This is a genomic window from Uliginosibacterium sp. 31-16, assembly GCF_030730865.1.
Lineage (GTDB): Bacteria > Pseudomonadota > Gammaproteobacteria > Burkholderiales > Rhodocyclaceae > Uliginosibacterium.
Genome location: NZ_JAVALZ010000002.1, coordinates 852,391 through 905,732, shown reverse-complemented (window position 1 = coordinate 905,732; position 53,342 = coordinate 852,391). Strand labels below are relative to the sequence as shown.

At 61.4% G+C, this 53,342-nt stretch carries 45 protein-coding genes and 1 tRNA gene; 19 read left to right on the top strand and 27 right to left on the bottom strand.

Going from position 1 to position 53,342, the window contains the following annotated elements:
* On the top strand, positions 1 to 1,464 hold a 1,464-nt coding region (locus Q9Q94_RS11870), incomplete at its 5' end, for a S1 RNA-binding domain-containing protein (protein ID WP_305980270.1).
* A 389-nt stretch (positions 1,465 to 1,853) separates the two neighbouring features.
* On the opposite strand, the gene Q9Q94_RS11865 is transcribed toward Q9Q94_RS11870, so the two are convergent.
* The 6 genes from Q9Q94_RS11865 to Q9Q94_RS11840 all read right to left on the bottom strand — a co-directional run bounded on the left by Q9Q94_RS11865 (position 1,854) and on the right by Q9Q94_RS11840 (position 10,484).
* Positions 1,854 to 4,097 (bottom strand): arginine/lysine/ornithine decarboxylase, encoded by a 2,244-nt coding sequence (locus tag Q9Q94_RS11865; RefSeq protein ID WP_305980269.1) that lies wholly within the window; start codon positions 4,095 to 4,097, stop codon positions 1,854 to 1,856.
* Between the two features lie 157 nt (positions 4,098 to 4,254).
* Positions 4,255 to 4,824 carry a dCTP deaminase gene (gene dcd / locus Q9Q94_RS11860; protein WP_305980268.1) on the bottom strand — a complete coding sequence of 190 codons (570 nt, stop codon included), beginning with the start codon at positions 4,822 to 4,824 and terminating at the stop codon, positions 4,255 to 4,257.
* A 204-nt stretch (positions 4,825 to 5,028) separates the two neighbouring features.
* The gene (locus Q9Q94_RS11855) at positions 5,029 to 6,993 is read right to left on the bottom strand and encodes a C13 family peptidase (RefSeq protein WP_305980267.1); all 1,965 of its coding nucleotides are present in this window, start codon (positions 6,991 to 6,993) and stop codon (positions 5,029 to 5,031) included.
* A gap of 100 nt (positions 6,994 to 7,093) precedes the next feature.
* Complete coding sequence (locus Q9Q94_RS11850; RefSeq protein ID WP_305980266.1) at positions 7,094 to 8,263, bottom strand: ABC transporter permease; 1,170 nt, start codon at positions 8,261 to 8,263, stop codon at positions 7,094 to 7,096.
* The gene (locus Q9Q94_RS11845; RefSeq protein WP_305980265.1) at positions 8,263 to 9,426 is read right to left on the bottom strand and encodes an ABC transporter permease; all 1,164 of its coding nucleotides are present in this window, start codon (positions 9,424 to 9,426) and stop codon (positions 8,263 to 8,265) included. The genes Q9Q94_RS11850 and Q9Q94_RS11845 overlap by 1 nt, the downstream gene beginning before the upstream one ends.
* Before the next feature lie 14 nt (positions 9,427 to 9,440).
* Positions 9,441 to 10,484: a DUF1176 domain-containing protein gene (locus tag Q9Q94_RS11840; protein ID WP_305980264.1), complete on the bottom strand. Its 1,044-nt coding sequence runs from the start codon at positions 10,482 to 10,484 to the stop codon at positions 9,441 to 9,443.
* 316 nt (positions 10,485 to 10,800) lie between these two features.
* Between Q9Q94_RS11840 and Q9Q94_RS11835 the strand changes: the two genes are divergently transcribed.
* Positions 10,801 to 12,372, top strand: a complete 1,572-nt coding sequence (locus Q9Q94_RS11835) for a hypothetical protein (RefSeq protein ID WP_305980263.1) — start codon at positions 10,801 to 10,803, stop codon at positions 12,370 to 12,372.
* A 205-nt stretch (positions 12,373 to 12,577) separates the two neighbouring features.
* Here the strand turns inward: Q9Q94_RS11835 and aspA are convergent, their stop codons facing one another.
* On the bottom strand, positions 12,578 to 13,993 hold the full coding sequence (gene aspA / locus Q9Q94_RS11830; RefSeq protein WP_305980262.1) for an aspartate ammonia-lyase: 1,416 nt from the start codon (positions 13,991 to 13,993) through the stop codon (positions 12,578 to 12,580).
* 397 nt (positions 13,994 to 14,390) lie between these two features.
* Between aspA and Q9Q94_RS11825 the strand changes: the two genes are divergently transcribed.
* Positions 14,391 to 15,920 carry a hypothetical protein gene (locus tag Q9Q94_RS11825; protein ID WP_305980261.1) on the top strand — a complete coding sequence of 510 codons (1,530 nt, stop codon included), beginning with the start codon at positions 14,391 to 14,393 and terminating at the stop codon, positions 15,918 to 15,920.
* Between the two features lie 122 nt (positions 15,921 to 16,042).
* Here Q9Q94_RS11825 and Q9Q94_RS11820 read toward each other — a convergent pair whose 3' ends face one another.
* Positions 16,043 to 16,768, bottom strand: coding sequence for an ABC transporter ATP-binding protein (locus Q9Q94_RS11820; RefSeq protein WP_305980260.1), 726 nt, complete (start codon positions 16,766 to 16,768; stop codon positions 16,043 to 16,045).
* Positions 16,765 to 17,961, bottom strand: coding sequence for an efflux RND transporter periplasmic adaptor subunit (locus Q9Q94_RS11815; RefSeq protein WP_305980259.1), 1,197 nt, complete (start codon positions 17,959 to 17,961; stop codon positions 16,765 to 16,767). The genes Q9Q94_RS11820 and Q9Q94_RS11815 overlap by 4 nt, the downstream gene beginning before the upstream one ends.
* Positions 17,962 to 18,100: 139 nt before the next feature.
* On the opposite strand from Q9Q94_RS11815, the gene Q9Q94_RS11810 reads away from it, so the two are divergent.
* Both Q9Q94_RS11810 and queF read left to right on the top strand, forming a co-directional pair.
* Positions 18,101 to 19,099, top strand: coding sequence for an alpha/beta hydrolase (locus Q9Q94_RS11810; protein ID WP_305980258.1), 999 nt, complete (start codon positions 18,101 to 18,103; stop codon positions 19,097 to 19,099).
* Positions 19,096 to 19,935 carry an NADPH-dependent 7-cyano-7-deazaguanine reductase QueF gene (gene queF / locus Q9Q94_RS11805; RefSeq protein ID WP_305980257.1) on the top strand — a complete coding sequence of 280 codons (840 nt, stop codon included), beginning with the start codon at positions 19,096 to 19,098 and terminating at the stop codon, positions 19,933 to 19,935. Before Q9Q94_RS11810 ends, queF begins: the two co-directional genes overlap by 4 nt.
* A gap of 160 nt (positions 19,936 to 20,095) precedes the next feature.
* Here the strand turns inward: queF and Q9Q94_RS11800 are convergent, their stop codons facing one another.
* The 7 genes from Q9Q94_RS11800 to tsaE form a co-directional block, all read right to left on the bottom strand.
* Positions 20,096 to 21,001 carry a hypothetical protein gene (locus Q9Q94_RS11800; RefSeq protein ID WP_305980256.1) on the bottom strand — a complete coding sequence of 302 codons (906 nt, stop codon included), beginning with the start codon at positions 20,999 to 21,001 and terminating at the stop codon, positions 20,096 to 20,098.
* Between the two features lie 3 nt (positions 21,002 to 21,004).
* Positions 21,005 to 21,574: a LemA family protein gene (locus Q9Q94_RS11795; RefSeq protein WP_305980255.1), complete on the bottom strand. Its 570-nt coding sequence runs from the start codon at positions 21,572 to 21,574 to the stop codon at positions 21,005 to 21,007.
* A 22-nt stretch (positions 21,575 to 21,596) separates the two neighbouring features.
* Positions 21,597 to 22,304, bottom strand: coding sequence for a fumarylacetoacetate hydrolase family protein (locus Q9Q94_RS11790; RefSeq protein WP_305980254.1), 708 nt, complete (start codon positions 22,302 to 22,304; stop codon positions 21,597 to 21,599).
* Between the two features lie 18 nt (positions 22,305 to 22,322).
* Complete coding sequence (locus tag Q9Q94_RS11785; RefSeq protein ID WP_305980253.1) at positions 22,323 to 23,474, bottom strand: dienelactone hydrolase family protein; 1,152 nt, start codon at positions 23,472 to 23,474, stop codon at positions 22,323 to 22,325.
* Between the two features lie 214 nt (positions 23,475 to 23,688).
* Positions 23,689 to 25,188, bottom strand: coding sequence for a M48 family metallopeptidase (locus Q9Q94_RS11780; RefSeq protein WP_305980252.1), 1,500 nt, complete (start codon positions 25,186 to 25,188; stop codon positions 23,689 to 23,691).
* Between the two features lie 238 nt (positions 25,189 to 25,426).
* Entirely contained in the window at positions 25,427 to 26,797 is a 1,371-nt protein-coding gene (locus Q9Q94_RS11775; protein WP_371929842.1) for an N-acetylmuramoyl-L-alanine amidase, read from the bottom strand.
* A complete protein-coding gene (gene tsaE, locus Q9Q94_RS11770) occupies positions 26,767 to 27,225 on the bottom strand; it encodes a tRNA (adenosine(37)-N6)-threonylcarbamoyltransferase complex ATPase subunit type 1 TsaE (protein WP_305980293.1) in 459 nt (152 codons plus the stop codon). Before tsaE ends, Q9Q94_RS11775 begins: the two co-directional genes overlap by 31 nt.
* Before the next feature lie 147 nt (positions 27,226 to 27,372).
* Between tsaE and queG the strand changes: the two genes are divergently transcribed.
* Positions 27,373 to 28,473 carry a tRNA epoxyqueuosine(34) reductase QueG gene (gene queG, locus Q9Q94_RS11765; RefSeq protein ID WP_305980251.1) on the top strand — a complete coding sequence of 367 codons (1,101 nt, stop codon included), beginning with the start codon at positions 27,373 to 27,375 and terminating at the stop codon, positions 28,471 to 28,473.
* Positions 28,474 to 28,490: 17 nt separating this feature from the next.
* Here the strand turns inward: queG and Q9Q94_RS11760 are convergent, their stop codons facing one another.
* Both Q9Q94_RS11760 and Q9Q94_RS11755 read right to left on the bottom strand, forming a co-directional pair.
* Positions 28,491 to 29,795, bottom strand: coding sequence for an NAD(P)/FAD-dependent oxidoreductase (locus tag Q9Q94_RS11760; protein ID WP_305980250.1), 1,305 nt, complete (start codon positions 29,793 to 29,795; stop codon positions 28,491 to 28,493).
* 153 nt (positions 29,796 to 29,948) lie between these two features.
* Positions 29,949 to 30,542: a DUF2239 family protein gene (locus tag Q9Q94_RS11755; protein ID WP_305980249.1), complete on the bottom strand. Its 594-nt coding sequence runs from the start codon at positions 30,540 to 30,542 to the stop codon at positions 29,949 to 29,951.
* 243 nt (positions 30,543 to 30,785) lie between these two features.
* On the opposite strand from Q9Q94_RS11755, the gene Q9Q94_RS11750 reads away from it, so the two are divergent.
* Positions 30,786 to 31,112, top strand: coding sequence for a DUF2322 family protein (locus Q9Q94_RS11750; RefSeq protein ID WP_305980292.1), 327 nt, complete (start codon positions 30,786 to 30,788; stop codon positions 31,110 to 31,112).
* Between the two features lie 73 nt (positions 31,113 to 31,185).
* Positions 31,186 to 31,635, top strand: a complete 450-nt coding sequence (locus Q9Q94_RS11745) for a cytochrome c (protein WP_305980248.1) — start codon at positions 31,186 to 31,188, stop codon at positions 31,633 to 31,635.
* 72 nt (positions 31,636 to 31,707) lie between these two features.
* On the opposite strand, the gene Q9Q94_RS11740 is transcribed toward Q9Q94_RS11745, so the two are convergent.
* The 6 genes from Q9Q94_RS11740 to queA all read right to left on the bottom strand — a co-directional run bounded on the left by Q9Q94_RS11740 (position 31,708) and on the right by queA (position 38,014).
* The gene (locus tag Q9Q94_RS11740) at positions 31,708 to 32,397 is read right to left on the bottom strand and encodes a cytochrome b/b6 domain-containing protein (protein WP_305980247.1); all 690 of its coding nucleotides are present in this window, start codon (positions 32,395 to 32,397) and stop codon (positions 31,708 to 31,710) included.
* Positions 32,398 to 32,502: 105 nt separating this feature from the next.
* The gene (gene secF / locus Q9Q94_RS11735; protein ID WP_305980246.1) at positions 32,503 to 33,519 is read right to left on the bottom strand and encodes a protein translocase subunit SecF; all 1,017 of its coding nucleotides are present in this window, start codon (positions 33,517 to 33,519) and stop codon (positions 32,503 to 32,505) included.
* Between the two features lie 18 nt (positions 33,520 to 33,537).
* A complete protein-coding gene (gene secD, locus Q9Q94_RS11730) occupies positions 33,538 to 35,382 on the bottom strand; it encodes a protein translocase subunit SecD (RefSeq protein WP_305980245.1) in 1,845 nt (614 codons plus the stop codon).
* A 65-nt stretch (positions 35,383 to 35,447) separates the two neighbouring features.
* Complete coding sequence (gene yajC / locus Q9Q94_RS11725) at positions 35,448 to 35,774, bottom strand: preprotein translocase subunit YajC (protein ID WP_305980244.1); 327 nt, start codon at positions 35,772 to 35,774, stop codon at positions 35,448 to 35,450.
* Positions 35,775 to 35,846: 72 nt separating this feature from the next.
* Entirely contained in the window at positions 35,847 to 36,956 is a 1,110-nt protein-coding gene (gene tgt, locus Q9Q94_RS11720; RefSeq protein WP_305980243.1) for a tRNA guanosine(34) transglycosylase Tgt, read from the bottom strand.
* 2 nt (positions 36,957 to 36,958) lie between these two features.
* The gene (gene queA, locus Q9Q94_RS11715) at positions 36,959 to 38,014 is read right to left on the bottom strand and encodes a tRNA preQ1(34) S-adenosylmethionine ribosyltransferase-isomerase QueA (protein ID WP_305980242.1); all 1,056 of its coding nucleotides are present in this window, start codon (positions 38,012 to 38,014) and stop codon (positions 36,959 to 36,961) included.
* Between the two features lie 65 nt (positions 38,015 to 38,079).
* Between queA and Q9Q94_RS11710 the strand changes: the two genes are divergently transcribed.
* A tRNA-Leu gene (locus Q9Q94_RS11710) sits at positions 38,080 to 38,164 on the top strand.
* A 181-nt stretch (positions 38,165 to 38,345) separates the two neighbouring features.
* Here Q9Q94_RS11710 and Q9Q94_RS11705 read toward each other — a convergent pair.
* Both Q9Q94_RS11705 and Q9Q94_RS11700 read right to left on the bottom strand, forming a co-directional pair.
* Positions 38,346 to 39,518 (bottom strand): ATP-binding protein, encoded by a 1,173-nt coding sequence (locus Q9Q94_RS11705; RefSeq protein WP_305980241.1) that lies wholly within the window; start codon positions 39,516 to 39,518, stop codon positions 38,346 to 38,348.
* Between the two features lie 8 nt (positions 39,519 to 39,526).
* Positions 39,527 to 40,213 carry a response regulator transcription factor gene (locus Q9Q94_RS11700; protein ID WP_305980240.1) on the bottom strand — a complete coding sequence of 229 codons (687 nt, stop codon included), beginning with the start codon at positions 40,211 to 40,213 and terminating at the stop codon, positions 39,527 to 39,529.
* A gap of 201 nt (positions 40,214 to 40,414) precedes the next feature.
* On the opposite strand from Q9Q94_RS11700, the gene Q9Q94_RS11695 reads away from it, so the two are divergent.
* The 9 genes from Q9Q94_RS11695 to Q9Q94_RS11655 all read left to right on the top strand — a co-directional run bounded on the left by Q9Q94_RS11695 (position 40,415) and on the right by Q9Q94_RS11655 (position 49,248).
* Positions 40,415 to 40,960 carry a Spy/CpxP family protein refolding chaperone gene (locus Q9Q94_RS11695; protein WP_305980239.1) on the top strand — a complete coding sequence of 182 codons (546 nt, stop codon included), beginning with the start codon at positions 40,415 to 40,417 and terminating at the stop codon, positions 40,958 to 40,960.
* Between the two features lie 26 nt (positions 40,961 to 40,986).
* The gene (locus Q9Q94_RS11690) at positions 40,987 to 41,202 is read left to right on the top strand and encodes a hypothetical protein (protein WP_305980238.1); all 216 of its coding nucleotides are present in this window, start codon (positions 40,987 to 40,989) and stop codon (positions 41,200 to 41,202) included.
* A 175-nt stretch (positions 41,203 to 41,377) separates the two neighbouring features.
* Positions 41,378 to 42,034 carry an EF-hand domain-containing protein gene (locus Q9Q94_RS11685; RefSeq protein WP_305980237.1) on the top strand — a complete coding sequence of 219 codons (657 nt, stop codon included), beginning with the start codon at positions 41,378 to 41,380 and terminating at the stop codon, positions 42,032 to 42,034.
* Between the two features lie 489 nt (positions 42,035 to 42,523).
* Positions 42,524 to 42,772 (top strand): PP0621 family protein, encoded by a 249-nt coding sequence (locus Q9Q94_RS11680; protein ID WP_305980236.1) that lies wholly within the window; start codon positions 42,524 to 42,526, stop codon positions 42,770 to 42,772.
* Positions 42,769 to 44,331, top strand: a complete 1,563-nt coding sequence (locus Q9Q94_RS11675; RefSeq protein WP_305980235.1) for a sensor histidine kinase KdpD — start codon at positions 42,769 to 42,771, stop codon at positions 44,329 to 44,331. Before Q9Q94_RS11680 ends, Q9Q94_RS11675 begins: the two co-directional genes overlap by 4 nt.
* On the top strand, positions 44,328 to 45,734 hold the full coding sequence (locus Q9Q94_RS11670) for a sigma-54 dependent transcriptional regulator (RefSeq protein ID WP_305980234.1): 1,407 nt from the start codon (positions 44,328 to 44,330) through the stop codon (positions 45,732 to 45,734). Before Q9Q94_RS11675 ends, Q9Q94_RS11670 begins: the two co-directional genes overlap by 4 nt.
* Positions 45,734 to 46,288 carry a 1,6-anhydro-N-acetylmuramyl-L-alanine amidase AmpD gene (gene ampD, locus Q9Q94_RS11665; protein WP_305980233.1) on the top strand — a complete coding sequence of 185 codons (555 nt, stop codon included), beginning with the start codon at positions 45,734 to 45,736 and terminating at the stop codon, positions 46,286 to 46,288. Before Q9Q94_RS11670 ends, ampD begins: the two co-directional genes overlap by 1 nt.
* Positions 46,289 to 46,994: 706 nt before the next feature.
* Positions 46,995 to 48,014 carry a hypothetical protein gene (locus Q9Q94_RS11660; RefSeq protein ID WP_305980232.1) on the top strand — a complete coding sequence of 340 codons (1,020 nt, stop codon included), beginning with the start codon at positions 46,995 to 46,997 and terminating at the stop codon, positions 48,012 to 48,014.
* A 484-nt stretch (positions 48,015 to 48,498) separates the two neighbouring features.
* The gene (locus tag Q9Q94_RS11655) at positions 48,499 to 49,248 is read left to right on the top strand and encodes a transglycosylase SLT domain-containing protein (RefSeq protein WP_305980231.1); all 750 of its coding nucleotides are present in this window, start codon (positions 48,499 to 48,501) and stop codon (positions 49,246 to 49,248) included.
* Positions 49,249 to 49,326: 78 nt separating this feature from the next.
* Here Q9Q94_RS11655 and Q9Q94_RS11650 read toward each other — a convergent pair whose 3' ends face one another.
* Positions 49,327 to 50,499, bottom strand: coding sequence for a pyridoxal phosphate-dependent aminotransferase (locus tag Q9Q94_RS11650; protein WP_305980230.1), 1,173 nt, complete (start codon positions 50,497 to 50,499; stop codon positions 49,327 to 49,329).
* A gap of 178 nt (positions 50,500 to 50,677) precedes the next feature.
* On the opposite strand from Q9Q94_RS11650, the gene Q9Q94_RS11645 reads away from it, so the two are divergent.
* Positions 50,678 to 52,954: an NADP-dependent malic enzyme gene (locus Q9Q94_RS11645; protein ID WP_305980229.1), complete on the top strand. Its 2,277-nt coding sequence runs from the start codon at positions 50,678 to 50,680 to the stop codon at positions 52,952 to 52,954.
* Positions 52,955 to 53,342: the final 388 nt, after the last annotated feature.

The window sequence follows — 53,342 nt, the reverse complement described above, 5'->3', positions numbered from 1 at the left end:
TGGCAAGCCTTGCTGGCGCAGCGCGAGGCCCTGCCGGAGGGGCTGACCTTAGGCGAACTTTTGCGCCACGGCGCGCAGTGGCTGGCCGGGCGCGAAGACCGGGCCGAGTGGAGCTACGTCTGGCAAGCCTTGCTGGCGCAGCGCGAGGCCCTGCCGGAGGGGCTAACCTTGGGCGAACTTTTGCGCCACGGCGCGCAATGGCTGGCCGGGCGCGAAGACCGGGCCGAGTGGAGCCACGTCTGGCAAGCCTTGCTGGCGCAGCGCGAGGCCCTGCCGGAGGAGCTGACCTTAGGCGAACTTTTGCGCCACGGCGCGCAATGGCTGGCCGGGCGCGAAGACCGGGCCGAGTGGAGCTACGTCTGGAAAGCCTTGCTGGCCCAGCGCGAGGCCCTGCTAGAAGGCTTAACGCTCGACTCACTTTTGCAGCTTGGAGCAGGGTGGCTGGTCGGGCGCGAAGATACAGAGGAGTGGGGCTTCGTCTGTGAGGAATTGCTGGATCAGCAATTTCAGGCGGTTACTTTCATCGAACAGGCCGCCGCATGGTTGAAGCACTCCGGCGCTAAGCCCGAGTGGCCGCTACTGGCCGCCAAATTCATTATTGCTGCGCCTCTGCATGCTGCTTCGGTTGAGTTTGCACTGGACTTGGTGGCGCGTATCAAGACCTGCGCAAACAGCGTGCATTGGTTCAAGACAACAAATCTGGTACGCAAGCTGCCAGCCGAAATCATTCTTCCACCGGAGGTGCAGGACTGGTTGCAAACTTTGTACGCGCGCGAGGAGCTACCAGCATGGATGACCGTGCGTCGTCATCAAGATGAAGGGCTACCGGTCAAGGGCCGGGTAATGGCGATCCGCGAACAGGAATGTACCGTTGAATTGGACATCGGCCTGCTCGCCTTCTGGCGTAACGATCACGATGGCACCCCGCGAACGAAGGGACTTGAACGTTTCTTCTTTGTACAGACACTGATACCAGAAAAGGGGCGCATCATCGTCTGTACCGAAAAGCCGGTCACACTTGAAGAAAACGGGATTTACCAAGGGCGCGTCGTTAAGCTGTTCGAGTTTGGCCTGCAGGTGAATATCGCGGGGAAAATCGGATTGCTCCACAAGAGCAAATGCCCTGATTGGAGCAGCCTTGCAATGAAATTCCCAGTGGGGAGTCAAATTCGAGTCGCTGTTCTTGCTTTGACAACAAAAGGGCCTGAACTGCTGTACGCGGACACGGAAATTGAGACTGCCGACCAGATGGAGCTAGCCGTTGGTAGAGTGTACAAAGGTGTCGTGTTGGGTATAAAGGAGTACGGTGTTTTCGTTCGGATCAACGAAACAGTTGGCTTGTTGCATCGAAGCACTCTTCCACCAAACACCGATCTGAGCACCCACTTTACAATTGGCCAAGCTGTTTCTGTTCTGATCAAGGAGATCAAGTACGACGGAAAGTTGGTTTTGGTGCCAGCCTAGCGCTTGAATCGGCCCTTATTACATAGATGCAGTAAAGTCACCATTGACGGCCATTGACGAGTGATCGCTTCGCACCAGTTTCCTGCCGCAGACCCGCTGGCAAGGTTGAAGGTCTGGTTTGGGTCGAGAACCGTCGCCTGATCTCCAGGGGGTAGTTCCGATTGGCTGCAATGAGGCCCGATATCGAAGCATGAGGTTCTTGCGGAGAGTACTGCCTGATGACCCGCATCTGACAAAGGTTTTCAGCGTGTATTGCTCAAGATCGTTATTCAGCAAGCCTCTTCAGCTAGCAGTGCCGAAGAAGCCCGCCAGTAGCGGCTCTTGAAATGCCCATAAAAACGGGGCGCCGCAGCGCCCCGTTTGCTTTTCCTCAGCACTCCGTACCGAATTTACTTCTGTTTCACACAATCCACGCAGTAGTGCACCACGCCATCGCGCTGTTCCTTGACCAGCCCGTGGCAGTCGCTCTCGAAGCCGGGGAAGCGCTCGTTGAATTCGCGCACGAACTTCAGGTAATCGACGATGGTCTTGTTGAAGACTTCGCCCGGGATCAGCAGCGGGATGCCCGGCGGGTAGGGGGTGACCAGCATCGCCGTGACGCGGCCTTCCAGTTCGTCGATGGACACGCGTTCGATTTCGCGGTGCGCCATCATCGACCAGGCGTCGGTCGGGCGCATCGCCGGGACCATTTCCGAGAGGTACATCTCGGTGGTCAGGCGGGCCACGTCGCGGGCCTTGTAAACGTCGTGGATTTGCTGGCACAGGTCGCGCAGGCCGAGCTTCTCGTAGCGCGGATTCTTGGTGATGAATTCCGGCATCACGCGCCACAGCGGGAGATTCCCGTCGTAGGCGTCCTTGAACTGCTGCAGTTCCGTCACCAGCGTGTTCCAGCGGCCCTTGGTGATGCCGATCGTGAACATGATGAAGAAGGAGTACAGACCGCACTTCTCGACGATGATGCCGTGCTCGGCCAGATACTTGGTCAGCACGCCGGCCGGGATGCCGGCATCCGAAAAGTCACCATCCACATCGAGGCCCGGGGTGATGATGGTGGCCTTGATCGGGTCCAGCATGTTGAAGCCTTCGGCCAGATTGCCGAAGCCGTGCCAGCGGTCATTGGCCTTGAGCATCCAGTCTTCGCGCTCGCCCATGCCTTCTTCGGCGAGGTAATCCGGGCCCCACACCTTGAACCACCAGTCCGCGCCCCATTCCTCATCCACCTTGCGCATGGCGCGGCGGAATTCCATCGCCTCGGCGATCGATTCCTCGACCAGAGCCGGGCCGCCGGGCGCATCCATCATCTCGGCCGCCACATCGCAGCTGGCGATGATCGAGTACTGCGGACTGGTCGAGGTGTGCATCAGGTAGGCCTCGTTGAAGAGGTCCTTGTCCAGCTTGCGGGCTTCGGAATCCTGCACCAGGATCTGCGAGGCCTGGCTCAGGCCGGCGAGCAGCTTGTGCGTGGATTGGGTGGAGAACACCATCGATTCCTTGCAGCGCGGGCGATCTTCACCGATGGCGTGGTAGTCGCCATAGAAGTCGTGGAAGGCGGCGTGCGGCAGCCAGGCTTCGTCAAAGTGCAGGGTGTCGATCTTGCCGTCGAGCTCTTCCTTGATTTCTTCGACGTTGTAGAGCACTCCGTCGTAGGTGCTCTGGGTGATGGTGAGCACGCGCGGTTTGGCGTTCTTGTCCAGCGCGAAGGGGTTCCGGGCGATCTTCTTCTGGATGTTCTCCCACTTGAATTCGCTCTTCGGGATCGGCCCGATGATGCCGTAGTGGTTGCGCGTGGGCATCAGGAACACCGGAATCGCGCCGGTCATGATGATGCTGTGCAGGATGGACTTGTGGCAGTTGCGATCCACCACCACCACGTCGCCCGGCGCGACGGTCGAGTTCCAGACGATCTTGTTGGAGGTCGAGGTGCCGTTGGTGACGAAGAACAGGTGGTCGGCGTGGAAGATGCGCGCAGCGTTGCGCTCTGATGCCGCCACCGGGCCGGTGTGGTCGAGCAGCTGACCGAGTTCCTCGACCGCGTTGCACACGTCAGCGCGCAGCATGTTTTCGCCGAAGAACTGGTGGAACATCTGGCCGACCGGGCTCTTCAGGAAGGCCACGCCGCCGGAGTGCCCCGGGCAGTGCCATGAATACGAGCCGTCGGAGGCGTAATGCGTCAGCGCGCGGAAGAAGGGTGGGGCCAGCGAATCGAGATAGGCCTTGGCTTCGCGCTGCACATAGCGGGCGATGAATTCCGGGGTGTCCTCGAACATGTGGATGAAGCCGTGCAGCTCACGCAGCACATCGTTCGGGATGTGGCGGCTGGTGCGCGTCTCTCCGTGCAGGAAGATCGGGATGTCGGCATTGCGGCAGCGGATTTCCTCGACGAAGGCACGCAGCTCGGCGATGGTTTCGTCGGCTTCCTCCGAGGTGAATTCCTCGTCATCGATCGACAGGATGAAGCCCGAGGCGCGACTCTGCTGCTGCGCGAAGGAACTCAGGTCGCCATAGCTGGTGACGCCGACCACTTCCATGCCCTCGGCTTCCAGCGCCTTGGCCAGCGCGCGGATGCCGAAACCGGAGGTGTTCTCTGAACGGAAATCCTCATCAATGATGATGATCGGGAAGTGGAAGCGCATGGCATTTCCTGTCTGTCAAAAAGATCGCCGGAGCGGCGATGTGCTGCCTGATCGTAGTGCAGCGGGGTTACGAAAAAGTATTACCAAGTACAAGGGGCCGCCAAGCATCAGCTTGTTGCGGCCCCGGAGCAGGATTGTGCAGATCGGTCGATAGGCGTCAGATCTTCGGCAAGGTCACACCGACCTGGCCCTGATACTTGCCGCCGCGATCCTTGTAGGAGGTCTCGCAGATCTCGTCGCTCTCGAAGAACAGCACCTGGGCGCAGCCTTCTCCAGCATAGATCTTGGCGGGCAGCGGCGTGGTGTTGGAAAACTCCAGCGTCACGTAGCCTTCCCATTCCGGTTCGAAGGGGGTGACGTTCACGATGATGCCGCAGCGCGCGTAGGTGCTCTTGCCCAGGCATACGGTCAGCACCGAGCGCGGGATGCGGAAATACTCGACGGTGCGGGCCAGCGCGAAGGAGTTCGGCGGAATCACGCAGTAACCCTTGCCGGAGACTTCCACGAAGGAGTTCGGATCGAAGTTCTTCGGATCAACGATGGTCGAGTTGATGTTGGTGAAGACGCGGAATTCGTCGGCACAGCGGATGTCGTAGCCGTAGCTCGACGCGCCGAAGGAGACGATCTTCTCGCCATTCAGTTCGCGCACCAGACCGGGCTCGTAGGGCTCGATCATGCCGTGCTGTTCGGACATCCGGCGGATCCACTTGTCTGACTTGATGCTCACGATGACTCGCCACGCTGAATATGAGGAGCGCGAATTCTACGGTTAGTGGCGGCTCTTGTGGGGTTTTTACACGGCGCTCCCGCTGCGGCGCCGGTTTTTACCGACAGATGCCTGCGAAGCCTCTTCTGGTGGTCTTCTTCGGGCAGGTTGCCTGAAGAGTATTGTCAGTAGTGGCTCTGCAGGCAGGCTGTCTGCAGATCCCCGTCAAGAGCGGCTCTCCGGGGCGGTATTGGTGGCAGACGTGGGCGGCGGCAGGGCGCGATCCAGCGCCTCCAGCACCGGGCGGATGCCGGCGCCTTCAGCGATCTGGGGCTCCGAGGCCATCAGCCCTTCCTCCTTTTCGCGCGCCGCCACGCTGGCGCGGGCCGTTTCAAATGCGCGGGTGAAGGAACGGGTCTCGCGCAGCGCCTCGTCGAAATAGGCTTTGCCGAAGAAGGTCCAGTCCGCTTCATGGCTGCAGCCGTGCGAGTTGCGATCGGCGCGCGAGGCGCTCATTACCAGCGTGTGTTCGTCCGCCAGCGGTTGGACAAAGCCGCCCGAATAGCAGGCCGAGACCACGATCACCCGGTTGCGGATGCCTGCCGTGTCGAGTGCCGTGCGCAGGCTTTGCGGCGTCAGTTCGCCGAACTTGTACGGCCACAGTTCCAGCGAGAACCTGTGATCCGCCGCGCCATGCGAGGTCATGAAGAGGAACAGCACGTCTTCCTCGCGGTTCATCTTGCGGCCGATTTCCGTCAGCGCGCGCTGCAGGGCGATGGTCGTGGCCATCGCTTGCGTCTCCACGGTGGCTGGATTGTTCACCAGCACCACGCTGTGGCCCTGCGTGCCGAAGCGCTCGGTAAACAGCTTGTCCACGCTTTCCACTTCGCGCTTGAACACGTCCTGCGAGCCATAGCCGCCCAGCGCCAGCAGATACAGCTCCGGCACGCCCGGCTTGCCCTTGCTGATGGCGTTCAGGCTCTTGTCGAGCAGGGCCGGCTGGGCGTACAGCACGGCCTCGGTGGCAGCCTTGTTCCAGTCGCTGCGCTCGCCGGCACTGGCCTCGTCCGAATAGTCCGGATTCCACAAACGTGCCCGTCCGATATCCAGCTGCACCGGAGCCACCATCAGGAAAACCACGCCGAGCACTGCGCCCATGCGCTGGTCGGCAGGCAGGTCAAGGCTGCGCACCAGTGCCACGATGGTCGCCAGTGCGCCCCAGAACAGCACGAACAGCCCCGCAATGGCGGCGAAACTGTCCGCATCCATCCAGTCGGCCAGCAGGGTCATGCCGAGAAACAGCGCACGCAGTACCAGCATCGGCGTCAGGATCGCCAACGCTGCGGTCGATATGCGTGCCGGTTGCGGCGCGCAATTGCTCACAGCCCACGCGCAGGTCAGCGCACACAGCACGGTGAACAGCTGGTAGGGCAGGGCGTAGCCGTAAAACTGTCCATCCAGCCCCACGTTTGCAAAGTCGAAGGCCAGCTCCAGGCACAGCCCGGTGACGACCACCAGCACGATCTGCAGACCCGAGACGCGCAGGTGTTGCGCAGCGCTGACGCGGAACAGGGCAAACCGCAGGCCCACCTGCAGATTGCTGAGCAGGTCGCGCAGCGCCAGCAGGCCCCGTCGTTCCGGCAGGACTTCAGGCGTGGCGGGCGCCACACTGGCCTGCTTGCCGCTGAGCTGTTCGATCTGCGCGAGCCAGGCGGCAAAGGCCGTCGCATCGGCAAAGCAGCGTTCCGGCACCCACAGCGTGCGGAATCCCTTGTAGTGCAGCAGCGCCGCATCGTGCCGCCGCTCGATGGCTTCCAGCGCACTCCAGGCCAGCAGGCCGGTGCCGAGTTCCGATTCGCTGGCCAGTCCGTCCGGGCGCATCGCGATGCGGTAGTGTTTCGGAATTCCGGCGGCAATCCGCTGCAGCTGCTTGCGGAACGCGAACATCTGGATGGCGCCGATACTCAGGGCCAGCACCCCCAGCGCGGCACTGTTCACTCCCGCAAACGGCCCCCCATCACCAAAGGCCCAGCCGAGCAGCCCGCCCAGCAGTACCCAGAGCGCGATCAGCTTCCACTGCCGGGTGCGTGTCGTCTGCTGCAGGCGGGCCGTACTGCTGGCACAGGCCGAAACCATCTCGTTGTCGGTCGTGTCGATATCCAGCCAGTCGGTGCTGCTGATTTCATCCATTTCGATATTTTCCGTAAAGATTCAGGAGTGTGCCGCAGGAGCGCTTGAAGCCTCCGTACGCATGACATCAAGTTATCACGAACAGCAGCCCGGGCCTGACTCAACTTGCCCGCACGGCCGCCACGATGTTCAGCCGTGCTGCCCGCCAGGCCGGCAGCACGCCGCCCAGAAAGCCCATTGTCAGCGAGAAGATCAGGCTTGCCAGGGCGATGTCCGGCGTCAGCTTGAAGGCGAAAGCCAGTTCCGCGAAGGTCTGCCAGTTCATCGTCGAGATCGACACCGCCTGCATGCCCGAGGCCGCCGCCAGCCCGACCACACCACCCAGCAGTGAGAGCAGCAGCGATTCGGCCAGAAAGGCGATCAGGATGTTCGTGCGGCGAAAGCCGATGGCGCGCAGGGTGCCGATTTCCGCCGTGCGGCTGGCCACTGCCGCATACATGGTGATCATGGCGCCGATGATCGCACCGATGGAAAAGATGATCGACAGCGTCAGGCCCAGAATACTGATGAAACCAGCGAGAAATTTCGACTGGTCGGCGTAGTACTGTGTTTCCGGCCTCATCTCCACGGTCAGGCGCCGATCATCCACGACGAGCTTTTTCACCGCCCCGAAATTGCCGACGGCATCCAGCTGAAACACCAGCGAGGAATACACCGGGCGGCGGAAGGCTTGCCTGAGCTGCTCCGCGTCGCCCCACACTTCGCTGTTGAACGCCGTCTTGCCCGCATCGAAAATGCCCACCACCAGCCAGTCGCGGCGGGCGAAGCTCAGCGTCTGGCCGATTTCCACGCCGGCGAAGCCCTTGGCCAGACTTGCGCCGACGATGATCTCGCTGCTGCCCGGCCGGAATGCCCGACCGACCTTCAACCGCACCTGCGGGCGCAAGGCCAGGCCCATCTCGCCGGTGCCGCGGATCGTTACATTGGTCGGCACGCCGGTGTCCTTCTTGACCAGCGAATACAGCACCAGACTCTCGCGTACCAGCAGTGGCCGGCCCGCACCATCCAGCGCGATATGCGGCAGGGATTCCAGGGCCCCCATCTGCGGGTTGTCGATGCTGCTCTGCACCTCGGTTTCCGAGCCGGAGCGGATCACCACCACATTGTCCGGCCGGCCGCTTGCCACCATCGTCGCCTTCAGGCCCGCGTCCAGCATCAGCACGGCGGTGAACACGAACACCACCAGCGCCATGCCACCCGCCGTCAGCGCGGTGGTCAGCTTGCGCGTCAGCAGATTGCGCCAGATGTAGTTGAAGGGAATGCGGTTCATCAGCCAGCTTGCCTCAGCCCTTCAATGATCTTCACGCGCATCGCCTGGCGGGCCGGGATCAGCGCCGCGACCAGACCGATCACCAGTGCCGCCGCCCATTGCAGCCGGATCGTTTCCGGCGCTACGCCGAAGACCGGGAATATGTTGTCCAGCTTGCTGCCCACCGCGCGCGCCGCCGGGCCGGTCAGCGCGATGCCCAGGCCGCCGGCGATCAGCGCCAGCGCCAGCGATTCGGCATACACCAGCGCACCCACTACCCAGGGACGGAAGCCCAGCGCCTTCAGCGTGGCGTATTCGCTGCTGCGCTCGCGTGCGGCCATCGCCATGGTGTTGGCCATCACCGCCATGATGATGCAAATGATCACGTAGGACACGATCTGGATCGCCTTGACGATGGTGCCGGTCATCGCCACGAAGCTGAGCTGGAAGGCTTTCTCCGTCTCCGTCAGGGTTTCGGCCAGCGAATTGCGGAAGTGCGCATCCACGCGCTGCGACACCGCCGCTGCGTCGCGCCCGTCCGCAATGCCGATCAGGAAGATGCCGACCTGATTCTCGCTGCCCGGGAAGAGCTGTTTGATCCGCTCGTTCAGGTAATCCCAGCGCAAAAAGAACTGACCTTCGTCGGTGCTGGCGCGGGCTCCGTCGTAGATGCCGCGCAGTACGAATTCGTAATCGCCTGCGAAGATCGTGCCCTTGATCGGAATCACATCGCCAAGCTTCCAGCCAAAGCGATTCGCCAGTTTGCGCCCGGCAATCACGCCACGCCGGTCGCGCAGGAAAGCCTGCATCTCATCCGGTTTCACGCGGAATTCCGGCACCATGCGGAAGAAACTCTCTGGCTCGATGGCGAACTGCGGGAAGAAATTGCTCGGCTCCTTGTATACCCCGCCGAACCAGTTCTCCCAGGACAGATCCGTTACACCCTCAATGGCGCGAATCCGGTCCGCGTAGGCCAGAGGCATGCTGAAGGTCAGCGAAATCGAATTGCGGGTCACCAGCCGCTTGTCCGACGCCGCATTCGCCCCCGCATACCAGGCCGACACGATGGTGCCGAGCAGGCCGAACGCCAGAATCGCCACCACGATGCCGGTCAGCGTCAGCACGCTGCGCAGCTTGTGGCGCAGCGGGTTGCGCAGGGCGAAGCGGAGGATGAGTTCGAGCATGGCTGGTTGTGAGTTCAGCGCTTGGCTTTGTCGGCTGGCACGACTTTGCTGACGTAGGCCGGGAGCTGCCAGGCGCCGCCGGGGAAGCCGCGGCACATGCCGTCGCCGCTTTGTTCGGTGACGACGAAGGCTTTTCCGTCGAATTGCCAACTGGTCATGGACCAGCAATCACCGATGCCGCGGCCTTTCATGGCGGAGCTGATGCTGCCGGTGCCGGCGTCAAAGTCGCCTTCGGCCTCCAGCCCTTCCGGCTTGCCGGGCGCGCGATCATTGATGATCCAGTTCAACGCGGTGCTGTTGTAGGCGCCGACGCCGCAAGGCACGGAAAGAAGCAGGCGGTGCTCGTCGATACGTGTGGTGCTGGCATTGGCGAGCGCTTCCTTGCCTTCGTTGCACTGCTCGGCGATGTCCTGGCTAAGGGCTTTGAGCGCGCGTTTGCCGATGCCGTCGTCGGCCTTGCGGGCGGGGAGCGGCGTGACGGCGATGATGACGGGCAAGGGCAGGGCGGGCAGCACGCTGCTTTCCGGTTTCGTGCCCTTGCGCACCAGCGCGCCGGGCGTGCCGATGCGGCCCTGTTCTTCATCCATCTTGAGCAGGACGGCCTTGATGCCGGCCAGCGACAGCGTCCATTCGCTCTTGCCGGCGCGCAGCGTGGCGGTGTCGATGTTCAGGAGCTGCTGCACCAGTGGCAGGCTGTCCTTGGACGCAATGCTGGCGGTGTCGCCTTTGAGATCCTTGATCAGCAACTTGCCGGCGCGCAGCTGCAGTGGCCCCGTGACGCCCTGTTCGCTGTACACCTGAACACTGATTTCTATCGGAGTGCTCGGCCCCGCAGCGCGGGTAATGAGGATTGAAACGGGGTCCGAGTCGCCGTCTTCCGCCTGATAGCCGGCAGCGCGGCAGGTGCGCGTGTTGTCGCACTGCAGCTCCCAGTCCTTGTGCTGGAAGCCCGCGCTGGCCGGGGAGGCCGCGAGTGCTGCGACCAGTGCGAGCAGCGGGGCTCGTGCGGCCAGGAAGTGGCGTGTGTCATTTTGATGTACTGACGCGCAAGTTTTCATGAAGAGGCGCTTTCGGGACGGTCTGTTGAAATAATTGAGCCTTGTAGGACAAATGCCTACCTTTTGTCTTTATTGTATTGAGACATTTGGTTCGTTTGTGTATTAATCGTGCTGTAACGCCAAGCATCGTGCGGGGCCGCCCGGACTTCTGTTTTCGGCCCCCGCTGATCCGGTCAGATTCTGTTTGAAGTCCGTTCGGTCCGGCACTTGACCCGAACGCTGGGGCGTCAACCCGATTCAAACTTCATCGGACCGCATCCCTAACGGGTTCGACGGGCCGGACTCAACGGTCTCAATCACATTCAGGAGCCAAGACATGAGTTTCAAACTGAAAACAACCGCTGCGCTGGTGGCGCTGGCTGCCAGCAGCATGGCCTTTGCGGCCAATACCGGCGGCTTCTCCACCGCTACCGGCGGCAATCAGGCGGGCGCCAAGTCAGTGACGGTCAGCACGATGCAGGGGATTATCGACGCAATCGCCGCCGCGCGCATCGATTCGGCAGGCAAGAAAGTTTCCACGGGGGCCTATCCGGTCATCATTACCTATACCGGCAATGAAGATGCACTGATCGCCAACGTCATCAAGGGCTCCACCAAGGACGCCTCGGGTAACTGTCCGTCGCCGCACTGGAGCGATCCTTATCGTGAAGTGGAGATCAAGAACTTCACGGCCGGTATCACCATCCAGGGGGCGAATGGCTCTTCTGCCAACTTCGGCATCACGATCAAGAGCGGCTCGAATAACGTCGTTGTCCAGAACATGAAGATCGGCGCCCTGGGCGGCGCCAGCAATGATGCAGACATGCTCCGCATCGATGGTTCGTCCAATGTGCTGATCGACCACAATGAACTCTTCGCGGTGAACAACGAGTGCAATGGCTCGCCCGACGGCGATCTGACCTTTGAGTCCGCCATCGACATCAAGAAGGATTCGCACAACATCACCGTTTCGTACAACTACATCCACGACAGCAAGAAGGTTGGCCTGGATGGCTCTTCGGCCAGCGATATCGCCGGTGGCCGCGAGATTACCTATCACCACAATTATTACTACAACGTGAGTGCCCGCCTGCCGCTGCAGCGTGGTGGCTGGACGCACATGTACAACAACCTGTACGAGAAGGTGACGGACTCGGGCATCAACGTGCGCACCGGTGGCTATGCGTTGATCGAGAAGAACTATTTCGTTAACGCCTATAACCCGGTGACCTGTCGTTACGACACCGCCAATTGCGGCAAATGGGATCTGCGCAACAACAACACCACCAGCGCGGCGGACAATGCCACTTACGGCATCGTCTGGACCGATCCGGGTTCTGGCGGCATCAACGCCAACACCTGGACTACGACCGCCGTGTTCCCGAAGACCCTGACCTACACGTATGAGCCGGTTTCTGCTCAGTGCGTGAAGGACAAGCTGTCTCAATACGCCGGCGTGGGCAAGAACGGTGCGACGCTGACGGCAGCGGCCTGCAGCGGCTCGGGCTCGTCGTCGAGCAGCTCCAGCAGTTCTTCATCCAGCAGCTCCAGTTCCTCGTCCAGCAGCAGTTCCAGCTCTTCTTCGAGCAGCTCTTCGTCCAGCTCCGGCGGTTCGTCATCGAGCAGCAGCTCTTCCTCAAGCAGCTCCTCCTCCTCGAGCAGCTCCAGCTCGTCGGGCGGCGCGGTTCCGGTCCTGAAGGGGACGGGCTCTTACCCGGCGGGCTGGTCCAAGTGTGCTGATCTGGGCGGCGTCTGCTTGGTCGGGTCCGGCCAGGGCTGGGTTGCATTTGGCGCCAAAGGCAAGTGGTTGCTCAAGAATGTCGGCGTGGGCAAGAGCATCGCTTGTACCGTTGCCGCCTTTGGTGGCGATCCGGCGGGTAGCTCGAACAAGTGTTCTTACTATCGCTAAGCGCACTCGATCAGTCCTGCAACGCAAGGCGCAGGCGTAATCAGACAAAGCCCCCGGATTCGGGGGCTTTGTCTTTTATGAGGGACCGCCCGGAGAGGGGCGTGTGGCCTGGCGATCCGGCCTGCCCGTCCGAATCCCCTTGCGGGGATTGCCTGCCAGCCACGCCTGCCTGCAGAGGCCCGCTGGGAGCGGCTCTTCAGGCAGGTTATTTTTGCGGCCTTACGATCTGCTGCGGGCTGGTGAGGGCTTCAGGCTTGAGGATGGCATCGAGCTGTTCGCGGCTGAGCAAGCCCCGGGCGAGAATGATGTCGTAGACGCTGGCGCCTGTGAGATGTGCTTCGGTGGCAACTTCAGTGGCATTGGCGTAGCCGATGTAGGGGTTCAGTGCGGTGACGATGCCGATCGAATTTCGAACGGATTCGCGCATGCGATCCGGGTTGGCGGTGATGCCTTTGACGCAGCGCTCGGCCAGGGTCAGACAGCCCTGACGCAGGTGGGCGACGCTCTTGAACAGGCTGTGGGCGATGATCGGCTCGAAGGCGTTGAGCTGGAGCTGGCCGGCCTCGGCGGCGAAGCTGACGGTGACGTCGTTGCCGATGACTTCAAAGGCAATCTGGTTAACGACCTCCGGGATCACCGGATTGACCTTGCCGGGCATGATCGAGGAGCCCGCCTGCATGGGCGGCAGGTTGATTTCGCCCAGGCCGGCGCGCGGGCCGCTGGAGAGCAGGCGCAGATCGTTGCAGGTCTTGGAGAGTTTGACCGCGACGCGTTTGAGCACGCCGGAAATCTGCACGAAGGCGCCGCAGTCCTGGGTGGCTTCGATCAGATTCGGCGAAGTGACCAGGGCGATGCCGGTGAGATCCGCCAGATGCTGGCGTACGCGGGCGGCGTAGTCGGGCGGGGCGGTAATGCCGGTACCGATGGCGGTGGCGCCGAGGTTGATTTCGCGGATCAGGCTGGCGGCCTCGCGCACGCGCTCCTCGTCCTCTCCGAGCATTACTGCGTACGTGCTGAATTCCTGGCCTAGCGTCATCGGCACGGCATCCTGCAACTGGGTGCGGCCCATCTTGATGACGTCCTTGAAGGCCTCGGCGCGTTCCTCGAACGCTTTGCGCAGCACCGCCATGGCGTCCACCAACCCGTGCAGGCCGGTGTAGGTGGCGATCTTCAATGCGGTGGGATACACGTCGTTCGTGCTCTGGCTCATGTTGACGTGTTCATTCGGATGCAGGTGCTGGTATTCGCCTCTGGCGTGGCCGAGCAGTTCGAGTGCACGGTTGGCGATGACTTCGTTGGCGTTCATGTTGCTGGAAGTGCCGGCGCCGCCCTGGATGACGTCGACGACGAAGTGTTCGTGCCAGCGCCCGGCGCGGATTTCCTCACAGGCGGTGACGATGGCCTCCAGATGTTCCCGGTCGAGCAGGCCCAGTTCGTGGTTGGTGATCGCCGCCGCCTGCTTGATGACGGCCAGCGCGGCGAGCAGATCCGGGTAGACCGAAATCGGGATGCCGGTAATCGGGAAATTCTCCAGCGCGCGCAGGGTGTGCACGCCGTAATAAGCATCGGCGGGCACTTCGCGGTTGCCGAGCAGGTCGTGTTCGAGGCGGGTAGTGGTCATGGCGTTCTCGGCTGAAAGCAGACGTGGCTGCGGCGGGGCTTTGTTGATTTCTACGGCGTGCCAGGAGCCGGCTTGATGGTGGCGGTGTTCGGGCTGCCGGAAAGAGGTCCTGGGGCAGGGCGTGATAGTCCCGGATTTTGATTCAGATCATCGTTCGGCTTTTCCGTAACAAGCTCCACAGGAGGGCATGTTCCGCGTCACACGCCAGCCTGCCTGGCTTTACGTCTTTGGTCGTAAGAGAAATCCCTACTTTTTTCAGTCTCTTTCTTGAACTCACGGCCCTTTTGTGCATTAATAAGCTCACCGCGCAAAACAATATAGGTGCGGGGTTGTCCGGGCTTTCTTCGAGCCCCGTTGGCTCGATTGACCGGACAAAATCAAACTCAGGAGACAATCAATGAGCTTCAAACTGAAGGCGACGGCCGCGCTGGTCGCGCTGGCTACCAGCAGCATGGCTTTTGCCGTGAATACCGGCGGTTTCGCAACCACCGCAGGCGGTGAAGTCACTGGCGCCAAAAAAGTTACCGTGAGTTCAATGCAAGGGATGATCGATGCGATCGCTGCGGCACGCATTGACTCGGCCGGCAAGAAAGTCACGGCTGGTGCCTATCCGCTGCACATCGTTTATACCGGCAACGAAGACGCGCTGATCGCCCAGATCGTCAAGGATCACACCAAGGATGCGTCCGGCAACTGTCCGAACCCGCACTGGAATGACGCCTATCGTGAAGTCTCACTGAAGGAATTCACCGCTGGCCTGACCATTGAAGGGGCGAACGGCTCCTCCGCCAACTTCGGCATCACCATCGTGAATGGTGGCAATGTCGTCATCAAGAACATGAAGATCGGTGCTCTGGCTGGTGCCAACAACGATGCTGACATGATCCGTATCGACAACTCGCCGAACGTGTGGATCGACCACAACGAACTCTTCGCGGTGAACAACGAATGTAACGGCTCGCCCGACGGCGACCTGACCTTCGAGTCGGCCGTCGACATCAAGAAGAATTCGACCAACGTCACGGTTTCGTACAACTACATCCACGACAGCAAGAAGGTCGGTCTGGATGGCCACACCCAGAGCGGTGGCACGACCGATTACCAGCGCAACATCACCTATCACCACAACGTTTACTACAACGTGAATGCCCGTCTGCCGCTGCAGCGTGGTGGTGTGGTGCATGCGTACAACAACCTGTACAACAAGATCACCAGCTCCGGCATCAACGTGCGTGCCAGCGGCAAGGCCATCATCGAGCGCAACTACTTCGAGAACTCGCTGAACCCGGTGACCTGCCGTTACGACACGAATGGTTGCGGCACCTGGTATCTGGACAGCAACAACACCACCAGCGCTGCCAGCAATGCCACCTACGGCATCACCTGGGATGACGCAGGTTCGGGCGGTGTCAATGCCACCAACTGGACTTCTACGCTGAGCTCCAAGCCTTCACTGACCTACACCTACGAGCCGGTCTCGGCTGCGTGCGTGAAGGCCAAGCTGGCTTCCTACGCAGGTGTGGGCAAGAACGGCGCAACGCTGACGGCTTCGGCTTGCGGCTCCAGCTCCTCTTCGTCCTCGTCCTCCAGCAGCTCCAGCTCGTCTTCTTCGAGCAGCAGCTCCAGTTCGTCGTCTTCCAGCAGCTCTTCTTCAAGCAGCAGCTCCAGCTCGTCGTCGAGCTCCAGCAGCTCTTCGGGTGGCGGTACGCCTCCGGCCATGACCGGTACGGGTGACTACCCGGCTGGTTTCAGCAAGTGTGCTGCTCTGGGTGAAACCTGCACGGCCAAGGCAACCGGCTGGGTGGCTTTCGGTCGCAAGGGCAAGTGGGTGGCCAAGTACGTCGGTTCGGGCAAGACCATCGCCTGTACCGTGGCTGCTTTCGGTTCCGACCCGCTCGGCGATCCGAACAAGTGCTCCACCAAGTAAGTCTGCTTGATCACGCCTGCTGCTCCGGCAGCAGGTCTGGTTAAAAAAGAACCCCCGGAGACCCCGGGGGTTTTGTTTTTCCAGCCTGGCCTGGGAGGCGTGACCCAGTCCGGGAGCCCGGACTAGCGGTTTTCGACCAGCGCGGACAGTTCGCCTTTTTCCAGATGCCGCACGGCGCGCGCGGCGTTGGCGGCATGGCCGTCGTGGGTGACCATGATGATGGTTTTGCCCAGATCCCGGTTCAGACGATCCAGCAGACCGAGAACTTCTTCGCCAGATTTGCGATCGAGGTCGCCGGTGGGTTCGTCGGCAACGATGAGGGTCGGGTCGCTGACAATCGCCCGGGCTATCGCCACGCGCTGCAACTGGCCGCCGGAAAGCTCCGAAGGGTAGTGTTTGACGCGATCGGACAGACCGACCAGCGACAGCGCGGTCAGTGCGCGTTCGCGGCGTTCGCGGCGCGGCAGAGGGGTGAGCTGGAGTGGCAGCTCCACATTCTCCAGAGCGGTGAGCACCGGCATCAGATTGTAGAACTGGAAGATGAAGCCGATATGGCGGGCGCGCCAGTCGGCGAGTCCCGTGTCATCCAGCTGTGCAATGTCGACGCCATCGACCACGATGCTGCCGGTGTTGGGTTGGTCCAGCCCGGCGATGAGGTTGAGCAGGGTGGATTTGCCCGAGCCGGAGGGACCCATCAACGCGAGATATTCGCCGCGCGCGATGTCGAAATGAATGTCGCTGAGCACCGGCACTTCTTCGTGGCCACGCACATAGAATTTGCTGACGTGCTCGATCCGGATGACGGCTTCGGTGGCGCTGCTGGGGGAGGCCGGGCCGCTTGCGCTCACGATTTCTTCTCCACCACCTTGCCGCCATCCTGCAGCCTGGCTGAAGGGTTGAGGATGACGATATCACCGGCCTGCAGCCCGCTTTTCACTTCGATCAGGTCACCGAGCCTGTCGCCCGTGCTGACGGGGAGTGTGCGAGCGATGCCGTCCCGGAAGACAAAGACCTTGCCCTCGACCACCGCGGCAGGATTCACGGCCAGGCGTGGTGTGCGTTCGTCCGGCCTGAGCGGGCGCTCCAGGAAGGCAACCCTGGCACTCATGTCGGGCAGTACGCGAGCGTCCTTCTCGTCGAAGCGGATCTTGAACTTGACGGTTGCCTTGCTTCGATCCACGGTTGGCACGATGCGCGAAACGCGGCCGAGCAAGCGCAGCTCGGGCAGGGCGTCGAGCTGGATTTCCACCGGCTGGTCGACGCGGGCTCTGGCAAGGTTTGTTTCGGAAACGTCGGCCTCGATTTCCAGCGTGGACAGATCGGCCATGGTGACGACAGCGGCCTTGGAATTGCTGCTGGCCGAAAGCGGTGTGACCACATCCCCCACATCGGCCTGCTTGGTGAGTACCACCCCGGCGAAGGGGGCGCGGATCACGGAGTTGTCGAGCGTCACCCTGATCTCGGCCACGGCGGCCAGGCTGGCGCGCACGGCCGCCTGCTGCGCGGCAATCGTGGCACGGGCCTGTTGGGCACGGTTTTGCGCGGCATCGACGGCGGCCTGGGCAACGAAGCCCTGGGCCTTCAGGTCTTGCTGACGCTTGAGGTTGAAATCGGCGTCCATCTGCTCGGCTTCGCCCTGCTTGACGCGTGCGCGGGCGGATTCCACGTCAGCTTCGCGTTGCGCAAGCTGGGCGCGGATGTCGGCGTTTTCCATGCGTGCGATGACTTCACCGGCGCGTACCGGGCTGCCTTCGCGCACGCCCAGCCATTCGAGCCGGCCGGTGGTCTTGCTGGCGACGGAGGCCTTGGTGTCGGCCACGACGTAGCCGGTGGCGTTTAGGGCCGTTATGCCTTGCGAAGGCCAGGCTTGCGCGACACGGGCAGTTTCGACCTCCAGCGCCTGGCGGCTGCTGAGGGCAAAGCCAGCGGCGACGAGGGCCACGACAAGGGCTCCGACGAACCAGGGTTTGCGTGATGGGCCACGTTTGCGAGCGGGTGCGCTGCGGTCGATCTTGAGCGTTTCGAGAGCATCCTGCGACATGGTGCTTATGCCTTCGTGATGGATGAGGGATTGTACGGGAGGAACGCTCCGGGGGTGAGGAGGCAATCCGGCCAACTTCCGGCTTCCCGCTTTCCCTGCCGGCCCCGTAAAATCCAGCCTCGCCTTCCGGATTATCCCCATGCCGCTGGACCCCCGCGCCGCCGCCTTGCTTGCCATGCTTCACCGCATTGATGCGCCGCGCCTGCACGAATTGCCGGTGGAGGTGGCACGGCGCAGTTTTTACAAGTTGATGTACGCCTATCGCGAGGAGCCGGAGGCGGTTTCCGCCGTGACGGATATCGAAATCCCGCGCCGTGAGCATGCGGGCGGCCCGCTCCTGGCGCGCGTCTATCGCCCCGCGGGAGCCTTGCCGGGCGTGGCCCTGCCGGTGATGCTGTGGCTGCACGGCGGAGGCTGGACGCTGGGCGACCTGGCCAGCTACGACCCCTGGTGCCGGGCGCTGGCGAATGTGTGTGACGTCGCTGTGCTCGCGCTGGATTATCGTCTGGCGCCGGAATATCAGTTTCCGGCGGGGGTCGATGATGCCTGGTTCGCTCTGAAATGGCTGGTGCGCGAGGCCCCCAGGCTGCATCTGGATGCGGACGGGATCAGCGTCGGCGGGGATTCGGCGGGCGGCACGCTGGCGGCGGTGCTGGCGCTGATGGCGCGTGATGCAGGCGGTCCGGCGCTGCGCCATCAGTTGCTGATCTATCCGGCGACGGATCTGATGAGCGAATTCGAGAGTGCCCGGCGCTATGGTGCGGGGCATTTTCTGGAGCGCGAGACGATGCTCTGGTTCCAGCACAACTATTTTGCCCGTGAGCTGGAGAAATTCGACTGGCGCGCTTCCCCGGCGCTGGCTGCGAGCCACGCCGGGCTGCCGCCGGCGCTGGTGATCACGGCCGAGTGCGACCCGCTGGCGGATGATGGCGCGGCCTATGCGGAGAAGCTCAAGGCTGCCGGCGTGGCCGCGCGTCATCTACAGTTCGAGGGCATGGTGCATGGCTTCGTGACCATGTTCAAATTGTTTGCCGAGACGCGGGTGGCGCTGAACGAGATCGCTGCGGCCCTGCGTGCGGCCCGGATGACGCAGGGGCGGCCGACGCCGCCGCTGCATGAAACACAGGAATTGTCATGAACGAAACGCGTGTACCCGAAAACTCTCCGCTGGGCCGTGCCACCGATTACTGCAGCGAATACGCGCCGCACTTGCTCTTCCCGATTCCGCGCCAGCAAAAGCGCGACGAACTGGGCCTGCAACCGGATTCCCTGCCTTTCATGGGCGAGGATCTGTGGAATGCCTACGAGCTCTCCTGGCTCAATCCGCGTGGCAAGCCGGTGGTGGCGATCGGCGAATTCCGCGTGCCGGCGCATTCGCCGCGCCTGATCGAATCCAAATCATTGAAGCTGTATCTGAACTCCTTCAACCAGACGCGCATGGACAATGCCGAAGCGGTGTCGGCGACGATTGCCCGCGATCTGTCCGGGGCTGCAGGAGGGAGTGTGCAGGTGCTGATCACGCCGCTGGAACGCAAGCCGCGCCGTGCAATGGGCTATGTGCAGGGCGTGTGTCTGGATGGGCAGGATATCGAGGTGACCCAGTACTCCCCGCAGCCGGATCTGCTGCGCGCCGATGCCGCGCGCGAGGTGCGGGACGAATGGCTGTTCTCGCATCTGCTCAAGTCGAACTGCCTCGTCACCGGCCAGCCGGACTGGGGCACGGTGGTGATCCGCTACAGCGGCGCGGCGCTGGATCGCGAGGCGCTCTTGCGCTACATCATCTCGTTCCGTGAGCACAACGAATTCCACGAGCAATGCGTGGAGCGCATCTTCACCGACATCCTGCGCCAGTGCGCGCCGCGCGAGCTGGCGGTGTGGGCGCGTTACACCCGGCGTGGCGGGCTGGACATCAACCCTTTCCGCAGCAATCGGGCGGACTGGACGGCGGACACGCTGTTCGAGGTCCGGCAGTAGCTATTTAAGGGTTGCGTTCTTCGGGTATCTGGAGAGCCGCTTCCGGCGGACTTCTTCAGATAACCTGCCTGAAGAGCCTTATCCGGAGCGGGTTTTGAGGTGTGTGCCGCGAAAAGCCTTGTCAGAGGAGGCTCTCCGGCCATCGTATCCCAGATACGCCTCAAGGATGCGTTGCCATCCAGGCGGTGATGATCAGGGCGAGCAGCGCCAGCGCCAGCGTCATCCGGGCCTGCCACTGGTAGCGGCGGGCCACCTGCTCCGGGGCGTGATCGGAAATAACGAAGGGGCGCCCGTCGGGTGGGGCGACCAGGGTGTGGTAATCGGGGAAGTCGGCAACGGCCTGACGCTCCTGCTCGACTTCCTGGCGTGCGGCGGCACGCGCCTGTTCCCATTCATTCAGGTCCAGTTCGCCGTTGCCGTCGGCGTCAAAGCGCCGGGCAATTCCCATGTCTTTCCAGTCGGCGAGTTTTTCGCGCAGTGCCACGTTGATGGCCGGGTGATCATCGGCCGGACGGCGCGTCACGAAGTGGCCCATGGCGTGCAGGCGTGTGCCGGGAATCAGCAGCCATTGCGTGCTGCGGCGATCGCCAACGGTGCTCGTATCCTTGTGCACGGCTTCGATCTTCGCGCCCGCCGGATCAATCGTGCAGCGGGCACCATCGGCGCCTTCGAGGATGAAGGAGGCGTCGCTGGTTTCGTCTGTTTCGGTCCGCCAGTCACCGTCGCTGTCTTTGACCTGCACCTGCATCCGGTACCACAGGCAGGGCAGGAAGTTGAAAGGCGAGCGCAGCGGCTCGCCGGGCAGGGCCCGACCGATGCCTTCGATGGCAATGTAGCCCTGCGGCGCCGAGCTGATGGGCGCGCCGGGTGTATCGGTGTAATGGCGGTAGCGCCGGTAGGCAAAGGTCCAGGCGATGAGCGCGATGGCGGCCAGCATCAGGGTGAGGTGCCAGGGCTGCAGTTCGGCCGCCCGTGCGCCGATGAACAGGGCGAACAGCAGGACGCCGAGCAGGGCCGGCAGCAGACCCCGGGTGAGCAGGGTCTGGACATCTGGCAGACTGGACACGGATCAGCCCTTGAAGAGTTGTCCCATGTCGACGTCGCTCTTCTCGCTGGCAGCGAATTCGAGCAGCGGCTTGAGTTCGAAATTGAACAGGCGGGCGATCAGCGCATCGGGGAATTGTTCGACCCGCACATTGTTGAGGTTCACCGTCTCGTTGTAGAGCTCGCGGCGGTCGGCAATGGTGTTTTCCAGCCCGCTGATGCGTTGCTGCAACTGCTTGAAGTGCTCGCTGGTTCGCAGCTCCGGGTAGGCCTCGGCGACGGCGAAGAGCTGGCCCAGGCCGGCCCGCAGCGCCCCTTCGGCAGTGCCCAGGGCTGGAATGTCCTGAGCTGCGCGGGCGGTGGCGACGCCGGCGCGGGCGGCGATCACGCGCTCCAGCGTGGCTTGCTCGAACTGCTGGTACTGCTTGCAGACCTCGACCAGCTTGGGCAGTTCGTCATGGCGCTGCTTGAGCAGCACGTCAATGTTGGCCCAGGCGCGGGCTACGTTGTGTTTGAGGGTGACCAGGCCGTTGTAGAGCAGCATGCCGTAGGTCAGTACGACGATCAGTAAGCCGAGTGCGATCCAGCCTGCCATGTAGGTGTCTCCCGTGAGTGATTCAGGCGCAGGGTGCGCCGATATGGATGCTCAGCGTGCCGAGCCCGTCAATGCTGCCTACCAGTGTATCGCCAGTCTGCACCGGGCCGACGCCGGCGGGCGTGCCGGTGAGGATGATATCGCCAGCCTGCAGCTCGAAGAGCCGGGACAGGTGCGCAATGATGTGCGGTACATCCCAGATCATCGCCTTGAGGTCGGCGTCCTGTTTTGTTTCACCGTTCACGGTCAGATGGATGCGCCCGGCATCCGGATGACCGACTTGGGCGACCGGATGAATCGTGCCGCACGGGGCCGAATGATCGAAGGCCTTGGCGACATCCCACGGGCCGGCTCTGGAGGTGAGCTGTTTCTGCAGGTCGCGGCGGGTCATGTCGAGCGCCACGGCGTAGCCGAAGACATGCTCGAGCGCGGTCTCGGCGGGGATGTTGTAGCCGCCCGACTGCAGGGCCACGGCCAGTTCGAGTTCGAAATGGTAGTTCTCCGTGGCGCTGGCGTAGGGGATGGTTGCGCCGTCCTGTTCGATGGCGTCCCGCGGTTTGGTGAAGAAGATCGGCGGCTCCTTCTCGTCATTGCCCAGCTCGCGGATGTGGTCGAGGTAGTTGCGCCCCACGCAGTAGATGCGGCGCACCGGGAAACGGGCCGCCGAGCCGGCGACCGGCAGCGAAGCGACGGCAGGAAGGGGGACGACATAGTCGGGGGTGGCGCTCATGTAAAACTCCAGAGTGTTTCAGGGTTGCCAGACCACGTCATTATCTACCGCATACAGCTTGCAGGGGTTGCCGCTCTTGCGCTGGCAATTGGCCAGGGTGCGCGAGAGCAAATCGTCCTTGCCGCTGGCCCAGCCCCAGTTGCCTTGCGGGCTCAGGGCAAAGGCCCGCGGTGCGGCCTTGTCCAGGAACGCGGCGTAGCCCGTGGCAAGGCTGTTCTGGCTCAGATAGGGCACCTTGTCGAGCGCCTCGACCGGGCTGGCGGGCCGGGCCGGAGGCTTCGACAACAGGCCGGGTTGATTGAAGCCGAAGCGCCGCAGCCAGTCATCCAGAAAGGGTTGCCAGAGATCGTTGCCGGCAGCGAAGAGGGTGTGCCCATTGTCGCCAAAGGCGGGCAGGAGGCGGTATTCGGCCACCCCGCCGCTGGCCGTGAAGGCCGCGTGCCAGGCCTGCGAATGGGCCGGATTGAAATAGCGGTCGTTTTCCGTGTAGATCCACAGCATCGGCGCTCTGGCGGTTTTGCCGAATTCGCCATAGAGGCGTTCCAGTGCCGCGGGGTTGCAGGGCTCGCCGGGGTGGGTGTCGGGTCGTCCGCCATGCCCGCCGGCAAAGTTGATGGCTGCGATGAGCCCCGGAATGTTCTGTGCCGTCGCGGCGACCGTGCTGATGCCACCGACTGACTGACCGACGAGCAGCAGGCGCCCGGGGTCGATCCAGCGTTCCTCGCGCAGGCGTTTTACGGTGGCGGCGATCTGGCTGGCCGAGGCGGCCATGGCCACGTCGTAGCGGGCGAGGCTGCATTGCCGGCCATTGCTTTCGGGGTCGCCGGCGGTTGCGGTATCGCCATAACCCAGGCGTGTCGGTACCGCTACGGCGAAGCCCTTGCGCACGAAATAACGGGCCGCGGACTCGAAGCGCGAGCGGCCGACTTCTGCGCGCTTCTGGCTGTCCCGCCCATGACTGATCACCACCAGTGGAAAGGGGCCATCGCCGGCCGGTTTGAAGGTGGTGACAAGGATTTCGCCGCGCGTTTCCACGTTGTTGAGGTCACGTGCGGTGACTGGCAGGCGAATGATGGCTTCGTTGATGTCGCGATGCAGAAGCTCCTCTGCCCGCAGGGAACCACCGCTCAGCAGGCTCAGGGCCAGACTCAGACAGAACAGTTGGCGCATGGATTGATGCAGGAATCGCGAAGACGTGGCGAAGGCGTGATTACAGCATGCCCGGTGAGCTCTGTGCAGGATAGCCTGAAGACCCGCACCCGGCGGGCCTGAGCGGGCAGGCCGTGCGCACAGCAAGGATGCAGGCGGGTCTTCATGGCAGGGGGCTGGGAATGCTTGCTGTGAGCGGCTTTCCGGGCAACATACAGCGCCTGAAAACTGAAACTCAGGCGCTGTGCAGGCGCGTCAGGCGCTGCCAGTAGGTGCTGGCCCGGTCGGCGTCACCGCGCGCTTCGTAGAACGCGGCGGCCTGGGTGGTGGCCTCTTCGGCCAGGCTGCGATCGCGCTGCATGGCCAGCTCCAGATAGCGAATGGTCGTCTCGTCGCCCAGCCCGTGGAGGATGCGTGCCGCGGCCAGTGCGGCGGTGGCCGGGCCGTGCGGATGGTCTGCGGCCTGACGCAGCAGGGGCAGGGCTTCGTCGGCGCGGTTCAGGGTCTCCAGCGCGAGAGCGTAGTGGCTCAGCTCTTCCGGGCTGAGATTGTTCAGCGCGTGGTTTTCGGTGCGCACGACGGTTTCCTTGGCCGAGCTGACCGTGTGGAAGCGTTCGCGCCAGCGTGCCCCGTTGTGCTGTTGCCAGAGGCCATCGAAGGCATGCTGCAATTCTGCCAGGCTGTCGCCAAGCAGGGCCTGGGCGGCGCTGTGGGTGGCTTCAGGGGGCAGCTCACAGGGAGTGTGCAGGGCCAGGATGCGTTCGCGCAGACAGGGATGCGTGTCATCGTTCGCCGTGTCGCGACGCAATTCCTCGCTCAGCCAGCGCTCGGCCTGTTTCTCTTCCAGTCCCAGATGCAGGGCGGTGCGCATCGAGCCGTGCGGCAGGAAGGGCGGGTTCAGGTGGCGATCGGCCCGGCTCCACAGATCGGGCCAGAAGCGGTCGTTGATGAAGCGGCCGCGTACGGCAATCGCGATCAGCGCATCCGCCATGGTGCGCGGCCCGACGATGGTGGCGGCGAGGCGATCGGCCTCGTATTCATCCTGCCGGGCCAGCACAAAGCTGTAAGCGTTGAAAAACGGGATGTACCAGCGCAGGAAACGGGTCAGCAGCAGATTGCCGAAACCATCGCCGTCGCGGAACGCGTCATGCACATGCATCCATACCGTGCGGATGCGGTAGATCCAGGTGCCGAGCTGGCCGTGGCGGCTGGACAGGTGGCCGAACTCGTGTGCCAGGATGGCTGCGAACTCCTTGCGGGAGAGTGCCTGCAGCATGGGCAGGCCGATGATCAGGACGTTGCGGTGCCAGCCCAGGATACCCAGACGCGGGATCTGCATGATCGAGGTGTTGAACGCATCGTTGAGGATGACCTGATCGATCTGCGGGCAGCGCGCCTTGTCACGGATCTTTTCGATCATGGCGAAGAGCTTGGGTGCGGTGTCGGCGTTCAGTATCCGGCCCTGCGGTTGCGGAATTTTCACCCACAGGGCTGGCAGCAGCAGCAGGGACACCAGACCGCCCAGAAGCCCGACGCGCAAGGCACCGAAAAAATCACCCGAAGCGGCCTGCCAGATGGCCCACAGCAGACTGCTGACCGCCAGACCCGTGATCAGGAAGATGTAGGCGTAGCCGAGTGCCGCAAGCAGGGCGACCTTGAGGCGGTAAGTCCCCGGTGCGGCCTTGCTTTGTTTTTCCAGGCGCGCAACGAGGCGCTGGAGTTCCCGTTTGTTCATTGTTCATCAGCACATTTTTATCTGCAGATGAATCAGCAAGCGGTATGCCACGCTCGCCACCGTCTTGCGGCGTGACGAATTTCACGTTTATGCCGGTTTTGGCGAGATGGTGGTGTGACAATGCGGGGACGGACGTGACGCTAAACGTCACTTTCTGCAACGCTGAGGGCGTCCGCCGGTGATCGTCTGGCAGGGCGCGCGGATCGCGCGCAGGGTGCCGCTGGTCCTGTGATTAGGCTCAGTCCTTCAGGGCGATCTTGTTGCGGGTCAGCGGCGGATTTTTGGCGAAATAGCGCTTGATGCCGCGCAGCATGGCTTCGGCCATCTTGTCCTGATAAGCATCGTCGGTCAGGCGCTTCTCTTCTTCCGGGTTCGAGATGAAGGCCGTCTCGACCAGCATCGAGGGGATGTCCGGCGCCTTGAGCACGGCGAAGCTGGCCTGCTCGACCTCGCCCTTGTGCAACTGGTTGATGCCGCCCAGCTCGCCGAGCACGGCTTTCGCCACCTTCATGCTGTCGTTCAGGGTGGCGGTCTGCGATAGATCGAGCAGGGTCTTGGCCAGATGGCTGTCCTTCACCCCCAGATTGACCCCGCCGATCAGATCAGCCGAGTTTTCCTTGTTGGCCAGCCAGCGCGCTGCCGTGCTCGTCGCTCCGCGGTCTGACAGCACGAAGACCGAACTGCCGCGCGCCTCGGGCTTGATGAAGGCGTCGGCGTGGATCGAGACGAACAGATCGGCCTGCACCCGGCGGGCCTTTTCGACGCGTTGGCCGAGCGGCACGAAGAAGTCCGCGTCACGCGTGAGCATGGCGCGCATGTTCGGTTCGGCGTCGATCTTCGCTTTGAGGCGGCGAGCGATATCCAGGGTGACGGTTTTTTCGTAGGTGCCGCGCGCGCCGATGGCGCCGGGGTCTTCGCCGCCGTGGCCGGGGTCAAGCGCGATGGTGATCAGACGCAGGTCCTGCCCGCTGCGCCGCACCGGGCGGTCGTTTGCCGCAGGGGTAGCTGGAGAGCGGCTACTGTCGCGGTTGACACGGAAGGGGTTGTCGTCAGCCGCGCCAGTATTGGCTTGTGGGCCTGTGTAGCCGAGTACCGCATCTTCGGGCGAGTGTTTCTCGATCAGTGCCAGGAGCGGATCAAGCTCCACCGCCGGATACAGATCGAGGACCAGGCGGTGACCATAGCTGCCGGCCGGTGGCAGCGAAAAAATCTGCGGCTTGATCTCGGCCTTCAGTTCCACGACCAGACGTACCACACCAGGCCGGTTGCGCCCGGCGCGGATCAGCTTGATATAGGGATCGGCTTCGGAAATCTTGTCCGGCAGGCTGGCGAGCACGCTGTCGAATTCGACGCCTTCCAGATCGACCACCAGCCGCTCCGGATTCTTCACGATCTGGTGGCTGAACTTCAGTGCTTCGGCGCCTTCCAGCGTGATCCGGGTGTAGTCGCGTGAAGGCCACACGCGTACGGCGATCAGACGCGGGTTGCCCTGTGCCATGCCTGTCGGCGTGACCAGCAGGGTCATCAGCAGGGCGCCGGCCTTGAGCGCGCGCCTGCGCGACAGATCCGGCGGCGGGGTCAGCAGGGAAGGGTGACGTGCTTCAGACATTCGATGCCTCGGGGGCTGTGCGCTTCAACGCGTGCTGCACGGCCATCGCCGGCAACCTGCAGATGGATTTCCAGATCGGCGGGTGGTACGTAGGGCAGGGCCTTGTCGGCCCATTCGACGAGGCACACGCCGGCGCCGCCAAAGTACTCTTCCAGTCCCGCTTCAAGAAATTCATCTGGAGTATTGAATCTATAGAAATCAAAGTGATACAGCGCAATTCTAGAAACAGCATAAACTTCAAGCAAGGTGTACGTGGGGCTTTTTACACTTCCCTGATGCCCCAGGGCACGCAGCAGCCCGCGTGTCAGTGTCGTCTTGCCGGCCCCCAGGTCGCCCGACAGCCAGATCACCAATCCCGGCATGAGCGCGGGTGCCAGCGCGGCGCCGAAGGCTTCAGTGGTCTCTGCATCGGCAAGAAAGGTGAGCATCAGTGAATACTCCGATTGTGTTGCAGCGTTGTTCAAGCAAAACAGCGTTTTGCTGATCAAACATGTGCGGCGTCGAAATTTTCTTTCGTGCCTTGTCCGGCCCCGATCTGAAACTTTTCGGAGCCTTCAGCAAGTATGATCTGCGGCGTGATTCATCCCGCTCATCCATCCATTGACGTGTCGACGCTGGTCCAGGACATCCGCACCTGGGGCCTGGAACTCGGCTTCTCTGCCGTCGGGGTGACTGATGTTGATCTCCGCTCGGCCGAACAGGGGCTGCTCGACTGGCTTGCTGCCGGCTTTCACGGCGGGATGGATTATATGGCCCGCCACGGTCTGAAACGCGCCCGACCGGCAGAACTTGTGCCCGGTACGACCAGCATCATCTCCGTGCGTATGGATTACTGGCCTGAACCGGATCTTGCTCAGGCCCGTGCGGTGCAGGCTGATGGAGCGCGCGCGGCGATCTCGCGCTACGCGCTGGGACGCGACTACCACAAGGTTTTGCGCAATCGTCTGCAGAAGCTGGCCGAGCGGATCGGTGTGGCCGTCGGCGAATACGGCCATCGCGTTTTCGTCGATTCCGCCCCTGTGCTGGAGGTGGCGCTCGCCAGCCGCGCCGGGTTGGGCTGGCGTGGCAAGCACACCTTGCTGCTGACGCGCGAAGCCGGCTCGCTGTTCTTCCTTGGCGAGATATATGTCGATCTCGCCTTGCCGCCTGACGCCCCGCAAACCGGCCACTGCGGCAGCTGCTCGGCCTGCATCCCGGCGTGCCCGACCGGGGCCATCGTCGCGCCTTACCAGCTGGATGCGCGGCGCTGCATTTCCTACCTCACCATTGAGCATGCCGGCCCCATTCCCGAAGAGCTGCGTCCGCTCATCGGCAATCGTGTCTACGGCTGTGACGATTGCCAGCTGGCCTGTCCATGGAACCGCTTTGCCCGGCCCGCACACGAGGCGGATTTTGCCGTGCGCAACGGACTGGACCGCGCCACGCTGGTTGAGCTTTTTGCCTGGAGCGAAGAGAACTTCAAGATCCGTCTGGCTGGCTCGCCCATTCACCGCATCGGCCATGAGCGCTGGCTGCGCAACCTCGCTGTCGGGCTGGGCAACGCTCCCTCCACGCCAGCCGTGATCGCCGCGTTACAGGCCCGCGCCGATGATCCATCGGCACTGGTCCGCGAGCATGTAGCCTGGGCACTGGCGCGCCATGTGAAACAGCCCGTCGGCACGCTTCACAAGCCTTGAAGGCATTCTCCGGCAGCTCAATTACTTTTTGTCGTCGCGGCGTGCTTGCCGGGAACGCGCAGCATTCCGGTGATCAAGCGGGCGCCGCGCTTGAAGGTCAGGAAAGACCACAGCCAGCCCAGCGTCACTGCTACGCGGTTACGGAAATCGATCAGGAAGAAGATGTGGGCGATGCCCCACAACCACCAGGCCAGCGAGCCCCGCAAACGGATCCAGCCGAAATCGGCGACCGCCGCGTTGCGACCAATGGTGGCCAGATTGCCGTAGTTGCGATAGCGGAACGGTCCCGGCAAGGGAAAGCCACTGAGCCGGCGTGAGATCATGTCTCCCACGTAATTGCCCGCCTGCTTCGCCGCGGGCGCGACGCCGGGTACGACCTTCCCGGCTGCGTCCGTCAGGCTGGCGGTGTCACCGATTGCGAACACGCCTTCATGACCCGGCACGCTGAAGTCCGGGCCGACCAGTACCCGTCCGGCACGATCCGCCGCTGCGCCAAGCCAGCCGGCCGCTGGTGAGGCTTGCACGCCCGCTGCCCACAGGATGGTGGCGGCAGGCACGTGTTCTGCACCGATCACCACCCCGTCGGCATCGCAGTCCATCACGCGCGCATCGACCCGCACGCTTACCCCCAGCTTCTCCAATGACTGCTTTGCCGCTTCAGACAGCTCGGGCGTGAAGCTGGGCAGAATGCGCGGTCCGGCTTCGACCAGTATTACTCGCGCCTTGCGCGGATCGATGCGACGGAAGTCCTTGGCCAGCGCGGCCCGCGCGAGTTCGATGATGGAGCCAGCCAGTTCTACGCCGGTTGGTCCGCCGCCCACGATCACGATGGTGAGATGGGCATCGCGCTCGGCGATGTCCGTGGCCATCTCGGCGCGCTCGAAAGCCCATAGCAAGCGCCGCCTGATGCTGGTTGCATCGTCGATGGTCTTCAGGCCCGGCGCGAAAGACTCCCAGTGATCATTGCCGAAATAGGCGTGACGCGCACCGGTAGCGAGGATCAGATAATCATAAGAGATCGAGCCGCTGCGGACGCCATTGTCGATGCTCACGCTGCGAGCTGCAGAATCGATGCCGGTCACGGTTCCCAGTACCACTGTGACGTTGCGCTGGCTGGAGAGGATGCTGCGCACAGGCCCGGCGATGTCTGCGGGCGACAGGCTCGCCGTGGCGACCTGATACAGCAGCGGCTGGAAAACGTGATGATTGCGCTGGTCCACCAGCACGATATCAACTTCTGCGCTGGCCAGGGCCCGTGCGGCGGAGAGGCCCCCGAAACCGGCCCCGACAATGATGATGAGTGGCTTTTTTCGATCATTCATGGGAGTGGTTCCTTGAAAGGCGCAGTCGGGCCGGGGGGCAGCCGCTTTATGGTATGGGGTAAACCCTATATGAAACGGAGAAAAGGCACACTCTGCGGTGCAGCAGCGCGGGAGCAGGACGTCACCGGTACCCAGGCGACTTGCTCTGCTCCATCAATCTTCACGCGCTTCATAGGCGTCGTTCTGGGCTGTTTCCAGCAAGGTTTCCGCGTGCTCGCGCAGGTCCATTGGCCAGGTTGCCATATGTGAGCGGGCCGCATCGAACTGGCCGGCGAACAGCGCGCGGGTTGCCTCCTCGAAGCCGGGCAGATTGCCTCCCATGGTGAGCATGAAGGAGTGGCAAACCTCGAGTGAAATGCGCGCCTTGTCGCGGGCACGGCTCGCACGGCTGGCTGTTTCCACCAGTTTGCGCAATGCCACCGAGGCGCCGCCGGGCTGGCTCGCCAGCCAGTCCCAATGACGGGGCAGCAAAGTGATTTCGCGTGCGACGACGCCCAGCTTCGGGCGTCCCGGGCCGGTTTTTCCGGCTGGCGTGGTAGCCACCGTCATGATCGGGGCGAGGCGGGCCAGTGCGTCGTCGACGGTTCCGCGCAGGTCCAGATCAATGCAGTGGCCGGTGGCGTTGTCGAAGACCTGATAGCTCAAATCAGGATCTGTGGCCATTTCGGTCTTGAGTGCGCGCACGATGCTGGCAAGCTCGCCAGAGGCGAGTCGGCGCTGAGCGGCAAAAGCGGTGTAGGCATGCATGATTTAATCCGGGTAAAAACAAAGATGCGCCATTTAACCCGGGTATAAATGGCGAGTCAAGTTTTATCCGGGTAAATTTTAAAAGGCTGCAGGATCAGGCTGGAATGATTGCCGGGGCAGATACATCTGAAGACCCGCTTGCGACGGGCGTCTCCAGAGGCGCCCGCCGATCAGGCAGGCTGCATGCGCTTCTTCGGGCAAGGCGCTAGAATCCCTGCACCCCTTGGCTCTTATTTGATAAAAATGGCTTTCGCAGACAATCTCAAGCAACTCCCGGGCGTGTCGCACCTTGCGGCTCTTCAGCTCCTTGATGGTGAAGGGCAGGAAATTGCCCTCATCGAACACAAACCCGGCCAGATCGGTTCGCTGGCGGTGTATAACCATCTGGCCCAGTTCTACGGTGCGATCACCGCAGAGGCTGCCAGCAAGGGCCTGGAACTTTATGCTGAACATACTGAGGACGCACGCCAGAATCCCGGCAAGCATCCGAACATCGACCGGCTGCTGAAAATAGCCGGCGGCGGGAACGTTTTGCGCGTCCGGCATGTCTTTGCAACATCTGCTGACTGATGTCGGCAGGAAATGATGGGTACCGCCCCTGGTATCCGATGACTACAGCAGTGCCAACCACAGAGGGAACTCCATGAAAATCAAGAATGTCATCGTATTGGTCGCTGCCAGCCTTGGCGCTTCGGCCGTTCTGGCCCAGGCCAAACCGGAAGACCAGATCAAGTATCGTCAGGCCGCCATGACGGTGACTGCCCGCAGCGTGGGCGTGCTGAACGCCATGGCCAAGGGTGACGTGCCGTTCAACAAGGACGTGGCCCAACGCCATGCGGCGACGATTGCAAGCCTGTCGGATCTGCCGCTGGCCGCCGGGGCATATGGTCCGGGGACTGACAAGGGCGCGCCGACCAAGGCAGATCCGAAGGTCTGGAGCGAGGCGGACAAGTTCAAGGCCGCGTTCGACAAGTTCACACTTGCAGCGCGCGCGCTGCCGGCCGCATCTGCCGATCAAGGTACGCTGAAGACGGCTCTGGCTGACCTGGGCAAGACCTGCAAGGGCTGCCACGATGACTACCGTATGAAGTAAGCGTCTTGGCCGCAGGCCGAAAAAAAGCCGATGCAGATGCATCGGCTTTTTCATGCGCGAAGAGTTTGTCGCTCAGCTTTGCGTGACCAGCACCCAGACTGCTGCCGCGCTGAGCATGAAGGCCAGCAGGCCCAGCCAGATGGAGCCGCCGCGTGTTTCAGGAATGAGCGTTTCCGCCGGCACATCCTTGTTGCCGGTGATCATCGGCGGAATCAGGTTGTCACGTTTGACGAGGCGGTAGAACACGATCGCAGCGAGATGCAGGCCGATCAGGGTGATGAGGATGCCGGCATTGGCTTCATGCAACTCGCCAAGCAGATGGGCGGTTCCCTCGCTGATGTGCTTGAACAAGGGGCCTTCCATCATGATCTCATCGGTGATGAAGAGCCCGGAGCCCGCCTGGAACAGCAGTACGGCAAGCATCGCCAGCACCGACAGGGCGCCCAGCGGATTGTGGCCAATGGACGGCCCCTTGTGATCCTTCATGTGCCGCAGATAATCAATGATGACGCCAGGGCTGCGGACGAAGCTTGCGAAGCGTGCATGCCTGCCGCCAATGAAGCCCCACAGCAGACGGAAGATGAGCAGGGTCAGTACGCCAAAGCCGAAGCGTTTGTGCCACTCCATGGCATCGCCAAGCTGATCGGCAAGATTCACGCTGACGATCGCTCCGAGTACACAGGCCAGCAGTGCCCAGTGAAAAAACCGCAGGGGCAGGTCCCAGATCTTGATGCGGCGCGTAGCGGGGGTGGTTTCGGTCATGACGGGTTACCTTGTGCGTGCAGATTCCGCATCATCGCAGAAGCGCAGGAAAAGAAAAACGGCTCCACGCGGGAGCCGTTGTTGCGAAAAGTGAAACAGTCGTGATCAGACGACGGCTTCTTCCTTCTCGACCTTCTGCTTGATGAACTGCTCGCGCGATACGCCCAGCCACATGACCAGAGGGCTGGCGACCAGCACCGAGGAGTAAATGCCGAAGCAGATGCCGATGGTCAGCGCAATCGCGAAGTAGTGCAGGGTCGGGCCACCGAACAGCAGCATCGATAACACCATCATCTGCGTGCAACCGTGAGTGATGATGGTGCGTGAGATGGTGGTGGTGATGGCGTGGTCCAGCACCTGCGGGACGCTCAGACCACGCATGCGGCTGTTGCGGAACGTTTCACGGACCCGGTCAAACACGATCACGGACTCGTTGACCGAGTAGCCCAGCACCGCCAGCACCGCGGCCAGCACGGGCAGCGAGAACTCCCACTGGAAGAACGCGAAGCAGCCCAGAATGATGACCACGTCGTGCAGGTTGGCAATGATCGCGGAAACGGCAAAGCGCCATTCAAAGCGGAACGCCAGATAGATCACGATGCCGACGATCACCATCAGCATGGCCATTGCGCCATCGGTGGCGAGTTCCTTGCCTACCTGCGGCCCGACAAACTCGACACGGCTGATGCTGGCGACCTCGGTGTTCTGTGCCGAGAAGCATGTCTCCTTGGTCAGCGACTCGCCTTTCGGCCCGGTGCTCTGGGTGCTGCGGACAACGCCCGGGGCGCTGCACAAGGTATTGAAAACGGCTGCCGACACCTTCGAGGCGTTTTCATTGTTCTTGTTCGGCACGCGCACCATGATGTCGCGCGAGGAGCCGTAGGTCTGGACCACTGCATCGATGTAGCCTGCCTTGCTCAGGGTTTCGCGCAGGGGCTCGACTTGCGGCGCTTCGACGTAGGTCAGCTGAACCTCGGTACCGCCGGTGAACTCCACCGATACGTGCAGACCCTTGTAGAACAGGAAGAACACAGCCAGCAGGAAAGTGATCAGCGAAATCGCGTTGAATATCAGCGCGTGACGCATGAACGGGATGTCTTTACGGATGCGGAACAATTCCATGTTGTTTCTCCCGGCGGATTACTCCGCCGAAGGCCTCCAGATCTGACCGATCGCCAGTTTTTCGAGTTTGCGGCGGTGGCCGTAAGCAAAGTTGGTAATCATGCGCGACACGAATACGGCACTGAACATCGAAGTCAGAATGCCCAGGCAGTGCACCACGGCAAAGCCGCGCACCGGGCCGGAACCGAAGGCGAGCAGCATGATGCCGACGATCAGGGTGGTGACGTTGGAGTCCAGAATCGTGTCGAAAGCGCGTTCGTAGCCGGCGGCGATGGCAGCCTGTGGCGTCGCGCCATTGCGCAGTTCTTCACGGATGCGTTCGTTGATCAGCACGTTCGAGTCGATGGCCATGCCGAGTGCCAGCGCGATGGCGGCGATGCCCGGCAGGGTCAAGGTGGCCTGGAACAGCGAGAGCAGGGCGATCAGGAACAGCACGTTGGCACCCAGCGCCAGCGTCGAGATCAGGCCGAAGATCAGGTAGTACACGCACATGAAGGCGGCAATCGCGAGGAAGCCCCACAGTGTGGAGTGGAAGCCCTTCTGGATGTTTTCAGCCCCCAGGCTTGGGCCGATGGTGCGTTCTTCGATGATGTCCATCGGTGCGGCCAGTGATCCCGAACGGATCAGGATGGCCAGACGATTGGTTTCTTCGGTGCTGAAGTTGCCGGTGATCTGGAACTGGTTGCCGAATTCGCCCTGGATGGTGGCGACCGAAATGGCTTCACCCTTGTTCTTTTCGAACAGGATGATGGCCATCTGTTTGTGGATGTTCTCACGCGTGGTGTCACGCATGATGCGCCCACCGACCGCATCCAGCGTCACGGAGATGGCCGGGCGCTGGTTGTTGTCAAAGGTGGATTGCGCCTTGACGAAGCGGTCACCGGTCAGTACCACCTGTTTCTTCACGGCGACCGGGAAAGGCTGACCGCTGCGGTTTTCAGGGAATACGTCGGTGCCGGCGGGCGGCGACAGCGGGTTGGCACCTTCGGCGACCATGCGTACCTGCAGGGTGGCTGTGCGGCCGATGGTGTCCTTGGCCTTGCTGACGTCCTGCACGCCTGGCAATTGCACCACGATGCGGTCCGCGCCCTGTTGCTGGATCACCGGCTCGGCGACGCCGAGTTCATTCACCCGGTTGTGCAGGGTGACGATGTTCTGTTTGACTGCATCGTCCTGGATGGTGCGCCGGGCCTGTACGGACAGGGTGGCGATCAGCAGGCGGTCTTCACCTTCATTGCGTTCGGTGTATTCGAAATCGCTGCGGCTGGCACGGATGGCGTCGCGGGCCTGATTGCGGGTTGCATCATCGCGCAGGCGCACGGTGAGAGTTTCGCCATCACGGGAGATGCCGCCGTGACGGATGTTCTTGTCGCGCAGCAGGGTGCGTAGGTCACCTGTCGCAACATCCAGCTGCTTGGTGATGGCCCCCTTCATGTCGATCTGCAGCAGGAAATGCACGCCGCCGCGCAGATCCAGACCCAGATACATCGGCAAGGCGCCAATCGAAGTCAGCCATTGCGGGCTGGCGGACAGCAGATTCAATGCGACGACATACGACGGGCTTTGCGGATCGGGATTGAGCGCACGCTCGATCACGTCACGCGCCTTCATCTGGATGTCTTCGTTGGCCAGTCGCACACGCAGACTGCCCGGATCACGGACGGTGCCGGTGGGGCTGATGTTGGCGGCAGACAAGGCGTCCAGGATCCTGGTTTCCAGTGCTCCGTCGATCTTGACGGTGGAACGGGCGGCGGAGATCTGCACGGCCGGGACTTCACCATAGAAATTCGGCAAGGTGTACAGCAGCCCGACGATCAGCACGAGGCCGATCATCAGGTTCTTCCAGAGCGGGTAGCGGTTCATGATCAGGAATGGAATGAATGGGTGACGGTAAGCCCAAGGCCAGACAGGCCCCGGGCTGCCATGCTTCAGGCGTTCTTCAGCGTGCCCTTGGGCAGCACTGCGGAAATCGCCGGCTTCTGCACGGTGATTTCAACGCCACTGGCGATCTCGACCTTGACGAAATTTTCGCCAACGCTGGCAACCGTGCCCGCAATGCCGCCCTGGGTGATGACTTCATCACCGGCAGCCAGCGCATCGAGCAGGCTCTTGTGCTCCTTGGCGCGCTTCTGCTGTGGGCGGATCATGAGGAAGTACAGCACCACGAACATCAGCACCATGGGCAGCAGGCCCATCCAGCTGCTGGTGGGATCACTGCCGGTGGCGGCTTGGGCGAATGCATCGGAAATCATCATCAGGCTCCGGATTTTGGGTTCTTTAAGGCGGCCGAGTATAGCAGGCCAAAGCTTGGGGCAATCGGGGCTATCTCAAGCCCCGCGATTGCGCTCCGCAGCAAAGCGCTGCTGGAAGCCTGCGAAATCGTCCGCTTCGATGGCGGCACGGATTTCGCGCATCAGATGCTGGTAGTAATGCAGGTTATGAATGGTCATCAGGCGCGGGCCGAGCATCTCCTGGGCGCGATCCAGATGATGCAGATAAGCGCGCGAAAAATGCCGACAGGTGTAGCACTCGCAGCTCTCGTCGATGGGGCGGGTGTCCTGCTTGTGCTTGGCGTTGCGGATCTTCAGGTCGCCCCAGCGCGTGAACAGCCAGCCGTTGCGCGCGTTGCGGGTCGGCATCACGCAGTCGAACATGTCGATGCCCTGGCTCACACCGTACACCAGATCCTCGGGGGTGCCCACGCCCATCAGGTAGTGCGGCTTGTTGGCAGGCAGGCGCGGGCCGGTGTGGGCCAGTACGCGGTAGAAGTCTTCCTTGGGTTCGCCTACGGACAGGCCGCCGATGGCATAGCCGTCGAAGCCGATTTTCTCCAGCCCGGCCTGCGACTCGTCACGCAGGGTTTCATACATGCCACCCTGGACGATGCCGAACAGTGCGTTGCGGTTTTCCAGTTTGTCGTGCTCGTCGCGCGAGCGCCGGGCCCAGCGTGCCGACATGCGCATCGACTTGGCGGCCTCATCGACAGAGGCCGGGTAGGGTGTGCATTCGTCGAAGATCATCACGATGTCGGAATTCAGCCCGTGCTGGATCTGCATCGAGATCTCGGGCGTAAGGAAGAGCTTGTCGCCGTTGATTGGCGAGGAGAACTTCACGCCTTCCTCGGTGATCTTGCGCAGCGCGCCGAGCGAGAAGACCTGGAAGCCGCCCGAGTCGGTGAGGATCGGTTTGTCCCAGCCCATGAAGCCGTGGAGTCCGCCGAACTGCTTGAATACCTCCATGCCCGGGCGCAGCCACAGGTGGAAAGTGTTGCCGAGAATGATCTGCGCGTTGATGTCCAGCAGTTCGTGCGGGCTCATGGCCTTGACCGTACCGTAGGTGCCAACCGGCATGAAGACCGGCGTTTCAACGATGCCATGGGCCAGATGCAGGCGGCCGCGACGGGCCTGACCGGAGGTGGAGAGGAGTTCGTATTTCATGGTCAGGCTTTTTCGACGGATTTTTCAAGGAACATCGCATCACCATAACTGAAGAAGCGGTAATTGTTTGCGATGGCGTGGGCGTAAGTGCTGCGGATGGTTTCGCGGCCGGCCAAGGCCGAGACCAGCATCAGCAGCGTGGATTTGGGCAGGTGGAAATTGGTGATCAGCGCGTCGGCAACGCGGAACGTGTAGCCCGGCATGATGAAAATGCCGGTTTCGGCGCTGCCGGCCTTCAATTCGGCTTGCTGAGCGGCGGATTCCAGTGCGCGCAGGGCCGTCGTGCCGACGCAGATTACCCGCCCGCCCGCAGCACGGGTGGCGCTGATGGCGTCTATCGTGTCCTGCGGGATGCTGTAGCACTCGCGGTGCATCTTATGTTTCGACAGGTCATGCTCGCGCACCGGCTGGAAGGTCCCCGCGCCCACATGCAGTGTCACGAAGGCGCGGCGAACGCCCTTGGCATCCAGTGCCGTGAACAGGGCTTCGTCAAAATGCAGGCCGGCGGTGGGGGCGGCTACGCTGCCCAGTTCACGGGCATACACGGTCTGATAGCGGGTTTCGTCGCCAGCGTCCGCCGCGTGTCCGATATACGGTGGCAGGGGCAGCTTGCCGTAGCGTTCGATGTAATCGACCGCCGTGGCGTCGCCCGGAAAGCGCAGCTGGAAGAATTCCCCATTTGCTCCGGCGCGGCCCGTGACTTCCACGTCGAAGGCGTCCATCAGGCGGATGCGCATGCCTGGCTTGGGAGACTTGCTGGCGCGGATCATCGCCAGGACTTCGTGGTCGCCGACCGGGCGTTCCACCATCACCTCCACCTGGCCGCCGGTGGCTTTCTGGCCGAACAGGCGGGCGTGCAGCACGCGGCTGTCGTTGAACACGAGCAGATCGTTCGGGCGCAGCAGATCGGGAAGCTCGCGGAATACACGGTCTTCCAGTACGGTTTGCATTCCCTGAACACGGGGCACCAGCAGGCGTGACGCGGCACGATCGGCGAGCGCCGTCTGGGCGATCAGCTCGGGGGGGAGGTCAAAATCAAAGTCGTCTAGCGTGAGCATGCAGCAGATCAATCATCCGGCTTGAGTTGCAGCGAGGCTTCGTGGATAATCCGCGCTCTTCCCGTGCCGGGATGGCGGAATCGGTAGACGCAGCGGATTCAAAATCCGCCGCCGCAAGGTGTGAGGGTTCGAGTCCCTCTCCCGGCACCACTTTTCTCAGGGCAAGCCTCGCAAAGAGGCGCGGATTATACCGGAGCCCGGGTTTTCTCTCCCCGATTTTCCTGTGATGACGGCTGTGCCGTAGCACCGCGCCCCGCCTTGCTCTGCGAGCAGGCCGGCTGAAGAGCCTTGCTGTGCGCGGCTGTGTGGCGGTGGGCGCTGAAGAAGTCCGTCAGTAGCCGCTTTTCAGCGGATGCCGGGATGGCAGGCGCATTTCGATGCACAGGCCACCCTGATCACGGTTGGTCGCGCTGACGCTGCCGCCATGGGCTTCGATGGTGTGACGGGTGATCGCCAGGCCGAGGCCGTAGCCGTCGTTGCCACGATCTTCACGAAAGCGCACGAAGGGCTCGAAGATGACGCCCAGTGCAGCATCCGGCAGACCGGGACCGTCGTCTTCGACGCGAATGCTCAGCCAGGCTCCGCTGGTATACAGGCTGACTTGCACCGTGGTGCCTTCGAAGGTGTGGCGCAGCGCATTGCGCACGACATTCTCGACGGCGCGTTGCAACAGCTCGGCACGCCCTTTGACCTGTGCTGCGCCGTTGGCCGAGAACTCGACCTTGCGCAAGGTGGCGCTGGCTTCAAAACGTGCATCTTCGACGACCTCTTCGACCAGATCGAGCATGTCGACCTCTTCGTCCAGCGCGCCGCAGGAACGTGCCTCCAGCCGCGAGAGGGTCAGCAGCTCTTCGACCAGGCGGTCGATGCGGCCGGACTCGCGTTCGATGCGCTGCATGCTGGATTCGGCTTTTTCGGGTTGCTGGCGGGCAAGATCGATGGCCAGTTGCATGCGCGCCAGAGGCGAGCGGACTTCGTGCGACACGTCGTGCAGCAGGCGACGCTGGCTATCCATCAGGTTCTTGAGCTGGCTGGCGGTATGTTCAAAATCCACACTCAACTCAGCCAGTTCGTCGCGGCGCGAGCCGATTTCAGTGCTCGGCCGGACGTTGAAGTTCCCTTTGGCAACTGCGGCGAAGGCACGCCGCAGCGCCATGATCGGGCGCGACAGGTAGCGGGCCAGCAGGCCGGCGAAGAGCAGGCTGGCCAGACCGCCGACGATGACCGGCAGCCAGGGGAAGCCACGCGGGCCGGGCAAGAGCCCTGCACCGCCAGGCGGAGGCGGAAAGCGCCGCTCCTGAAACTCGGTGTGCGGCGCCCCCGGCACACTTGCTGCGCTCGTCCCGCCCGGGCCTGGTGGACCAGGTCGGGCCCAGGCCGCATCGGGCGGTGGCCGGAATTCGCGCTGCGGCCCATTCAGCCACAGCAGGGTTCCGACGACTCCGGTGCTGACCAGCTGGGTGACAAGGATGACGGCGAAAATCTTCCAGAACAGACGACCCATGTCTGACCTTAAGCCTTGATGAATTGATAGCCCTGACGAAAGATCGTCTGGATGCTGGAGCGGCCATCGGCGAGCAGGCCGAGTTTCTCGCGGATTTTGGACAGATGCACTTCGATGCTGCGGTCGAATTTCTGCAGCGGGCGGCCCAGCCCCTGTTCCGAAAGCTCGGCCTTGCTGACCGTGCGCCCGGCATTGCGGGCCAGTACTTCAAGCAGGTTGAATTCGGTGCTGGTCAGTTCCAGCGGCTGGCCTTGCCATTCGGCGCGACGTTGTTCCGGCCACATTGACAGGCCGCCGGCATTGACCGGCTGACTGGTGTTTTCTTCCAGCCCGCCGGAGCGACGCAGGATGGCGCGGATCCGGGCCGAAATTTCGCGTGCAGTGCAGGGCTTGGGTACGTAGTCGTCGGCGCCCTGTTCGAGACCGACGATACGGTCGATGTCGTCGCCGCGCGCGGTGAGCATCAGTACCGGCATGCGGCTGCGTTTGCGGATCTGGTTGAGAACCTCGATGCCACTCATCTGCGGCATCATCACATCCAGTACGGCAATCGAGAACTCGCCGCTCAGGGCACGGATCAGACCTTGTTCGCCGTCATGTGCTGTTTCGACCTCGAAGCCTTCGCGGCCAAGGTAGTCGGCCATCATCTCGACCAGTTCGGTGTCGTCGTCCACCAGTAATACTTTGCTGGCCATGTGTGCCACTCCTGATTTGTCCTGTTCGCATGATAGGCATGCTGCCGGGCATTTCAGCGTTCCGATTGAGCAGATTTAACGTTTTTTACCCGCCGTTTGATCGTCTTTTACGGTGACTTGAGTGCGTTTTACAGGCTGTGGCCGAAGAATGCCGGTACGTCTTGCAAGCCCGCAAAACCGCGTCTTCCGGAGGTTTTCAGCATGTCCCGATTCCATTCCGCCCGGCACTTGTTGCTGGTCTTTGCATGCCTGCCGCTGCTCGCTGCAGCACAGAATATTTCCCCTGTACCCACCGCCGGTGCGGCACCTGTGCCGCATGGTCGAGGAGTTCCCCGTAGCGGGCCGGAAGGGATGCCGCCGCTACCTTTCCGTGAGCCGATGCCCGGTCCGTTTTTGCCACCGGAGTTGCGCGAGCTGGATTTGAGCGAGGCGCAGCAGGATGAAGTTTTCCTGATCCTCCATGCCCAGGCTCCGGCGCTTCGCGACGCCATGAAGAAGTCGCGGCATGCGGAGGAGGCGTTGCGCAGCCTGTCGCTGGCTGCGAGCTTTGATGCAGCGCGAGCCAGGGCTTTGGCAGAGGCGGCAGGCAAGGCACATGGCGAAATCGTTTTGCTGCATGCGACGGCGCAAGCCCGGATTCGCGCGCTGCTTACCCCCGAGCAGCGTCGCCATGTGGAAGAGAACGGTCGGGCGTGGCGCCCCCCATTTGCTCCTGCTGTCCCTGAAGACAAGATCAGCCCTCGTTAATTCTCCCGACGAGGGAGTCCTGAAGCTTGTCCTTTATGCGCCCGGTTTTGCGATCGGGCGCTTTTTTTGCGGCAAAGCTTGCCGCTGGAGAGGCGCTGATTTGTCCAGAGTGCCGGATGGTGGGCGATCTGGGAGATGGCCAGCCGGCCATGACGGTCGTGCCGGCCGGAATATTTTGCCGGCTTGTGCATTCGAAGGCTTTTCGTCAAGCTGGAAAACAGGCTGTGAAGTGGATTTCTTGAGGATTTTTTAAGTGCTTTAACGCCATTAGGGCCCAGCCCAGGGCCACGTGGGCCGATATCTTGCAGAGAGTGTGCTGCCTTGCGCCAGCGATATGCATGAGTGGTGTACAGGTGCGGAAGTCGTGGCCGACCTGAGGTCGGCAGTACTTTTTTCACGCAAGAAGAGGAGTCCATCATGAGCAGTATCAGCAGCATCAGCAGCCTGGCCAGCACCCTGTTTGCCAGACTGGATACCAAGAGCCAGGGCTACATCGAGAAGACGGACCTGCAGAGCGCTTTTGACAAGATTTCAGCGAGCAGCAGCGCAAGCAGTGCTGATGAGGTGTTTTCCAGTCTGGATAGTGACCAGGACGGCAAGATCACGGAAAGCGAGTTGTCGAGCAGTCTGCAGAAGCTGGCTGACCAGATCGACAGCCAGCTCGACGGCATGCGCATGAGCAGTGCCATGAGTGCGATGGGGGAGCCGGGCGGCGCAGGCGGCATGCCTCCGCCGCCACCCGCTGATGACGAAGGTTTTACTCAGGATGAGCTGAGCAGCCAGCTCGACGAAATCGGCAGCACGGACAGCAAGCGCTCCAGCCTGATCTCGAACATCGTGGCGAATTTCGATGAAGCGGATACCGATGGCAATGGCAAGGTCAGCATGCAGGAAGCCATGGCCTACGATCAGGCCAACAGCAGCACGTCATCGAGCGGGGCGAGCAGTACCGGCACCACGAGTACCGAAAACGAGTTCGCTGTCATGCTCAAGGTCATGCAGCTGGCCCAGTCTTACGGGGCGTTTGGCACGAACAGCGCAAACCAGAGCAGTTCGTTGTCGGTCGTCGCTTGAGCGGGCTTCATTCCCTGCCTGCATTTACATGCCGAACCTCGCCGGTGGATGTTGCCGTCCACCGGCGAGGTTCGGCGTCAATATGTTCTTCGGCCGGAGCAGTCCCGTCTCGAGCTTCCGCTTGAGTGACACGGTAGTTAGTGACGCCTGCCTGAAGAGCCGCGTGCAGAGGGGCTGACGCGGCACCCCTGCCGCAAGTGCCCAGTGCGCCTGTATTACCACGAGGCATGCTCTGCAAAGACCGCCGGGCGCGGCTCTTCAGCGGGGCACCCTGCAGGATGGCGGGTCCGTGCTGAGGATGACATGGTTCATCCTTGCGCATGGGACGGAGTGATTTTGTCTGCCAGGCACGTGGCGGCCCCCTGGTCGAAGTGTGTGGGCCGAAGACAGGAATGGATTCGGAAGGATTATTGCGTTCACGGCGCTGCCGGCATTTGATCAGACCGCCTGCCGGGATAAACTGCGAGGCTTGAATGGCATGGAGCCGGTATGCAGAAGCTGTTTCTGTTCCTGTTGGGGTTGGTGGCGATCTGGTATGCGCGTCGTCTGTGGCGTCGTCAGGATGTCGACGGACAGTCCTCTTCGCGGGGGGAAGATGGAGGTCGTGACGTTTCCCCTGAAACGATGCGCGAGTGCTTCCACTGTGGCGTGCTGGTGCCGGAGAGCGAAGGCCTGATCAGCGGCGGCGAGTTCTTCTGCTCACCCGAACACGCCCGGGCTGCGGGGCGTACGTCTTGAGCGCCGGGGTTTCCCTGCCTGGCGAAGCCAGCCATTCACGGGCGGTTTCAATCCGCTACTTCAATCTGTATCGGATCGTGGTGGCAAGTGCTTTCGCGATCTTTGGCGGGGTGTTCAGCTTCGGCCAGAAGGCCCCCGAGATCTTTCTGGTCACCATCATTGCCTACTGGGTGATGGCGTTCGCCTTCTTCCTGCTGCATGCAGGCAGCCCCCACTATGGGGAGCGTAGTCTGGGGCTGCAGACGGCGCTCGATATCGTCATGCTGTCGGTGTTCATGTATGCCAGCGGCGGGTTCCGCAGCGGCGTTCCCTTCCTGATGATGACCTCGATTGCCGGGGCGGGTCTGATCGGGCATGGGCGCATGGTTCTGGGTGCTGCCTCGCTGGCTACGCTGGCGGTGCTGGGGGATCAGGTCTTCCGGGTGCTCACCGACAACGACAGCCAAGTGGACTTTTCGCAGGCTGCAATCGTCTGTGTGGGCTTCTTTGCGGTTGCAGTGGTGGCCCGCATGCTGGCTCGCCGGGCGCTGGCGAATGAGGCGCTGGCGCGCCTGCGGGGGTTTGATCTGGCGCGGCAGCTGCAGGTCAATGCGCGCATCATCGAGGATATGCAGGATGGCGTGGTCGTCGTGGATGATGCGGGCGTGGTTCGTCAGGTGAACCCTCGTGCCGGTGATCTGCTCGGGGTGGCATTGCAGACAGGAGATCGTGTTGCCGAGAGGGTGCCCGAACTGGCCAGCAGCGTGCTTCTGGAAAAGAGTCCGGAGAGTGTGCAGCTGGTTGCCGCGCTGACCGGCAAGACCCTGCATGTGCGGCGTGTGATGATTGATGAGGGGCGCGACGGGAGCGATACGTTGCTGTATCTCGAAGATATGGACCGGGTGCAGGCGCAGGCCCAGCAGATCAAGCTGGCGGCGCTTGGGCGCCTGACCGCCAATATTGCACACGAGATCCGCAATCCACTCTCGGCTGTGTCGCACGCGGGGGAGCTGTTGCTTGAAGAGAAGAGGCAGGACGTGCAGGAGCGTCTGGTGCGGATTATTCGTGACAATGCGGCACGCATCGAACGCATGGTGCGGGATGTGCTGGAGCTTGGCCGACGGGATCGTCTGACCGTTGAATCGCTGGATGCAGCCCAGTTCTGCCGCAGTTTCGTGGATGAATTCTCGATTCCTGCGCCACAGGTCGCGCAATTGGTGCGGCTGGAGCTCGAAGAGCATGTAATGCTGAATTTCGACCGTGTGCATCTGTACCAGATCCTCGCCAACTTGCTGGGCAATGCCAGCCGCTATTGCTCCGGAACGCCTGGCAGCATCTGCCTGAGCGCAAGGGCGCAGGATGAGCGTCGGGTGCTGATTGCCATTCGCGACGATGGTCCGGGAATTGCCATAGAAGACCGGGCCAAGGTGTTCGAACCCTTTTTTACCTCTGACCCCAAGGGTACCGGGCTGGGTCTGTTCATGGCTCGTGAGCTGGCGGACGCCAATGGCGCGGAACTGAGTTTGCTGGAGGCACCCGGGGGCGCGGAATTTCATTTGATAGCCAGGAGAACTGCATGAGCAGCGACAATCAGGAGCGTCGCAAAGGACGTAGCGTAGATGTACTGATCGTCGACGACGAAGAAGATATCCGCGAGCTGATCGAACTCTCACTGGTGCGCATGGGGCTGGGCGTGGATGCGGCAGGCTCCGTAAAGGACGCCATTCGCCTTGTCAGCGAGCGCCAGTATCGCTTGTGCCTGACCGACATGCGCTTGCCCGACGGCGAGGGGCTGGATATCGTCAAATACATTGGCGAACATTGCACGGATCTGCCGGTTGCCGTGATTACTGCCCATGGCAGCATGGACAACGCGGTTGCTGCACTCAAGGCGGGGGCTTTTGACTACCTTTCCAAACCTGTAGCGCTGGATCAGTTGCGTGCGCTGGTGAAGTCGGCACTGGATGTGCCCAAGCCCCAGCTCAAGGATAACAAGCCTGTCGTCCAACTTACCGGCGGCTCACCCGCCATGCTGCAGGTACGGGCCATGATCGAGCGTCTGGCTCGCAGTCAGGCTCCGGTATATATCTCTGGAGAGTCCGGGAGCGGCAAGGAGCGTGCGGCTCGCCTGGTGCATGGATTGGGGCCACGCGGCGACAAACCTTTTGTAGGGGTCAACTGTGGTGCGATCCCCGAAAATTTGATGGAAAGCGAGTTCTTTGGGTATCGCAAAGGGGCGTTCACAGGAGCAGAGACGGACCGGGATGGGTTCTTTCAGGCCGCCGATGGTGGCACTCTGTTTCTGGATGAGGTCGCCGATCTGCCGCTGGCGATGCAGGTCAAGCTTTTGCGGGTGATTCAGGAAAAGCGCGTGCGCCGGATTGGTGACCCACAGGAACTGGCGGTGGATGTACGCATCATTTCGGCAACCCACCAGAATTTGCGGGAGAGGGTGGAGCAGGGCAAGTTCCGGCAGGATCTTTTTTATCGTTTGAACGTGATCGAGCTGAAGATGCCGTCGCTGCGCGAGCGCCGCGACGATATTGCCGGGCTCGCTGAAAGCATTCTCGAGCGGCTTTCTGCGGACGCGGGATTGCGTGCCCCGCGCCTTACCACGCATGCTTTGAATGCGCTGCAGGGGTACGGTTTTCCGGGGAATGTGCGTGAGCTGGAAAACATCCTTGAGCGAGCTTTGGCCTTGTCGCTGGGCGATGAGATAGATGTCGATGACCTGCACCTGGAACCCCAGGATTGCGAAGGTGCGGCATCAAACGCCGACCTCGCCAATGGTGGAGCCTTGCAGGACTATCTCGATCAGGTCGAGCGGCAAGCTATCGTTGACGCCTTGGCCAAGACCTCGGGCAATCGTACTGCTGCGGCCCGGGTTCTTGGCGTCACCTTCCGCTCGTTGCGTTACCGCATGGAGCGTCTGGGCATGAAGGGCGACAAGAGCGAGAAGGGTGAGGCGGGGGATCTGGATTGATGTTGTCAGCACTGACCCTGGATGCTCAGGGCTGGCTTGAAGGGGCGAAGCATGTGCCTTCGCCGAATTTTGACGCCCGCCCTGCTGACGTTCCTGTACAACTGTTGGTAATCCACGCCATCAGTTTGCCCCCTGACCTGTTTGGTGGGCCCGGGGTCGAGCAACTATTCACCAATACTCTTAACCCCGACGAACATCCCTATTATGCTCAGATCCAGCATTTGCGGGTTTCTGCGCATTTCTTCATCCGGCGAGACGGGACTTTGATCCAGTTTGTCGCTGTTCAGGATCGGGCGTGGCATGCAGGGGTTTCTTCCTGGCGAGGGCGTGAGCGCTGCAATGACTTCTCATTGGGTATTGAGCTGGAGGGATGTGATGCCCTGCCTTTTGAGGCGGCTCAATACAGACAGCTGGCCGATCTCATCAAGTGCCTGCGGGCATCTCTGCCTTTGTGTGAGACTCTTGGCCACAGCGATATTGCCCCGACCCGGAAAACAGACCCAGGCCCCTTTTTTGACTGGCGGCGCCTGCATGCACTGCTGGAGCAGACTTGAGTCTGTGCCATGCAGCAGACAGAGGTGTCAGTTGAGCTTAAACAGTGCTACTGCGGCTAGTCTTTCGGGGAGTGTTTTCAACTAGATATAGTGTGTTTCGTCCGGAGCCCTCTGCGGGCGAAGACGATGCTTTCGCTGTTTGTGATGAAATTTCCGACAAACGTGTTTGTGCACTGTCGTGTTCTCTCTGGATCAAGCCTGGCTGTGAAGGTCTTTTATTGGCGCGGATCTCGGAGCATGTTCATTAATTTATTGCCATTGCTTTTGTCATTTTTCTGAAGAGGCAATGAAATGGACATGTAAAAAAATCTTGATTCGTTAGCTGTTTTGGATTAAACGGTAATCAGTGTCAGCGCATTCGAAAGCGAACTGAGTCCGGTGTCCAGCAAACATTTGTCCAGCGTCCCAACCTTCAGGCCTGTCGCCGCTCGGCGATTCATGCAGGGTGAAACTGTCTCTTCTTCCTGCCTGCGGTTTTCCCCGTCAAAATTTTCCTGCGATCAGGCATCGAGACCACCTCGTCGCATGATCTGTCGTCTCGATTTGCACATGTCGCCTGCACGGATGTCGACATGTTCTTTTCCTGCAATCCGAAGTTTTTCAAAACGCCGCGTTATCGCGCGGCTTTACACCATTCGACCGGCGACGGCGGACGGTGCGTGTGTGTTGTGTCCAACCTGATCGGTGCTTACAAGGAGGTGTGAAGATGGCAACTGCAAAACCCGCAGCGAAGAAGGCCGCTGCCAAACCCGCTGTAAAAAAAGTCGCTGCCAAGCCGGCTGCGAAGAAAGCTGCGCCTGCCAAGGCGGTGGCTAAGCCAGCAGTCAAAAAGGCAGCACCTAAAGCTGCAGCCAAACCTGCAGTGAAGAAAGCTGCTCCGGCCAAGGCTGCCGCCAAGCCGGTCGCCAAGAAAGCGACAGCCAAACCTGCCGTTAAGAAGGCCGCTCCCAAGGCTGCCGCCAAGCCGGTCGCCAAGAAAGCTGCAGCCAAACCTGCGGTGAAAAAGGCCGCTCCCAAGGCCGCTGCCAAGAAAGCTGTGGCCAAACCGGTCGCCAAGAAAGCTGCAGCCAAACCTGCGGTGAAGAAAGCTGCTCCCAAGGCTGTCGCCAAGAAAGCTGTGGCCAAACCGGTCGCCAAGAAAGCTGCAGCCAAACCTGCGGTGAAGAAAGCTGCCCCCAAGGCTGTCGCCAAGAAAGCTGTGGCCAAACCCGTTGCCAAGAAAGCTGCAGCCAAACCTGCGGTGAAAAAGGCCGCTCCCAAGGCTGCTGCCAAGCCGGTCGCCAAGAAAGCTGCAGCCAAACCTGCGGTGAAGAAGGCTGCTCCTAAGGCAGTGGCCAAACCGGCTGCCCAAAAAACCGCGGCCAAGCCCGCGGTAAAGAAAGCTGCCCCTAAAGCTGCGGCGAAACCTGCAGTAAAGAAGGCAGCCCCTGCCAAGGCGGCCGCCAAACCTGCAGCAAAAAAGGCTGAGGCCAAGCCTGCAGCGAAGGCCGCACCTGTGAAGGCCGCTCCCAAGAAAACCGTGGCTAAAAAAGCAGTGAAAGTAGTTGCGCCCGCCGCTGGGGCTCCGGTTGAAGCCAAACCTGCCGAAGCGGCAGAGCCTACAACGGAGCCTGAGCCTGCTCAGTCCGTGCCGAAACCTGTTCCGTCCACGTCGGCAACGCCAGGGATCAAATCCTCACTGAACCCGCGTGCGGGCTGGCCATTTCCGACCGGTTCTCGACCGTAAAGGGACTGTACTCAAACCGGGGGGCGAAAGCCCCCCGTTTTTTTTACAGACCCTCTCCAGCTGGAACCCTTGTCTGGAGGTGCTTCTGTGGCAATGCCATATGCATTGCTGCGCCCTTGCTGGGTTTGCGAGCGGATTGACAAAGGGTATTGAAATCAATACACTGCGCCCCATCTTCTTGTTCAACGAGTGATTTTGCTCATATGAATTGAGCATTTCCTGCGGTCTTTTTGACGCGCCTCGTTATGAATACATGCCCGGATAATTCAATCTAGGTGTCAGGTTTGCGCTTCGCATTACTTGGCATCGCAGCACAAGCAGCAAGCCCCACGGTTGCGGGGTGAGCAGTGCAAACGTGACGGCGCTTCCCGAACGCGAAGTGATTTCCGTCGAAAATTTCGAGCTGAGCCCGCCTTTGCGCACACCCCTTGCTGGGCTGCTGCGTATCGTAGAAGGGCGGACGTTCGTCTGAACGGAGACTTGCATGACCCCTATTCTTCGATTTTCACGCTTCACCCAGCATTTGCTGACATTCATTCTGTATTTCGCACATGGGGGTTTCGTGATGGCTGGTGTTATGGTCGTCGGTCTCGTCGGTTATCAGCTGACCCAGTTTGGGCCGGAAGGTCTCGATCCTAGAGCCATGTTCGGTTATCGAGCGACGGTGAGTGAGGCTGACGCTGCGACATCCGAATTGGTGGATGTCGTGTATGCCGAATCCACGGCAGACCAGACGGGGTTGAGCGTTGGTTTGAATCGTGTCTCGACAACCATCGCCAAGCGTTACCGTGTTTCGCCGATTGTGGTTGAGTCTTTGGTAAAAGCGGCTCAGCGTGAAGGGCAGGCCAATGGTATCGATCCGTTGCTGATTCTGGCGGTGATAACCGTGGAGTCAGGGTTCAATCCATTTTCAGAAAGTGTTCTTGGCGCGCAGGGCCTGATGCAAATCATTCCGCGCTTCCATGCGGACAAGATTGCGGCGGACAAAGGCGCTGTCGCGCTGTTTGATCCTGCCGAGAATATTCGGGTGGGAGCGATGATCCTGAAGGCGTATCAGCGCAGCACTGGCAGCGTCGAAGCCGCACTTCAGCTTTATGGCGGTGCCAGCGGAGATTCTGAGATGGCCTATTCAGCCAAGGTTCTTCAGGAACTGGACCGGCTGCGCCAGGTCGCCGGACTGGCTGTTCCTGCCCGGACGGCTGCACGCGGGAAGGCTGACGCTGGCGAGAGCTGACTTCCGCGTGCCCCGGCGTTGTTCATGGCCTTGCTCGCGCTGACGTAGGTTTTGTGATTGTGGGGGCTTTTCATGCCTTCAAATGATTGAGCGCATTCGCGAAATGGCTTCTTCGATGCGCGCGATGTCTGCGGTATACGCGACACGCAGGTAATCCTGAGCCTTGTGCGTGCCAAAATCCAGGCCTGGTGTGGTGGCGACTCCCGCTTGTTCAAGTAGCCTGTGTGCAAACTCCATGCTGCTGACGCATAGTCCTGATACGTTCGCATAAACGTAAAACGCTCCGGCAGGCTCGGCATCGATGCCCATTCCCAAGCTGCGCAGACCATCGATCAAGGCTTTGCGCCTGGCATCAAAAATCCCGCGCCTTTCTTCCAGGATGAGCAGATTTTCAGTTGAAAAAGCTGCTAGTGCGGCATGCTGTGCCGGACTTGGTGCCGAGATGAAAAGATGCTGGGCAAGCATCTCGACAGGGCGGGTATAGCCCTCTGGCACGACCAGCCAGCCGAGCCGCCAGCCTGTCATGCCGAAGTACTTCGAGAAGCTGTTAACTACAAAGACGTCGTTACGACGGCTTAATACGGTGCTGGCTTCCTGGCCGTAAACCAGGCCTTGATAGATCTCGTCGACGATCAGTGCGCCTCCATGCTTCACGGCTAGCTCTGCCAATTGCTCCAGCGCATCCGGGTCAATAAGGGTCCCGGTTGGATTGGAAGGGCTGGCCAGAAGCAAGCCGCAGGTGCGCCCAGTCCATGCCTGTTCAACTTGGGAAGTACTTGGCTGGAAATTGCTCTCGGCATTGACTGGCAGAGTCTGAACGGTTCCGTTGAAAGACTGGATGAATTGCCGGTTGCAAGGGTAGCCAGGGTCTGTCAGCAGCCATTCATCACCCGGATTGGTTAGCGCTGCAATGGCCAGCAGCAAGGCGCCTGAAGCGCCCGAGGTGATGACAATGCGCTCTGCGGGGACATGAGCACCGAAGCGCGTGGCGTAAAACCCTGATATGGCCTCGCGTAAGGCGGGCAATCCAAGGGCGGGTGTGTAGCGCACTTGCCCTGTTGCCAGGAAACGTTGGGCGGCCGCAATGACGGGGGCTGGGGTCGGGAAATCGGGTTCTCCCACCTCCATGTGGATGATGTCGCGCCCTTCTGCTTGCAGTGTGTGTGCTCGCGCAAGCAACTCCATGACGTGAAAGGGTGGAATGCTGTGCAGGCGGGATGCGAGTCGGACCGGGGGCAAGGTGGTAGTCATGATGCAGGACAGGCGAAAGGAGTTTGCCAGCATACGCCAAGTGCCCGAATGGATGCTGCCCTGCGGCAAATCCTGAGTGGCTTTGTCTCCCGACCAGCCTCTAGAATGAGGAGGCAGCATATTACAACAGCGATGTCGGCAAACTGATGCCTGCACGCATCCCCAAGAGAGGCTTCCAATGGATGAGGGAATTCGCGCCGCGGCGCTGGAATATCACGCCTTGCCGCGCCCTGGCAAAATCGCTGTGGTGCCGACCAAAGCGCTGACCAATCAGCGCGACCTGTCTTTGGCTTACTCGCCCGGAGTTGCGGCCGCGTGTGACGCGATTGTGGCGGACCCCTCCACGGCCAGTTTGTATACCTCGCGTGCCAATCTCATTGGTGTGGTTACCAATGGTACGGCGGTACTCGGTCTTGGGGCCATTGGCCCGCTGGCGGCCAAGCCTGTAATGGAGGGCAAGGGGGTTTTGTTCAAGAAATTCGCCGGGATTGATGTCTTCGATATCGAAATCAGTGAGCGCGACCCGGACAAGCTGGTCGATATCATTGCTTCGCTGGAGCCAACCTTTGGCGGCATCAATCTGGAAGACATCAAAGCGCCAGAGTGTTTCTATATTGAGCGCAAGCTGCGCGAGCGCATGAAAATCCCTGTTTTTCATGACGATCAGCACGGTACGGCGATTGTGGTCGGGGCTGCGGTCCTCAATGGACTGCATTTACTGGGCAAGCCACTGGACCAGATCAAGCTGGTGACGTCCGGGGCGGGGGCTGCTGCGCTGGCCTGTCTGGATCTGCTGGTGATGCTCGGGATTCCGGTAAAAAACATCTGGGTAACCGATATCAAGGGCGTTGTGTACGAAGGCCGGCTTGAGGAAATGGATCCGCTCAAGGCGTTGTATGCGAAACAGACGGAGGCGCGGACCCTGCTGGAGGTTATTGAAGGCGCAGATGTATTTCTTGGGCTGTCGGCTGCGGGAGTCCTGAAGCCGGAAATGGTGGCAAAAATGGCACCGAATCCCATGATTCTGGCGCTGGCTAACCCTGTGCCTGAGATCATGCCGGATGAAGTGAAGGCTGTACGACCGGATGCAATCATTGCTACAGGCCGATCCGATCACCCGAATCAGGTGAATAACGTGCTGTGCTTTCCCTTCATTTTCCGTGGCGCGCTGGATGTTGGAGCCACGACGATCAGTGACGAGATGCAATTGGCTGCGGTGCGCGCTATTGCAGATCTGGCGCGTGCCGAGCAATCCGATGTTGTCGCGGCGGCCTATGGTGAGCAAGTTGCCAGTTTTGGGCGTGAATACATCATTCCCCGACCGTTTGATCCGCGTCTGATCGTGCGGATAGCGCCTGCCGTAGCGCGAGCGGCCATGGATTCAGGAGTGGCCACGCGGCCGATCGAGGATTGGGATGCGTACAGCCAGCAACTGAACAATTTCCTGTGGCATTCCGGGCTGCTCATGAAGCCGGTGTTTTCTGCCGCTAAACGGGACCCGCGACGCATCATTTTTGCGGAAGGTGAATCCGAACGGGTGCTGCGTGCGGTGCAGACCGTGGTGGACGAAGGGATTGCACAGCCTGTTCTGATTGGTCGCCCGGATGTTATCAGCATGTATGTGGAACGCTTTGGCCTGCGAATCCGGCCTGGTGTGGATTTTGAACTGGTCAATCAGGATTCGGATCCGCGTTACCGGGAACTGTGGTCTCACTACCACGAGCTTATGGAGCGGAGTGGCGTCTCGATTGAAGATGCCCGGCGCGAGGTGCGCCGGCGCTCTACCCTGATCGGGGCCTTGATGCTCAAGTTTGGCTGGGCTGATGGCATGATTTGCGGCACCTACGGATTGCATGGTCAGCATCTGCGCTTTATCGAGAGCGTGTTGGGGCGGCGTGCAGGGGTGGACAATTTTTATGCGATGAATCTGCTCGCCTTGCCTGGACGTACGATTGCGCTGTGCGATACCTATGTCAATTACAACCCGACGGCAGAGCAGGTATTTGAAATGACCTGTCTGGCCGCAGAAGAGCTGCAGCGATTCGGAATCGCCCCGCGTGTAGCATTGCTGTCGCATTCAAGTTTCGGCACCGATGACACCCCGACCGCGCGCAAGATGCGTGAGGCACTGGCTTTGTTGCACGCGCGCAGGCCGGATATTGCCGCCGAAGGCGAAATGCACGGAGACGCTGCACTGGATGCGATGGTGCGCCAGCAGATATTTCCGAACGCACGCATGCGTGAGGATGCCAATCTGCTCATATTCCCCACGCTGGACGCCGCCAATATTGCCTTCAATCTGATCAAGACTGCATCGGGTGACGGCATGACGGTGGGGCCCATCCTGCTCGGCGCAGCTCGGCCGGTACATATCCTTACGCCGACAGCGACGGTGCGGCGTATCGTCAACATGACGGCCCTGACGGTTGTCGATGCGGGGCAGGCCGAGCGCTAGAGGCTCTCAGTACGGATTAACCCGGTAGCAGTACAATTTCGGCCCGGATACGGGCCGAAAGTACGTATACTCGTCTGGATGTTGATGTGCGCAGTTCTGTTGCTGAGAAAGTACTTCAATAAATCCACGTATCTATTTAATTTTCAAGAATCATTGCTACAATCTGTACTGATTTTGTAGTTTGCAGAGGCTGATATCCAATGCGTTTCGGACGATGTATTGCGGGTTTTCTGAGTGTGGCTTTGCTCCTGTCGCTCCCGCTTCAGGCTGTGGCGGCGGGCAAATCCGGGAAGCCCGGCAAGAAACCTGCGGCCAGCCGTTCTGTCGCAGTCAAGGCGGTATCAGCCAAACCAAAGGCAACCAAGGCCCCTGCTAAAGCTGCCAGCAA

Excerpts from the sequence above, each read along its gene's own strand:
- Q9Q94_RS11810 (WP_305980258.1), top strand. The coding sequence starts at position 18,101 with ATGCCGCTGGACCCCCGCGCCGCCGCCTTGCTTGCCATGCTTCACCGC.
- queA (WP_305980242.1), bottom strand. The coding sequence starts at position 38,014 with ATGCTCACGCTAGACGACTTTGATTTTGACCTCCCCCCCGAGCTGATC.
- Q9Q94_RS11755 (WP_305980249.1), bottom strand. The coding sequence starts at position 30,542 with ATGCATGCCTACACCGCTTTTGCCGCTCAGCGCCGACTCGCCTCTGGC.
- ampD (WP_305980233.1), top strand. The coding sequence starts at position 45,734 with ATGTTGTCAGCACTGACCCTGGATGCTCAGGGCTGGCTTGAAGGGGCG.
- Q9Q94_RS11645 (WP_305980229.1), top strand. The coding sequence starts at position 50,678 with ATGGATGAGGGAATTCGCGCCGCGGCGCTGGAATATCACGCCTTGCCG.
- Q9Q94_RS11695 (WP_305980239.1), top strand. The coding sequence starts at position 40,415 with ATGTCCCGATTCCATTCCGCCCGGCACTTGTTGCTGGTCTTTGCATGC.
- tgt (WP_305980243.1), bottom strand. The coding sequence starts at position 36,956 with ATGAAATACGAACTCCTCTCCACCTCCGGTCAGGCCCGTCGCGGCCGC.
- Q9Q94_RS11795 (WP_305980255.1), bottom strand. The coding sequence starts at position 21,574 with ATGGCAGGCTGGATCGCACTCGGCTTACTGATCGTCGTACTGACCTAC.
- Q9Q94_RS11650 (WP_305980230.1), bottom strand. The coding sequence starts at position 50,499 with ATGACTACCACCTTGCCCCCGGTCCGACTCGCATCCCGCCTGCACAGC.
- Q9Q94_RS11660 (WP_305980232.1), top strand. The coding sequence starts at position 46,995 with ATGGCAACTGCAAAACCCGCAGCGAAGAAGGCCGCTGCCAAACCCGCT.
- Q9Q94_RS11845 (WP_305980265.1), bottom strand. The coding sequence starts at position 9,426 with ATGCTCGAACTCATCCTCCGCTTCGCCCTGCGCAACCCGCTGCGCCAC.
- Q9Q94_RS11790 (WP_305980254.1), bottom strand. The coding sequence starts at position 22,304 with ATGAGCGCCACCCCCGACTATGTCGTCCCCCTTCCTGCCGTCGCTTCG.
- Q9Q94_RS11760 (WP_305980250.1), bottom strand. The coding sequence starts at position 29,795 with ATGAATGATCGAAAAAAGCCACTCATCATCATTGTCGGGGCCGGTTTC.
- Q9Q94_RS11835 (WP_305980263.1), top strand. The coding sequence starts at position 10,801 with ATGAGTTTCAAACTGAAAACAACCGCTGCGCTGGTGGCGCTGGCTGCC.
- Q9Q94_RS11700 (WP_305980240.1), bottom strand. The coding sequence starts at position 40,213 with ATGGCCAGCAAAGTATTACTGGTGGACGACGACACCGAACTGGTCGAG.
- Q9Q94_RS11750 (WP_305980292.1), top strand. The coding sequence starts at position 30,786 with ATGGCTTTCGCAGACAATCTCAAGCAACTCCCGGGCGTGTCGCACCTT.
- Q9Q94_RS11825 (WP_305980261.1), top strand. The coding sequence starts at position 14,391 with ATGAGCTTCAAACTGAAGGCGACGGCCGCGCTGGTCGCGCTGGCTACC.
- secD (WP_305980245.1), bottom strand. The coding sequence starts at position 35,382 with ATGAACCGCTACCCGCTCTGGAAGAACCTGATGATCGGCCTCGTGCTG.
- secF (WP_305980246.1), bottom strand. The coding sequence starts at position 33,519 with ATGGAATTGTTCCGCATCCGTAAAGACATCCCGTTCATGCGTCACGCG.
- aspA (WP_305980262.1), bottom strand. The coding sequence starts at position 13,993 with ATGACCACTACCCGCCTCGAACACGACCTGCTCGGCAACCGCGAAGTG.
- yajC (WP_305980244.1), bottom strand. The coding sequence starts at position 35,774 with ATGATGATTTCCGATGCATTCGCCCAAGCCGCCACCGGCAGTGATCCC.
- queF (WP_305980257.1), top strand. The coding sequence starts at position 19,096 with ATGAACGAAACGCGTGTACCCGAAAACTCTCCGCTGGGCCGTGCCACC.
- Q9Q94_RS11680 (WP_305980236.1), top strand. The coding sequence starts at position 42,524 with ATGCAGAAGCTGTTTCTGTTCCTGTTGGGGTTGGTGGCGATCTGGTAT.
- tsaE (WP_305980293.1), bottom strand. The coding sequence starts at position 27,225 with ATGCTCACCTTTCTTGCCGATGCAGAGACCACTGAAGCCTTCGGCGCC.
- Q9Q94_RS11780 (WP_305980252.1), bottom strand. The coding sequence starts at position 25,188 with ATGAACAAACGGGAACTCCAGCGCCTCGTTGCGCGCCTGGAAAAACAA.
- Q9Q94_RS11670 (WP_305980234.1), top strand. The coding sequence starts at position 44,328 with ATGAGCAGCGACAATCAGGAGCGTCGCAAAGGACGTAGCGTAGATGTA.
- Q9Q94_RS11785 (WP_305980253.1), bottom strand. The coding sequence starts at position 23,474 with ATGCGCCAACTGTTCTGTCTGAGTCTGGCCCTGAGCCTGCTGAGCGGT.
- Q9Q94_RS11655 (WP_305980231.1), top strand. The coding sequence starts at position 48,499 with ATGACCCCTATTCTTCGATTTTCACGCTTCACCCAGCATTTGCTGACA.
- Q9Q94_RS11840 (WP_305980264.1), bottom strand. The coding sequence starts at position 10,484 with ATGAAAACTTGCGCGTCAGTACATCAAAATGACACACGCCACTTCCTG.
- Q9Q94_RS11775 (WP_371929842.1), bottom strand. The coding sequence starts at position 26,797 with ATGTCTGAAGCACGTCACCCTTCCCTGCTGACCCCGCCGCCGGATCTG.
- Q9Q94_RS11740 (WP_305980247.1), bottom strand. The coding sequence starts at position 32,397 with ATGACCGAAACCACCCCCGCTACGCGCCGCATCAAGATCTGGGACCTG.
- Q9Q94_RS11705 (WP_305980241.1), bottom strand. The coding sequence starts at position 39,518 with ATGGGTCGTCTGTTCTGGAAGATTTTCGCCGTCATCCTTGTCACCCAG.
- Q9Q94_RS11815 (WP_305980259.1), bottom strand. The coding sequence starts at position 17,961 with ATGTCGCAGGATGCTCTCGAAACGCTCAAGATCGACCGCAGCGCACCC.
- Q9Q94_RS11865 (WP_305980269.1), bottom strand. The coding sequence starts at position 4,097 with ATGCGCTTCCACTTCCCGATCATCATCATTGATGAGGATTTCCGTTCA.
- Q9Q94_RS11850 (WP_305980266.1), bottom strand. The coding sequence starts at position 8,263 with ATGAACCGCATTCCCTTCAACTACATCTGGCGCAATCTGCTGACGCGC.
- Q9Q94_RS11745 (WP_305980248.1), top strand. The coding sequence starts at position 31,186 with ATGAAAATCAAGAATGTCATCGTATTGGTCGCTGCCAGCCTTGGCGCT.
- Q9Q94_RS11855 (WP_305980267.1), bottom strand. The coding sequence starts at position 6,993 with ATGGATGAAATCAGCAGCACCGACTGGCTGGATATCGACACGACCGAC.
- Q9Q94_RS11685 (WP_305980237.1), top strand. The coding sequence starts at position 41,378 with ATGAGCAGTATCAGCAGCATCAGCAGCCTGGCCAGCACCCTGTTTGCC.